Annotated in this window: 49 protein-coding genes and 2 pseudogenes; 22 read left to right on the top strand and 29 right to left on the bottom strand. The window is 64.6% G+C overall.

What is annotated here, in order from left to right:
* Positions 1-258: 258 nt before the first annotated feature.
* Together EAV90_RS32280 and EAV90_RS32275 are read right to left on the bottom strand one after the other, a co-directional pair.
* A complete protein-coding gene (locus EAV90_RS32280; RefSeq protein WP_160118865.1) occupies positions 259-1,230 on the bottom strand; it encodes an ABC transporter substrate-binding protein in 972 nt (323 codons plus the stop codon).
* 555 nt (positions 1,231-1,785) lie between these two features.
* On the bottom strand, positions 1,786-2,025 hold the full coding sequence (locus EAV90_RS32275) for a helix-turn-helix domain-containing protein (protein ID WP_129145742.1): 240 nt from the start codon (positions 2,023-2,025) through the stop codon (positions 1,786-1,788).
* Positions 2,026-2,111: 86 nt separating this feature from the next.
* On the opposite strand from EAV90_RS32275, the gene EAV90_RS32270 reads away from it, so the two are divergent.
* Positions 2,112-2,837, top strand: a complete 726-nt coding sequence (locus EAV90_RS32270) for a hypothetical protein (protein ID WP_129145741.1) — start codon at positions 2,112-2,114, stop codon at positions 2,835-2,837.
* Positions 2,838-2,847: 10 nt separating this feature from the next.
* Here the strand turns inward: EAV90_RS32270 and EAV90_RS32265 are convergent, their stop codons facing one another.
* Both EAV90_RS32265 and EAV90_RS40240 read right to left on the bottom strand, forming a co-directional pair.
* The gene (locus EAV90_RS32265; protein ID WP_245509669.1) at positions 2,848-4,521 is read right to left on the bottom strand and encodes a recombinase family protein; all 1,674 of its coding nucleotides are present in this window, start codon (positions 4,519-4,521) and stop codon (positions 2,848-2,850) included.
* 82 nt (positions 4,522-4,603) lie between these two features.
* A pseudogene (locus EAV90_RS40240) lies at positions 4,604-4,705 on the bottom strand (ATP-binding protein); the annotation flags it as partial.
* A 228-nt stretch (positions 4,706-4,933) separates the two neighbouring features.
* On the opposite strand from EAV90_RS40240, the gene EAV90_RS32260 reads away from it, so the two are divergent.
* Together EAV90_RS32260 and EAV90_RS32255 are read left to right on the top strand one after the other, a co-directional pair.
* The gene (locus EAV90_RS32260; RefSeq protein ID WP_028145870.1) at positions 4,934-5,179 is read left to right on the top strand and encodes a PilZ domain-containing protein; all 246 of its coding nucleotides are present in this window, start codon (positions 4,934-4,936) and stop codon (positions 5,177-5,179) included.
* Between the two features lie 80 nt (positions 5,180-5,259).
* On the top strand, positions 5,260-6,045 hold the full coding sequence (locus EAV90_RS32255) for a tetratricopeptide repeat protein (RefSeq protein ID WP_129145739.1): 786 nt from the start codon (positions 5,260-5,262) through the stop codon (positions 6,043-6,045).
* Positions 6,046-6,064: 19 nt separating this feature from the next.
* Here EAV90_RS32255 and EAV90_RS32250 read toward each other — a convergent pair whose 3' ends face one another.
* The 7 genes from EAV90_RS32250 to rsmI form a co-directional block, all read right to left on the bottom strand.
* Positions 6,065-7,354, bottom strand: a complete 1,290-nt coding sequence (locus tag EAV90_RS32250) for a CpaE/TadZ family protein (protein ID WP_122400238.1) — start codon at positions 7,352-7,354, stop codon at positions 6,065-6,067.
* A complete protein-coding gene (locus EAV90_RS32245) occupies positions 7,351-8,082 on the bottom strand; it encodes a CpaD family pilus assembly protein (RefSeq protein ID WP_129145738.1) in 732 nt (243 codons plus the stop codon). The genes EAV90_RS32250 and EAV90_RS32245 overlap by 4 nt, the downstream gene beginning before the upstream one ends.
* 52 nt (positions 8,083-8,134) lie before the next feature.
* Entirely contained in the window at positions 8,135-9,649 is a 1,515-nt protein-coding gene (locus EAV90_RS32240; protein ID WP_129145737.1) for a type II and III secretion system protein family protein, read from the bottom strand.
* Positions 9,650-9,659: 10 nt separating this feature from the next.
* Entirely contained in the window at positions 9,660-10,478 is an 819-nt protein-coding gene (gene cpaB / locus EAV90_RS32235; RefSeq protein WP_129145736.1) for a Flp pilus assembly protein CpaB, read from the bottom strand.
* Between the two features lie 496 nt (positions 10,479-10,974).
* Positions 10,975-11,919: a glutathione synthase gene (gshB, locus tag EAV90_RS32230; protein WP_129145735.1), complete on the bottom strand. Its 945-nt coding sequence runs from the start codon at positions 11,917-11,919 to the stop codon at positions 10,975-10,977.
* Positions 11,920-11,929: 10 nt separating this feature from the next.
* Entirely contained in the window at positions 11,930-12,331 is a 402-nt protein-coding gene (locus EAV90_RS32225) for a YraN family protein (RefSeq protein WP_129145734.1), read from the bottom strand.
* The gene (rsmI, locus tag EAV90_RS32220) at positions 12,318-13,268 is read right to left on the bottom strand and encodes a 16S rRNA (cytidine(1402)-2'-O)-methyltransferase (protein ID WP_122400232.1); all 951 of its coding nucleotides are present in this window, start codon (positions 13,266-13,268) and stop codon (positions 12,318-12,320) included. The genes EAV90_RS32225 and rsmI overlap by 14 nt, the downstream gene beginning before the upstream one ends.
* 330 nt (positions 13,269-13,598) lie before the next feature.
* On the opposite strand from rsmI, the gene EAV90_RS32215 reads away from it, so the two are divergent.
* On the top strand, positions 13,599-14,831 hold the full coding sequence (locus EAV90_RS32215; RefSeq protein WP_208738561.1) for a penicillin-binding protein activator: 1,233 nt from the start codon (positions 13,599-13,601) through the stop codon (positions 14,829-14,831).
* 41 nt (positions 14,832-14,872) lie between these two features.
* Here EAV90_RS32215 and hemW read toward each other — a convergent pair whose 3' ends face one another.
* From hemW to rph, 3 genes are read right to left on the bottom strand one after another with little or no spacing between them, the layout of a single operon-like run.
* A complete protein-coding gene (gene hemW, locus EAV90_RS32210; protein ID WP_129145732.1) occupies positions 14,873-16,027 on the bottom strand; it encodes a radical SAM family heme chaperone HemW in 1,155 nt (384 codons plus the stop codon).
* Positions 16,014-16,649 carry an RdgB/HAM1 family non-canonical purine NTP pyrophosphatase gene (gene rdgB, locus EAV90_RS32205; RefSeq protein ID WP_129145731.1) on the bottom strand — a complete coding sequence of 212 codons (636 nt, stop codon included), beginning with the start codon at positions 16,647-16,649 and terminating at the stop codon, positions 16,014-16,016. Before rdgB ends, hemW begins: the two co-directional genes overlap by 14 nt.
* A 10-nt stretch (positions 16,650-16,659) precedes the next feature.
* Entirely contained in the window at positions 16,660-17,373 is a 714-nt protein-coding gene (gene rph, locus EAV90_RS32200; RefSeq protein ID WP_122400228.1) for a ribonuclease PH, read from the bottom strand.
* Between the two features lie 168 nt (positions 17,374-17,541).
* Between rph and hrcA the strand changes: the two genes are divergently transcribed.
* On the top strand, positions 17,542-18,630 hold the full coding sequence (gene hrcA / locus EAV90_RS32195) for a heat-inducible transcriptional repressor HrcA (protein WP_122400227.1): 1,089 nt from the start codon (positions 17,542-17,544) through the stop codon (positions 18,628-18,630).
* Between the two features lie 96 nt (positions 18,631-18,726).
* Positions 18,727-19,347: a nucleotide exchange factor GrpE gene (gene grpE / locus EAV90_RS32190; RefSeq protein ID WP_122400226.1), complete on the top strand. Its 621-nt coding sequence runs from the start codon at positions 18,727-18,729 to the stop codon at positions 19,345-19,347.
* Positions 19,348-19,463: 116 nt separating this feature from the next.
* Here the strand turns inward: grpE and pncA are convergent, their stop codons facing one another.
* Entirely contained in the window at positions 19,464-20,186 is a 723-nt protein-coding gene (gene pncA, locus EAV90_RS32185) for a bifunctional nicotinamidase/pyrazinamidase (protein ID WP_122400225.1), read from the bottom strand.
* Between the two features lie 259 nt (positions 20,187-20,445).
* Positions 20,446-21,387 (bottom strand): hypothetical protein, encoded by a 942-nt coding sequence (locus EAV90_RS32180; RefSeq protein WP_164937202.1) that lies wholly within the window; start codon positions 21,385-21,387, stop codon positions 20,446-20,448.
* 393 nt (positions 21,388-21,780) lie between these two features.
* Between EAV90_RS32180 and dnaK the strand changes: the two genes are divergently transcribed.
* From dnaK to EAV90_RS32135, 8 genes are all read left to right on the top strand, one after another.
* Entirely contained in the window at positions 21,781-23,682 is a 1,902-nt protein-coding gene (dnaK, locus tag EAV90_RS32175; RefSeq protein ID WP_122400223.1) for a molecular chaperone DnaK, read from the top strand.
* 245 nt (positions 23,683-23,927) lie between these two features.
* Entirely contained in the window at positions 23,928-25,064 is a 1,137-nt protein-coding gene (dnaJ, locus tag EAV90_RS32165) for a molecular chaperone DnaJ (protein ID WP_122400221.1), read from the top strand.
* An 88-nt stretch (positions 25,065-25,152) separates the two neighbouring features.
* The gene (locus tag EAV90_RS32160; RefSeq protein ID WP_122400220.1) at positions 25,153-25,752 is read left to right on the top strand and encodes a class I SAM-dependent methyltransferase; all 600 of its coding nucleotides are present in this window, start codon (positions 25,153-25,155) and stop codon (positions 25,750-25,752) included.
* A gap of 56 nt (positions 25,753-25,808) precedes the next feature.
* A complete protein-coding gene (locus EAV90_RS32155) occupies positions 25,809-26,387 on the top strand; it encodes an NADPH-dependent FMN reductase (protein WP_129145729.1) in 579 nt (192 codons plus the stop codon).
* 6 nt (positions 26,388-26,393) lie between these two features.
* Positions 26,394-27,104, top strand: coding sequence for an orotidine-5'-phosphate decarboxylase (gene pyrF / locus EAV90_RS32150; RefSeq protein ID WP_129145728.1), 711 nt, complete (start codon positions 26,394-26,396; stop codon positions 27,102-27,104).
* A 24-nt stretch (positions 27,105-27,128) separates the two neighbouring features.
* Complete coding sequence (locus EAV90_RS32145) at positions 27,129-27,440, top strand: DUF1330 domain-containing protein (protein ID WP_129145727.1); 312 nt, start codon at positions 27,129-27,131, stop codon at positions 27,438-27,440.
* A 178-nt stretch (positions 27,441-27,618) separates the two neighbouring features.
* Positions 27,619-28,434, top strand: coding sequence for a 4-hydroxy-tetrahydrodipicolinate reductase (gene dapB, locus EAV90_RS32140; protein WP_164937201.1), 816 nt, complete (start codon positions 27,619-27,621; stop codon positions 28,432-28,434).
* A gap of 114 nt (positions 28,435-28,548) precedes the next feature.
* On the top strand, positions 28,549-29,172 hold the full coding sequence (locus EAV90_RS32135) for a 2,3-bisphosphoglycerate-dependent phosphoglycerate mutase (protein ID WP_129145725.1): 624 nt from the start codon (positions 28,549-28,551) through the stop codon (positions 29,170-29,172).
* 41 nt (positions 29,173-29,213) lie between these two features.
* On the opposite strand, the gene EAV90_RS32130 is transcribed toward EAV90_RS32135, so the two are convergent.
* On the bottom strand, positions 29,214-30,110 hold the full coding sequence (locus EAV90_RS32130; RefSeq protein ID WP_122400214.1) for a methylated-DNA--[protein]-cysteine S-methyltransferase: 897 nt from the start codon (positions 30,108-30,110) through the stop codon (positions 29,214-29,216).
* A 54-nt stretch (positions 30,111-30,164) separates the two neighbouring features.
* A complete protein-coding gene (locus tag EAV90_RS32125; RefSeq protein WP_122406306.1) occupies positions 30,165-30,698 on the bottom strand; it encodes a DUF2244 domain-containing protein in 534 nt (177 codons plus the stop codon).
* Between the two features lie 22 nt (positions 30,699-30,720).
* On the opposite strand from EAV90_RS32125, the gene nth reads away from it, so the two are divergent.
* From nth to EAV90_RS32110, 3 genes are all read left to right on the top strand, one after another.
* Positions 30,721-31,473, top strand: a complete 753-nt coding sequence (gene nth, locus EAV90_RS32120) for an endonuclease III (protein WP_162500048.1) — start codon at positions 30,721-30,723, stop codon at positions 31,471-31,473.
* A gap of 135 nt (positions 31,474-31,608) precedes the next feature.
* The gene (locus tag EAV90_RS32115; RefSeq protein ID WP_129145724.1) at positions 31,609-32,742 is read left to right on the top strand and encodes an HlyD family secretion protein; all 1,134 of its coding nucleotides are present in this window, start codon (positions 31,609-31,611) and stop codon (positions 32,740-32,742) included.
* Positions 32,729-34,357 (top strand): MFS transporter, encoded by a 1,629-nt coding sequence (locus EAV90_RS32110; protein WP_129145723.1) that lies wholly within the window; start codon positions 32,729-32,731, stop codon positions 34,355-34,357. The genes EAV90_RS32115 and EAV90_RS32110 overlap by 14 nt, the downstream gene beginning before the upstream one ends.
* Positions 34,358-34,363: 6 nt before the next feature.
* Here EAV90_RS32110 and EAV90_RS32105 read toward each other — a convergent pair whose 3' ends face one another.
* From EAV90_RS32105 to EAV90_RS32095, 3 genes are all read right to left on the bottom strand, one after another.
* Positions 34,364-35,104 (bottom strand): sulfate transporter family protein, encoded by a 741-nt coding sequence (locus EAV90_RS32105; protein WP_129145722.1) that lies wholly within the window; start codon positions 35,102-35,104, stop codon positions 34,364-34,366.
* Positions 35,105-35,266: 162 nt separating this feature from the next.
* Positions 35,267-35,713, bottom strand: a complete 447-nt coding sequence (gene nikR / locus EAV90_RS32100) for a nickel-responsive transcriptional regulator NikR (RefSeq protein WP_122406305.1) — start codon at positions 35,711-35,713, stop codon at positions 35,267-35,269.
* Between the two features lie 57 nt (positions 35,714-35,770).
* Positions 35,771-38,221 (bottom strand): heavy metal translocating P-type ATPase, encoded by a 2,451-nt coding sequence (locus EAV90_RS32095; RefSeq protein WP_164937200.1) that lies wholly within the window; start codon positions 38,219-38,221, stop codon positions 35,771-35,773.
* Positions 38,222-38,295: 74 nt separating this feature from the next.
* Here EAV90_RS32095 and EAV90_RS32090 point away from each other — a divergent pair, with 74 nt between their 5' ends.
* Positions 38,296-38,571, top strand: coding sequence for a metal-sensitive transcriptional regulator (locus tag EAV90_RS32090; protein WP_122400208.1), 276 nt, complete (start codon positions 38,296-38,298; stop codon positions 38,569-38,571).
* 274 nt (positions 38,572-38,845) lie between these two features.
* On the opposite strand, the pseudogene EAV90_RS32085 reads toward EAV90_RS32090, so the two are convergent.
* Positions 38,846-39,811, bottom strand: a pseudogene (locus EAV90_RS32085) (YiiX/YebB-like N1pC/P60 family cysteine hydrolase).
* Positions 39,812-40,002: 191 nt separating this feature from the next.
* Between EAV90_RS32085 and EAV90_RS32080 the strand changes: the two are divergent.
* Positions 40,003-41,391, top strand: a complete 1,389-nt coding sequence (locus EAV90_RS32080) for a flavin monoamine oxidase family protein (protein ID WP_129145719.1) — start codon at positions 40,003-40,005, stop codon at positions 41,389-41,391.
* 58 nt (positions 41,392-41,449) lie between these two features.
* Here EAV90_RS32080 and EAV90_RS32075 read toward each other — a convergent pair whose 3' ends face one another.
* The 5 genes from EAV90_RS32075 to rpmI all read right to left on the bottom strand — a co-directional run bounded on the left by EAV90_RS32075 (position 41,450) and on the right by rpmI (position 46,529).
* The gene (locus EAV90_RS32075) at positions 41,450-42,220 is read right to left on the bottom strand and encodes a sulfite exporter TauE/SafE family protein (protein WP_129145718.1); all 771 of its coding nucleotides are present in this window, start codon (positions 42,218-42,220) and stop codon (positions 41,450-41,452) included.
* Positions 42,217-44,625, bottom strand: a complete 2,409-nt coding sequence (gene pheT / locus EAV90_RS32070; RefSeq protein ID WP_129145717.1) for a phenylalanine--tRNA ligase subunit beta — start codon at positions 44,623-44,625, stop codon at positions 42,217-42,219. Before pheT ends, EAV90_RS32075 begins: the two co-directional genes overlap by 4 nt.
* The gene (pheS, locus tag EAV90_RS32065; RefSeq protein ID WP_129145716.1) at positions 44,622-45,704 is read right to left on the bottom strand and encodes a phenylalanine--tRNA ligase subunit alpha; all 1,083 of its coding nucleotides are present in this window, start codon (positions 45,702-45,704) and stop codon (positions 44,622-44,624) included. Before pheS ends, pheT begins: the two co-directional genes overlap by 4 nt.
* Before the next feature lie 184 nt (positions 45,705-45,888).
* A complete protein-coding gene (gene rplT / locus EAV90_RS32060) occupies positions 45,889-46,248 on the bottom strand; it encodes a 50S ribosomal protein L20 (protein WP_027550107.1) in 360 nt (119 codons plus the stop codon).
* An 80-nt stretch (positions 46,249-46,328) separates the two neighbouring features.
* On the bottom strand, positions 46,329-46,529 hold the full coding sequence (rpmI, locus tag EAV90_RS32055; RefSeq protein WP_008539890.1) for a 50S ribosomal protein L35: 201 nt from the start codon (positions 46,527-46,529) through the stop codon (positions 46,329-46,331).
* Between the two features lie 272 nt (positions 46,530-46,801).
* Between rpmI and EAV90_RS32050 the strand changes: the two genes are divergently transcribed.
* Positions 46,802-47,206: a hypothetical protein gene (locus tag EAV90_RS32050; protein WP_129145715.1), complete on the top strand. Its 405-nt coding sequence runs from the start codon at positions 46,802-46,804 to the stop codon at positions 47,204-47,206.
* 65 nt (positions 47,207-47,271) lie between these two features.
* On the opposite strand, the gene infC is transcribed toward EAV90_RS32050, so the two are convergent.
* Positions 47,272-47,811 (bottom strand): translation initiation factor IF-3, encoded by a 540-nt coding sequence (gene infC, locus EAV90_RS32045; protein ID WP_122406304.1) that lies wholly within the window; start codon positions 47,809-47,811, stop codon positions 47,272-47,274.
* Between the two features lie 247 nt (positions 47,812-48,058).
* On the opposite strand from infC, the gene EAV90_RS32040 reads away from it, so the two are divergent.
* Both EAV90_RS32040 and EAV90_RS32035 read left to right on the top strand, forming a co-directional pair.
* A complete protein-coding gene (locus EAV90_RS32040; protein ID WP_129145714.1) occupies positions 48,059-48,847 on the top strand; it encodes an alpha/beta hydrolase in 789 nt (262 codons plus the stop codon).
* A 213-nt stretch (positions 48,848-49,060) separates the two neighbouring features.
* On the top strand, positions 49,061-49,528 hold the full coding sequence (locus EAV90_RS32035) for a nuclear transport factor 2 family protein (RefSeq protein WP_164937199.1): 468 nt from the start codon (positions 49,061-49,063) through the stop codon (positions 49,526-49,528).
* Positions 49,529-49,750: 222 nt separating this feature from the next.
* Here EAV90_RS32035 and EAV90_RS32030 read toward each other — a convergent pair whose 3' ends face one another.
* Positions 49,751-50,548 (bottom strand): acyl-CoA thioesterase domain-containing protein, encoded by a 798-nt coding sequence (locus EAV90_RS32030; protein WP_122400200.1) that lies wholly within the window; start codon positions 50,546-50,548, stop codon positions 49,751-49,753.
* Between the last annotated feature and the right edge of the window lie 226 nt (positions 50,549-50,774).

The following is a 50,774-nucleotide window of genomic DNA, read 5'->3' as shown; positions in this document are numbered from 1 at the left end:
TCGAGTTCGTCTTCCCATCCCAGCATGGTCAGCCCTCCAAGAGCCGACCACCCATGAATCATTGAAAAATTGATTCGGGAATCCTATAAAACGCGCCAAAATCAACAATCTGCCAAAGTAGTGCTAGAGCCCACATCCGTTGTGGGTCATCGGCAGCCCTAGCGGCCCGGAAATGCGACTTCCAGTCTTCCTCGAACAACGGACATAGTCAGACTGAGCTGGCATATTCAGACTGGCAGTAGCGAAAATCCCCCGACGTCATTCGATCGTCTCGTCCGCCGTCGCCGCGATCGACGGCGGCACCTCGATCCCAAGCTGCCCGGCGGTCTTTAGGTTGATAACGAGTTCGTAGCGGTCTGGCCCCTCGATCGGTATATCACCTGGTCTGGTACCCTTGAGGATTGTATCGGCCATTGTCATGGCGCGAGGGAAATAGGGCCCTAGCACGGGGCCGTAGGTGAGAAGGCCACCTGCTTTTGCGTTAGGCTTCCAGATTGAGATGCTGGGCAATCTGAATTCAAGAGCGGCAGCGGCAAAAAGGCCGGGGTTTGCCGTCAACGTCGGAGAAATCAAAAGCAATACGCCGCTCGTGCTTTCCAGCTTTGCGAAGGCGTCGCGAAATTCCTCCGGCTTGCTCAACGTCAGCGTCTGGGTCTCGAGGCCGGCAGCACCGGCCGCGATTCTGGCTGCTTCCAATTGGTCCGGCCGTGTGCTCGGATCCCAAACAATGGCAAGCTTCCTCAAGCCGGGCACCACTTCCCCCATCAGGGTGACTAACTTGCCCGTCAAGCTGGTCTGATCGAGGAACAGTCCGGTCAAATTGCGCCCGGGCTTTGCCCAACTGTCGATGAAGCCTGCCTTGATCGGATCCGTCTCAAGATCAATTGCCACGACCGGTAAGTCGGGAGCCGCGGAGAGTGCGGCTGTTGTTGCCGGCAGACCGACCACGATGAGCACCCCGACGCCGAGATCAACGAGTTCTCGAGCGAGGTCCGGCAGCCGTGAAAGGTCCCCTTGCGCAGATCGTAACAGGATCGTCTCACCCTCTATATAGCCTAGCTCACGGCCGCGCTTCAGCAACCCCGTCAAAATCACAAGACGCGGGTCGATCGTAAAGGGATGCAGGTAACCGATCTTTCGCGGTTGGCCCGTGGCTTGAGATCTGGCTAATCGTGCTGCCCAAGCAGCAACCGAGATGCCTGCCAAGCCAATGAATTTGCGCCGTCTCATACTCTGACGCCCCTGCCCAGATGAAAACATATTATCCGGTTGAATCGGTAAAGCGGAAGCTATCTGGCAGACTTTCCCGTAGTCCGCGGTGGGTCAAACTCGACAAAACTCAAAGTGAGCATAGCGCGTCCGCTTTCAGCCACATCGCGACCACATCATCGGCACTCGGGCATTGAGTCTGCTGTTGATCATGGTTCGAATCGCAAACCGAAAGGGGCCAAAGCATGCGCTACGAAGTATCCGAGGAAGGGCGAACTTGCCAGCAGGCCGATGCTGCCAAACAAGCCGCGCGGCGATCAGAATGGACTGTCGTGCGTCGCACTGCCGGCCGGTGAGGCGAACGACAACTCCCGCGGCCCTCCCACCGTGGCGCCCTCGGACTGATGATGTTTTGCACTCGGCCAGTACCGCGGTCCGGCTGTGGAACGCCTTTGCTCGGCCTCCGCTTTTGTCCCAGCCTTCCGTGACGGTGGAGACGCGAGGGCCAAGATCCCGGACAAGTCCAGCCAAGAAACGGACTGGATGACCACCGGGCTCGGCAGGGGAACGGAGACCCTATTCGGCCCTCTTCCGGGAGGCGGGTCGGCTGGGACGCCGGAAGAATTCGACCGGGTCCACATCCAGGACGTCCGCCAGTTTCCCAATGATCTCCAGTCCGACGTAGGTTGCGGCCCGCTCGACCCGGCTCACGTAGGCCCTATCCACTCCAGCGTCGTGCGCCAACTGCTCCTGGGAGAGCTTCCGGGCATGCCGGACGCGCCGGAGGTTGGTCGCAAAAAGTTGGCGTAGGTCCATGTCCTAGCCAAACGACCTGTGGTTTATTAGCCCACGGCTTTAAAGCCTCAAAGCGCATCGAAATTGATTGGGACGAGGACGCTGAAATGTCTGCGGCGAGAAAATTAGGAGCTACGGTTACGGTAATCGGCATTGTTGTTGTCGCGGCTAATCCGGGATTGCTCTCGACTGCGGCTACAGCAATTGACCGGTTTGTGGGATCCAATGGCTTAGGATGCGGAGATGACGCCGTCGTCACTGAGGTCAGATCGCTGGCGCAGGGTCACAAGAGCCCTTCGGAGAACTCGCTATACGCAACGGCTCTGGGCTCGTCAGGTATTCAGAAAGAGGACGTCGTTCACCCGGGCGTCGGGTGGGTCAGGCCGGACCTAGACCGGCAGATAAAGGCCGCAGAGGACGCATGTCACCGTCGGTTCGGCAGTTACGACTACGGCATGACATGCTCACGACTGCGCGGGACCAAGACTCCGGACCAGCTAAAACAATCCGGTGACGCCATAAATCGTCTCAGTGCGAGCGACATCCAGTACTGGTACGATAATTTTTGGCCCGTGTATCAACGCATCAATGCTGAGGAGGCACGGTCTACAAAAGAGTACGACGAAAAGGTCGCGGATTTCGATAAGCGGATCACCTACGGTGTGGGTTTGATCAGGCTTCAGCGTCGAGATGAGACCACAGGGAAGATCTCTTGCGCGGCCAAGCTTACGATTAACGCGCCCTCCGGTTCGTGGTCTAAGGACGTCAAGTATACGATTGAGCCCACCACGGACGGCGATGCTTACATTCAACTGTATGGTTTGTCGGATTAACTTTGGGCGCTCAGCGTGAGGCGCTTGGAAGAACGTGAGATAACGAGTCTCGCGGTGGCTTGCCCTTGCCGTCCCAAGCGATGACTTGCTCGAGATAGCTCAAAGGCTCATTTGTTCGCGGGTAGATGATTCTCACAGGGCCATTCTGGAGCAGCACGGTAAAATGGCGACCGTCCTTCCCTTTTTGATGAGGCTTCATCTTGTATCCCTCGGGCTGCTCTCGAAGGGACGCGATAGATAGGTGCTCAACAAGGGTTTTCAGATGCGCCGCCAAACGTGCTCTCAGCTTGAATAGCTCGGGGTCTCCAACGCGCTGAAGGCGATCAATGGTTTCCCGGACCTCGTCTCTGCTCCGCAGAAGTTGTTCGCGTCGTGAGACGGTCTGTTCTCGCTCCTTGAGGCAAGACTCGTGACGCTTCACCAGCTCAACTTTTTGTGCCTCTAGCTCCTTGAGCTTGGTGGTCACGAATTCGATTGGGCCTCCACCTTCTAAGACCGCATAGGTCTTCTCCATGAGATCGCCGAGTTGCGCCAGCTTACCCTTGATTGCCGCAATCTCGGTCTCGTGCTTGTGCTGCGCGTTGTCGGCCGATTCATTCACCAGCCTGCCAAGGTCAACTTCCTCCACGAATGCGAGGAATGACGTCTCGAAATCCCGGTAACGCCAGCGGACTGCTGGGCACCCCAGCCGTCGCAGGGCGCGGTGGCAAATCATGTACGCCCCGCCCTTGCGACCGGAGCCTTTGTTCTCCAGCTTTACTGGCGAACCGCAGTAGGCGCACATGGCGAGTCCAGAAAATAGGTTAGTGAACGCCGCCCCTTTTCGTCCCGCACCGTTAACGCGCCTTTCGGACTTTGCTAGCTGGGCGCGATAGAAGAGTCCCTCGTCGACAACAGCTGGGTAGTAATCCCGGCTCGGCTCGCCGTCCGCAACTCGTTTCCCGTTTTCCCTGCGGTGGGGTTGAAACTCCCCTATCACCGCCCGGTTCGCGAGAATCTTGGCGACGTATGACGTATGCCATCCATCGGGGCTGCCGAAGGTCGGCACGCCACGCTGGTTTAAGCTCACTGCAATGGAGTAGATGCCCATTCCCGATGCGGCATCCTCGAAGATCCCCCTCACCACCTCGACGCGCTCCAAGATCGGCTCGTAGCAGGACCGGTCGTCGCTCAGCCGGAGCCATGCTGGGCACCATTTGGTCATAGGTACCCGGGCAGCGGCGCGCGCACGCTTGTTCTTCCACGCTGACCCAATTCGCCGACTCTTCGTGAGTGATTCCTCGTGCGCCCGGGCCATCACCACCAGCGAATAAATGAGGTCGCCCAGATCGTTCGTGCCGGCCGGATAGACCCTGTTGTCGGCCAGCGTAACCACGTTGATGCCGGCCTGTATGATGCCGAGGAAGAGGGACTGTGCCTTCAATAGCTCCTGTCGGCTCAATCGATCGAGTGATTCGACCAGGAGAAAAGATCCCGGTTTCACCACCCCCGAATGGACGGCCTCTAGAAACTGGCCAAGCTTTCCGCCACGAAGGTTAGCGCCCTTGAAAGCCGATACGCCGATATCCTCGTATTCGGCGTCCTCCGCCAGTTCTAGCCCGTTAGCTGCGGCGTAGGCCCGCGAAGCCTTCAGCTGGCGTCGCTTCCCGTCACCTCTGAGCTGAGGTCCCGTCGAGAGGCGCAAGTAGGAATATGCTTGAGTTTTCAATGGTATGATGCCCGCCCCAATTTGGGGTGGCCTACCATATTTGGGGGTTTATTGACAACACTATTGCGAAGGCCGGCAGGCCCGGCGCGACCTGCACCTGCACGTCGACCGCGCGGGCCTCGATCCCCTCAAAGGCGACGGTAGAAACCCGTTGAACCATGCCCGAACCAGCCTGCCCTGTCCTGCAATTAGGGGTAGCAGAGGGCGGCCGTTCTCGCAAGAACAATACAGGAACAATGCTTAGAGCCCGCGCAAGTCCTAATTAGTCGTAAACGCGACGCTGAGACTACGTCTCGAATGCCGGCTTCCGTCCTCAGCACATTCCAACGAATGTCCGCTACTCCTGGGCTCGCGGGATGGGCCGTGATCTAACAAGTGAAGAAGCAAGATGCTGGTAAATCGCCGGAGAAGCGAACGTCGGGTGTGCAGCCGGCTCGCCAAGATCCATTTTGGGGCGGGCTCGCTGCCGCGGGATTGCACGATCACGGATATTTCGGATGGCGGCGTGAAAGTGGTGGCGGAATTCCTGGAAGTGCCGCCGCAATTCACCATCATCTTCGCGCCTGATTATTCCCGCCAATGCCGCCTGCGCTGGCGCATCGGCTGCGAATTCGGTGCCGAATTCGTCGACTGAACCTCAACAGGCGCGCCTCCTTAACGGGACTTTAGCGTTAATGGGTAAGCATCTCTGATCAGTTGCCGAGTGATCAGAGTATGTCCAAGCGTTCGTTCCTCGCTTTTCCCCCGGCGAGATATCTGTGTTCCGCCGTACTGATCCTTGCCCTCGGCGGCTGTCAGACCACCGGCATCGAGGACGTCACCGGTGCGCTCGGCGGCAAGCAGGCGTCCGTCGCTGAGGCCGACAGCAAGGCCGACGCCAGGCCGGAGATGGACGCACTTCGCGAGCGTTATCGTGCCAAGCCCAGCGATCCCGCAATCGCGATCGAATACGGCAAGGCGCTGCGCGACAGCGGCCAGCGCGCGCAGGCGGTCGCGGTGCTCGAGCAGGCCGTGCTCGCCCGTCCCGGCAACAAGGCGCTGCTCGCCGGCTATGGCCGCGCACTCGCCGACAACGGCAATTTCCAGCAGGCCTTCGACGTCCTCGGCCGGGCGCATTCGCCGGAGGATCCCGATTGGCGCATTCTGTCGGCGCAGGGCGCGGTGCTCGATCAGCTCGGCCGCAACGAGGAAGCCCAGCAATATTACGCCGCGGCGTTGAAGATCGTGCCGAACGAGCCGACCGTGCTGTCCAATCTCGGACTGTCCTATATGCTGCAAAACAATCTGTCGAAGGCCGAACAGGTGCTCGGCCGCGCTTATCAGCGCAATCAGAACGATGCGCGGGTCCGCGCCAATCTGGCCCTCGTGCTGGGATTGCAGGGGCGCGAGGCCGAGGCCGAAATCCTCGTGAAGGCAGATTTGCCGCCGGACCAGGCAGCGGCCAAGGTCGCGGCGCTGAAGCAGCTGCTGGCAAAGAAGCAGCAGCGGGCGGACAAGTAATCCGCCCCTCTGATGTACCCTATGACGCCTTGCGATGCGGGGCCGAGCCGCGCCCTGACCTGCCCTTCAGCTTCTTCAACAGCGGCTCGAGCAGCGAGCGCTTCGGCTTCTTCACGTCGCCGCGGCCGGCGAGGCGGTTCGCCATGTTCTGGAACAGGAGGGTGGTGCGGTGGGTCTTGGAGACCTCCGCGATCATCTGGCCGTTATTGGCCGCGGTCGAGAACAGTTTCGAATCGAACGGGATCACCGCGATCGGCTGGCTCTCCATGGTCTTGGCGAACGCCTTGACCTCGATCTCCGCGCGCCGGTGCATGCCGACCTGGTTGAGGCAGTACAGCGGCGGCCGGTCGTTCGGCCGCGCTGTCTTCAGAACGGTCAGCATGTTCTTGGTGTTGCGCAAGTTGGCGAGATCGGGCTCGGCCACGATGACGATATCGTCGGCGTTCACCAGCGCGCGTCGCGTCCAGCCGGACCATTGATGGGGAACGTCGAGCACGATGCACGGCGTGGTCATGCGCAGCGTGTCGAACACCGCGTCAAAAGCTTCGGCACCGAAATCGTAGACGCGGTCGAGCGTGGCGGGCGCCGCAAGCAGGCTGAGGCGATCGGTGCATTTGGCGAGCAGGCGCTCCATCAGCGCCGTGTCCGGCCGGTCCTGCGACAGCACCGCGTTGGCGATGCCCTGCACCGGGTCCTGGTTGTAGTCGAGACCCGCCGTGCCGAAGGCGAGGTCGAGATCGATCACGACGGAATCGAGCGAAAGGTCTCGCGCGATGGTCCAGGCCAGATTATGCGCGACGGTGGACGCGCCGACGCCGCCCTTGGCGCCGACCACCGCGATGACGCGGCCGGTGATGATGGCCTCGGACGCCGAGAACAGGCTGCAGATCGAGCGGACCACGTCGAGGGTTTCGACCGGTCCGACCACGTAGTCGTTGACGCCGCGGCGCACCAGCTCGCGATAGGGCGCGGTGTCATTGGGGCTGCCGATCACGACCACGCGGGTGCCGGGATCGCAGACGCCGGCGAGGTCGTCGAGTCCCTCCAGGATGTCGCGCGTGCCGTCGGACTCGATGACGATCACGTTCGGTGTCGGCATCGATTCATAGGCTTCGATTGCTGCAGCGAGGCCACCGTCCTTGGCGGTGAGGTGAGCCTTGGCGAGCCGGCGATCCTGGCCCGCCGCGGTCACTGCCTTGAGCGTCTGCTCGGTCTCGCAAAAGGCTTGCACCGAAATGCGAGGAACAGGCGCGATATGTTCGTCGGGGTGCAGCGGATCGTCCGCGTCTTCTTCGTCAAGCCGTGTCATTTGCCGGTATCGCTGAGTTTGGCCTTGTCGGATTCGGGAGAGGGCGTCGCGATCGGCGTGCCCTTGCGGTAACGGTCGAAGGCGATGTCGCGCCGTGCGGTATAGGCGGGTGTCTCGGCGCGCGGCTGCTCGAGGTCGGCCGGGTTGTCGATCATCGCGGCGAGATTGCGCTGGCTGGCGCAGCCCAGATTGAAATAAGGCCGGTTCTCGTTGTAGCCGGGGTCGAGGATGGAGGGGCCGACGTCTTCCGGCCACAGCCCGCACGGCCCGGCGACGGCCGCGATCTTCGAATAACTCAGGCGAATGGTCGGCAGCAGCCCGGGATCCTCAGGACGGTAGGGATGCTGGACGATGGCGCGCGACGGCACGCCGCCGGACGTGAGCACGGAGCGGATCTCCTGATAGGTCGCAGCAGCCGCGCGCGAATTGGCGGTGTCGGCGGGCACGTCGACGACGACGGAGCCGGTGCCCTCGCGCACCCAGTCCCGCGCGATGCCCGCGACGTCCGCATGCTGTGCAGCCGAGAGGCCGCCGCGCGCCTTGCCGACGAAGATCACGATCGACTTCTTGCCTTCCTGCACCGCGATCGGGTGGCGCTGGCGATAATCGGTCGGCACCGTCTGGGTGACGATCTCCGTGGTGTTGCAGGCGCCGAGCATGACAGAGAGCCCCGTCAGTGCCAGCGTGATCCGCAAATTGCGACGTCGATCGGCTGATGTTGTCGTCATCGCCTGGTCCCCTTTGCCCCCGTTTCGCGCCCCGGTCCCCAAACCGTTCGTCTCAGTCGATGATGAAGCCGAAATCACCGGGCGTGCCGGCGACCGGATCGACACGGGTCGCGATGCCGTAGAGGCGATTGACCCGGCCGAGCAGCGCCCTCTGCGCGTCCGAGGCCGGCGCGAAGCCGTCGTCGGGCCGCGACAATTCCTTCTGAGCGACCGCGCGCACCACATAGGGCGTCACGATCACCATCAGCTCGGTCTCGTTGTTGACGAAGTCCTGGCTGCGGAACAGCGCGCCGATGATCGGCACCTGGTCGACACCAGGCAGCCCGTTGATCGCCTGCTTGGTCTGTTGCTGGATCAAGCCGGCCATCGCCATCGAACCGCCCGAGGGAATTTCCAGCGTGGTCTCGGCGCGGCGGGTCTGGATCGATGGAATGGTGATCGAGTTGTTCGCGAACGAGGACACGGCCTGCGTCAACGTGATCGAGTTGGTGTTCGACAGCTCCGAGACCTCCGTCATCACGCGCAGGCTGATACGGCCTTCGCTGAGCACGACCGGCGTGAAGTTCAGGGAGATGCCGAACTTCTTGTAGGTGACCTGGGTGGTGCAGACGTGAGTGACCGGATCGCAGGCATAGCCCCCGGGGATCGGGAATTCGCCGCCGGCGACGAAAGTGGCGGATTCGCCCGAGATCGCGGTCAGGCTCGGTTCGGCCAGCGTGCGCATGACACCGGCGCTCTCCATCGCCCGCATGGTGGCGTTGACGGTGGCAACGCCCTTGGCGAGCCCGGAGACGCCGAGCCCATTGCTGCCGACGATCGGCCCGCCGGAGACCGAGAACGGGTTGGAATTGTTGAAATTCACCACGGCGGTGCCGGCGTTCAGGCTGGCGCTGAGATCGACGCCGAGCTGCTTGACGATATCGCGGCGGACCTCGCCGACCACGACCTTGAGCATGACCTGATCGCGGCCGCGCACCACGATGTTGTTGACGACCTTGTCCGAGCCGCCGACGAGCTTTGCGGCGACGTCGCCGGCCTGCTGAGCCTCGACCGGGCTCGACACCGAGCCGGTCAGCATCACGCTGTCGCCGACGCCTTCGATCTGGACGCCCGGCAGCGACTGGCGCAGAGCGGCGCGCATGCCGTTGAGGTCGCGCTTCACCGCGATGTCGTAGGAGGCGACCTGCTGGCCGTCGGCGGCGAAGAACACGACGTTGGTCTGGCCGACCTGGCCACCGATGATATAGGCGCGCTGGGCCGAGCGGATCACCGCATTGGCGATCTTGGGGTCGGCCACCAGCACGTCCTTGACCTCGCGCGGCAGGTCGATGACGACGGACTTGCCGATGCCGAGCGACAGAAAGCGCGTCCGCGCCGGTGCGATCGTCGCCACCGACGACACGCCGAGATCCGACGCCTGCATCGGCTCCTGGTCGCCGACCGGCGCATCCGCAGCACTGAGCACGCCGGGGGCCGCGAGCCCCAGTATCAATATCGTCCCCGCCAGGAGCGCGCGCGCGCGCTTCCCCCGAATGCGCAGGCCGGTCCGATCACCCCCGTAGTTCATGCTGTCCCCATCACCTCTGTGACGTCAGTTGCCGTGCCGGCACGCCATAACGGATCACGTTCACGCCGCCCGGGCGCTTGATCGCCTGGTCCTCGGGTGTGCCGTCGACCGCGTTGGCATCGACGATGCTGCGCAATGCGAGTGTCAGAGTGCCGCCCTGGCGTGCGGCCGAGAGCGTGGCGACCTGGTCGGGCCGGAGCTCGAGCGTGACGGTCTTGCCGATCACGGCGTTCTGGCCGTCCTTCTCCTTCGGCGCCTGGTCGATCGCGAGCACGCGGATGTTGGTCAGAATGACCTCGGACAGGACGAGATCGTTGCCGCCGGTCGGACCGTTGGTGTTACCGTCGGGATTCTTCAGGCGGCGGGTCAGGACGATGTCGACGCGATCATTCGGAAGGATGAAGCCGCCGGCCCCGGTTTCGGCTGAAATCTCGGTGGAGACGGCGCGCATCCCGGAGGGCAGGATCGCGGCCATGAAGCCGGAGCCTTCGGCCTTGACCAGCTTCTGCTCGCGGATCGGCTCGCCCTGCATCAAGGGCACGCGCGCGATCGAGCCGGCGATCTGGGTCTGCGCCTCGGGCCGGCTGTCGCGGCGAATGAAGGCGCTGCTCGCAGTCGCCGCCGGCCAGGCCTGCCATTGCAGGTCGTCGGGCTTGACGGCTTGGCCGAGCTGGATGTCGTTCTTCGCGACAAGGACCTCGACCGTCGGCAGCTTCTCGGCGGCCGGGAGGGCGGGCGCGGGTGCATTCTGATAGCCGCTCGCCAGATACGCAGCGACGCCGCCGGCGCCGAGAGCGATGACGAGAACGACGATGCGTGCGGTATTCATACGTTTCTACTCTTACGCGGGGCACTCGAACCGCACCTGGCGTGTTCCCCCGCGTCGATGAGTAGGGAGTAAAAGTATAAGGGGTGTTGCGAGGCCGAACGCGATCGCCGGCCAGCGATGCTGGTTTTCGGCAGATGGTGAACGTCGCGTTATCTGAGGCCACGCGGCTCCGTAGATTCACGCATCCCGACGCGCGCATTTGGATGAGACGCGGGGCGTCATGGTGAACGGGTGGTTAGTGAAAAGGGCCTGCCTGAAGCCGCGTGATTGTACCGGCGAGACGGCAGCAAGGCACCACAACATCGGTGTCGTCCCGGCGAACGCCGGGACCCATACCGCGTGATATCTCGGCTGTAAAAGATAGAAGTACCAACGGCGAGTTTTCGCCACACCACGTCCTGTGGGAATGGAACCGGATCGGCGCTCCGCTTCGCTGCGCTTGTCCGGGACGGCGTTGGAGAGAGATCATACGCTCTCGTAGCAGCGTGCGCGGAAGCTACTTCTTCCGCTTCTGCTCGATCACGTCCCAGATCTTCGCCGCGACATCAGGGCCGCCGAGCCGCGAGATGGCGCGGATGCCGGTCGGCGAGGTGACGTTGATCTCGGTGAGGTTGCCGTTGATGACGTCGATGCCGACGAACAAAAGGCCGCGCTCGCGCAGCGCCGGGCCGAGCGTGGCGCAGATCTCGCGCTCGCGCGGGGTGAGCTCGGTCTCCTGCGCCGCGCCGCCGCGCACCATGTTGGAGCGCAGGTCGTCGGTGGCCGGCACGCGATTCACCGCGCCGGCGAACTCGCCGTTGACGAGGATGATGCGCTTGTCGCCGTGCTTCACCTCGGGGATGAACTGCTGGATCACCCAAGGCTCCTTGAATGTGACCGAGAACATGTCGAACAGCGAGCCGAAATTCATGTCCTGCGGCATCACGCGGAATACGGCCGCGCCGCCGTGACCGTGCAGCGGCTTCATCACGACGGCGCCGTGCCTGTCGCGAAACGCGTTGATCTCATCCAGGTCGCGCGAGATCAGCGTCGGCGGCATCAGCTGCGGAAAATCCATCACGAACAGCTTTTCCGGCGCGTTGCGCACGGAGGCAGGATCGTTGACGACCAGCGTCTTCGGATGGATGCGCTCCAGGAAATGCGTCGAGGTGATGTAGGCGAGGTCGAACGGCGGGTCCTGGCGCAGCAGCACCACGTCAAAACCGTTCAGCGCTTCGCGCTTGGGCTCGCCCAAGGTAAAGTGGTTGCCGGGCTCGTCGCGCACGGTCAGGAGCTGAACCGGAGCGACCAGCTCTTCGCCGACCATGGAGAGCTTGTCGGGCGTGCAATAAGACAGGCCATGGCCGCGCCGCTGCGCCTCCAGCAGCAGCGCAAAGGTGGAATCGCCCTTGATGTTGATGCGGGCGATGGGATCCATCTGGACGGCGACGTTCAGTTTCATGATCTGCCTTTCAGGTCGAGGCGTCGAATGCCGCCAACACATGGCGCGGAAGCGAGCGCGGCGCAATCAGCATGGCGTCGAATCGCAATTCGAATTCGGCATGCTCGGGATGCGCCACAAGCCAGCCTTGGGCGGCGTCGATGATGCGCTGCTGCTGGCGCGGCGTCACGGCGAAAGCAGCGTCATCCAGGCTCGCCCGCGCCTTGACCTCGACGAAAGCGATCAAATTGCGGCGGCGCGCCACGATGTCGATCTCGCCATACGGGGTGCGGTAACGTTTGGCGAGGATGCGATAGCCCTTGGCCATGAGGTATGCGGCGGCGCGGCTCTCCGCGGAGATGCCGGTGCGGAACGCGGCGACGCGCTCGGGCGAGGCGACCTTCGGTTCCGCCGGAGGGTCAGTCTTCGCCATCGCCGCCTCGCAGGTCCTTTGCGAGCTCGAGCGCGCGGGCATAGACCTCGCGGCGCGGCCGGCCCGACAGTGCCACCGCATGCGCCACGGCATCCTTGACGCTGTTGGCGGCAAGCTGCTCGCGCAAGAGACCGTCGAGCGCATCCGATGCCAGCACGTCGGCGTCGGCTGCAGGCGGACCGATCACGAGAACGAATTCGCCGCGCGTCTCCGGCGCGTCGGCTTGCCGCGCGAACTCGGCGAGGGGGGCACGCCTGACCTCCTCGTGCAACTTGGTCAGCTCGCGGCAGACCGCTGCCTCTCGTTCACCCATGATTTCGGCGAGATCGGTCAATGTGGCCTGCATGCGATTGCCCGATTCGAACATCACCAGCGTCGCGTCGATGCGCGCAAGCTCGGCCAGGCGTGCGCGGCGCGCTGCCGATTTCGCCGGCAAGAAGCCCTCGAAGAAGAAGCGGTCGGTCGGCAATGCAGCGACCGACAGAGCTGCCAGCACCGAGGATGGGCCGGGCAGCGCATACACCGGATGGCCCGCAGCGCAGACCTCGCGCACCAGCTTGAACCCGGGGTCGGAGATCAATGGCGTGCCGGCATCCGACACCAGAGCGACCGAGCCGCCTTGCGCCAGCACTTCAAGAATCTTCGGGCGCGCCGCTTCCGCATTGTGCTCGTGATAGGGCTTGAGCTGCGCCGCAATCGCATAGCGTTCGGTCAGGCGGCGCGTGATGCGGGTGTCCTCGCAGGCGATGACATCGACGCCGGCGAGCGTCTGAAGCGCCCGCAGGGTGATGTCGCCGAGATTGCCGATCGGTGTCGCCACCAGATGGAGGCCCGGCGCGACCTTCGGCGCGGCAAACCGATGGGCATCGATGGAGAAGCCGCGCATGGCGGCGTCTTGAGCTTCAGGCGTATTTATCGGGGCCGGCTTTGCGCGCATAATGAGGTCAACTTAGGCACGATCCGCAGGGCTGGGAACCGGCTGGCGGAAAAAGATCGTGCGGAGGTGAGGGGCGGGGAACGGACGGGAATGTGGATCACGTTGAGAGGTAATCAGGGCGCTTGCGCCATATTCACGACGGAAACGCCGCCTTGATGCTGAATGAGTGATGGTGAACAGCTGCCGGGACGGGGAGGCGGCCGTGTTAAGCGCTTGTTATCCTTTTGTTTTGGTTAACCATTTGCCGACAATATGCCTGAATCCGCGGGCTTGTGCCGCGGAAGCAATGTCATGACCGGCCGGCGACGGCCGGTCAGAAGAGAAGCTGCCATGGTGGGCCCGCGTCATCCAAAGTCTCCCATTCCGGGGTCCCGATTGTCGGGAGCGACCCGCCGGAGTGCGCTTGGCCTGTTGCTCGGTGCGCCCGTGCTGTCGGCCTGCGCCGGCGTGCAGCAAGGTCTCAGCCAGTTCTCCAACCCGTTCTCAAGCTCCACACCGCCGGCCCAGCCGGCGGGTCCCCAGCAGCAGGCGACGACCGCCGGCACCGGCGGCGTGAAGGTCGGTCTGATCTTGCCGCTCTCGGCCGCCGGCAATGCGGGCCTCGCCGCGCAATCCATGCGCAATGCCGCCGAGATGGCGCTGGCCGAGTTCCAGAACCCGAATATCCAGCTGCTGATCAAGGACGACAATGGCAGCCCGCAAGGCGCACAGGCCGGCGCGCAGCAGGCGGTCGACGAAGGCGCCGAGATCATTCTCGGGCCGCTGTTCGCGCAGTCGGTGCCGGCGGTGGCACAGGTCGCGCGCACGCGCGGCATTTCCGTCCTCGCCTTCTCGACCGATTCCAGCATCGCCGGACGCGGCGTCTATCTGCTCTCGTTCCTGCCGGAGTCCGACGTCAACCGCATCGTCGAATATTCCGCCAGCATCGGAAAGCGCTCCGTGGCCGTGCTGGTACCCGACAATGCCTATGGCAATGTCGTCGAGGCCGCCGTGAAGGCGGCCGTTCCGCGGCGCGGCGGACGCATCGTCGCCTTCGAGAAGTACGGCGCCGATCGCGCCACGCCGGCGCGCACCGTGGCGCCGCAACTCGGCAGCGCGGATGCGCTGTTCATCGCCGATGACGGCGATGCCGTCGTGTCGGTGGCAGATGCCATGACCGCGGCGGGCGCGAACCTGCGCAACATCCAGCTGCTCGGCACCGGCTTGTGGGACAATCCGCGCGTCTATGCCAGCGCGGCGTTGCAAGGCGGCCTCTATGCCGCGCCCGACCCGGCCGGCTTCCGCGCCTTCTCCGGCCGCTACCGCACCAAAGATGGCGGCGAGCCGGTGCGAACCGCCACGCTCGCCTATGACGCGGTCGCCCTCGTCGCCGCGCTCGCGCGCACGCAGGGCGGCCAACGCTTCTCCTCCGATGTGCTCACGAATCCTTCTGGCTTCGCCGGCATCGACGGCCTGTTCCGCTTCCGCGCCGACGGCACGAATGAGCGTGGGCTCGCAGTGATGAAGGTGACGCAAGGCGGCGGCGTTGCGGTCGCGGGCTCGCCGAAGAGTTTTGGGGCGTAGCCGGTTCTCCCCTTCGTGCGGGACGACGACGGGGAGAGAGCTCAGGCCGCCAGATCCGCTACCACGGCATCCAGCACCGGAAATCCGCTGCTGGTCACGCGCAGCCGTCCCGTTGCATCGACCGTGATGGCGCCCTCCTCGCGCAGGAGCGCGATGCGGCGGGGATCGAGCGGGCGGCCAGAGAGTGCCCTGTAATGCTCGGGGTCGATGCCTTCGGCGAGACGCAATCCCATCAGCAGGAATTCGTCGGCGCGCTCCTCGCTGTTGAGCAGCTCGTCGGTGACGATGCCATCGCCGTTGGTTTCGACCCGCATCAGCCAGGCCTCGGGACGCTTCTCGGTGGCGGTGGCGTGCCTGATGCCGTCGATGTCGAGGCGGCCATGCGCGCCGGGGCCGATGCCGGCATATTCCTCGCCACGCCAGTACACCAGATTGTGCCGGCACTCGGCGCCGCGCCGCGCGTGATTTGAAATCTCGTAGGCGGGCAGGCCGAGCTTGTCGCAGGTCTCCTGCGTGACATCATAGAGCGCGCGTGCGGCGGCTTCGTCCGGCGTCTTCAATTTGCCGGCCTGGTGCAGGCCGAAGAACGGCGTGCCTTCCTCGATCGTCAATTGATAGAGCGACAGATGCTCGGCCGCTTCATCAATGGCGTGCCGCAGCTCGTCGGCCCACATCGCCGGCGTCTGGTCGGGGCGAGCGTAGATCAGGTCGAACGAATAGCGATCGAACGAGCGGCGCGCGATGGCGACGGCATCGAGCGCCTCGCGCGCGCTGTGCATGCGGCCGAGCGCCTTCAGCGAGGCGTCATCGAGCGCCTGCACGCCGAGCGAGACGCGGTTGACGCCGGCAGCGCGATAGCCGGCAAAGCGCGTGGCTTCGACGCTGGTCGGATTCGCCTCCAGCGTGACCTCGACGTCGCCGGCGACAGCCCAATGCTTGCCGATCGCATCGAGCACCGCGCCGACGGTTGCAGGCTGCATCAGCGACGGCGTGCCGCCGCCGAGGAAGATCGAGGTCACCTCGCGGCCCGGCGCACGCCGTGCGGTCGTTTCGATCTCACGTCCGAAGGCGGAGGCGAAGCGCGCTTCGTCGATCGCGGCGTGGCGGACATGGCTGTTGAAGTCGCAATAGGGACATTTCGACAGGCAGAACGGCCAGTGCACGTAGACGCCAAAGGCTTCCTTAGCGCGGCTCAAGGCAGATCTCCGCCAGTTTCACGAAGGCGCGGGCGCGATGCGACAGGCCGAGGCCGAGCGGTGGCAGGCCGTGCTTCTCGACGCTTTCCATCTCGCCGAAGGTACGGCTGTGGCCATCGGGCAGAAACATGGGATCGTAGCCGAAGCCGGCATTCCCGCGCGGCGGCCAGACCAGCGTACCGTCGACGCGCGCCTCGACCTGTTCGAGATGATCGTCGGGCCAGGCAACGCAGAGCGCGGAGACGAAATGCGCTCTTCGGCGGTCGGGCGTGGTGGCGCCGCGCTCCTGCAACAGCCGCTCGATCTGCGCCATCGCCGCCGCGAAATCCTTGTTTGGGCCGGCCCAGCGCGCCGAGAAAATGCCGGGCGCGCCGTCGAGCGCGTCGACGACGATACCGGAATCGTCGGCGAAAGCAGGAAGCTTGGTCGCCTTCGCCGCGGCGCTCGCCTTGATCGCGGCATTGCTACGGAAGTCGTTTCCGGTTTCCTCGGGCTCGTCCAGACCGAGCTCACCGGCCGACACCGCCTCGATCCCATACGGCGCAAGCAGCTCCTTCATCTCGGCGAGCTTGCCGGGATTGTGGGTGGCGATGACGAGCTTGTCCGTGATTCGGCGGTGCATGGCCTATTGACTACGCCACGGCCAGTTTCTGCAAGTCCACCAGACGCGCGACGCCCTTGCGCGCCAGCGCCATCAACGCCAGGAACTCGGTTTCGGTGAACGGCTCGCGTTCCGCGGTGCCCTGCACCTCGATGATGCGGCCATCCCCGGTCATGACGAAATTGGCGTCGGTCTCGGCCTCGGAATCCTCGGCATAGTCGAGATCGAGCACCGGCGTGCCGTTGTAGATGCCGCAGGAGATCGCGGCGACGTTGTCGCGCAGCACGTTGGCCTTCACCATGTTGCGCGCCTTCATCCAGTTGACGCAATCGGCGAGCGCGACCCAGGCGCCGGTGATCGAGGCCGTGCGCGTGCCGCCGTCGGCCTGGAGCACGTCGCAATCGACCGTGATCTGGCGTTCGCCGAGCGCTTCGAGATTGATGATGGTGCGAAGCGAGCGGCCGATCAGGCGCTGGATCTCGACGGTGCGGCCGCTCTGCTTGCCGACTGAGGCCTCGCGGCGGGTCCGTTCCGAGGTCGCGCGCGGCAGCATGCCGTATTCGGCGGTGACCCAGCCGCGGCCCTGGCCCTTCAGCCAGGGCGGCAGGCGGTCCTCGAGCGTGGCGGTGACCAGCACATGGGTGTCGCCGAATTTCACCAGGCACGAGCCTTCCGCATATTTGACCACGCCACGCTCCAGCGTCACGGGGCGCAATTCGTCGGGCGCACGGCGGCTTGGCCGCATGGGAAATCCTCCAAAACTCACGGGAAAAGGCTGTTCGCGGTGCTTGTAGGTGGGGCAGGGGTGGGCGGCAAGGTTTTTTCACCCCTCGCCTTCGAGGCCGCAAACGCCCCGCTTGTCAGAACCGCCCTGGATGGACAAATTATGAGCATCTGAGAGGAGTTACCGTCTGTGGCCCATCACGATCCGATCCATCTGATCGCGCCGCGCGCAGGCCTCGCCCAGCTCAACGAGCGTTCCCGCGACATCTTTCGTCAAATTGTCGAAAGCTATCTCGCGACCGGTGAGCCGGTGGGCTCGCGCAATATTTCGCGCCTGATCGCGATGCCGCTGTCACCGGCCTCGGTCCGCAACGTCATGGCCGATCTGGAACAGCTCGGCCTGATCTATGCCCCGCACACTTCGGCGGGCCGGCTGCCGACGGAACTAGGCTTACGCTTCTTCGTCGATGCCCTGATGCAGGTCGGCGACCTCAATGAGGCCGAGCGGCAGTCGATCCAGAGCCAGCTCTCCTCCGTCGGCGAGGCGCAGTCGGTCGAGGCGGCGCTGGACCAGGCCCTGATGCGGCTCTCCGGCCTGACCCGGGCCGCCGCTGTCGTGTTGACACCAAAATCCAATGCGCGGCTCAAGCACATCGAATTCGTCCGCCTGGAACCGGAGAGGGCGCTGGTGATTCTGGTCGGCGAGGACGGCCAGGTCGAAAACCGCGTGCTGACGCTGCCGCCCGGAGTTCCCTCCTCGGCTCTGATCGAGGCTGGCAATTTCCTCAATGCGCGAATCCGCGGCCGCACGCTGGCCGAGGCGCGGCTCGAGCTCGAAACCGCGCTCGCCGAGGCCCGCGCCGAGCTCGATCAGCTGACGCAAAAGGTGATCTCGGCCGGCATTGCCAGCTGGTCCGGCGGCGAGAACGAGGACCGCCAGCTCATCGTTCGTGGCCATGCCAATCTGCTCGAAGATCTGCATGCGCTGGAGGATCTGGAGCGGGTGCGCCTGTTGTTCGACGACCTCGAGACCAAGCGGGGCGTCATCGACCTGCTCGGCCGGGCCGAAACCGCCGAGGGCGTACGCATCTTCATCGGCAGTGAGAACAAGCTGTTTTCCCTGTCGGGGTCCTCCACCATCATCGCGCCCTATCGGGATGCCGCCGGCCACATCGTCGGCGTTCTCGGCGTGATCGGCCCGACGCGGCTGAATTATGCCCGCGTGATCCCGACCGTGGACTACGCCGCCCGTATCGTCAGCCGCCTGCTGGGGGGCTGACCGGCGTTTCCGCCGATCACGGGCGCTTGATTTTCGTGGCCTCAGGCACGATATCCGGGCCAACAATCCCTGGAAACGAGTTCGAGAATAGAGCCGATGACCGAGCAAGACCGGCAACCCGAAGACACGACTGCAGCGACCGGCGAGCCCGTGGTGTCAAAACCCTACATCATGCCCGACGATCCCGAGCCCGGCTCGGTCGAGACGTTGCAGAAGGAGGCCGCCGAGGCGCGGGACCGCATGCTGCGGACGCTGGCCGAGATGGAGAATTTGCGCAAGCGGACCACCAAGGAGGTCGCTGACGCCCGCCTCTACGGCATCACCGGCTTTGCGCGCGACGTGCTCGACATCGCCGACAATCTCCAGCGCGCGCTCGACGCCGTTCCGGCCGAAGCCCGTGCCGCGGCCGATCCCGGCCTGATCTCGCTGATCGAGGGCGTCGAGCTCACCGAGCGCTCGCTGCTCAACGCGCTGGAAAAGCACGGCGTGAAGAGATTCGATCCGCAGGGCCAGAAGTTCGATCCGAACTTCCAGCAGGCGATGTTCGAAGTGCCCGATGCCTCGGTGCCGGCGGGCACCGTGGTGCAGGTCGTGCAGGCCGGCTACACAATCGGCGAGCGCGTGCTGCGCCCGGCGCTGGTCGGTGTCGCCAAGGGCGGCGCGAAGGCGGCGACCGCGGCCAACAACAACAACGAGTCGAGCGGCGCGCCGAACTGAGCGGTAAGCGACGAGTCATTCCGGGGCGGCTCGCAGAGTCGAACCCGGAATCCGGTGCGCAATTGCGCACCGGAGTTCGATGCTTTGCATCGAACCGGAACGACTGATCGTAAATCTTACGCGCTCACCGCGATATCCGCAGACTGAATCCGCTTCACGCCGGCCTTGGCCATGTCGGCCCAGGCCTTTGCCAGCGAGCCCTGGGTGTCGATGCCGCGGCAGGCGTCTTCCACCACATAAACCTCGAAACCCGCCTTGCGCGCGTCGAGCGCGGTCCAGGCGACGCAGAAGTCCGTCGCGAGCCCTGCAACGAAGACGCGCTTGATCTTGCGTCCCTTCAGGTAGCCGGCAAGCCCCGTCGAGGTCTTGCCGTCGGCTTCGAGGAAGGCCGAGTAGCTGTCGACGTCCTTGTGAAAACCCTTGCGGATGATGAGCTCGGCGTGCGGGATCGACAGGTCCTTCGACAGCGAAGCGCCATCGGTGCCCTGCACGCAATGGTCGGGCCACAGCACCTGCTTGCCGTAGGGCAGGTCGATGGTCTCGAACGGCTTCTTGCCTGAATGAACCGACGCAAACGAAATGTGGCCGGGCGTGTGCCAGTCCTGTGTCATCACCACGTTGGAAAACGCCTTCGCGATTCTGTTGATGACGGGCACCACCTGCTCGCCTTCCTTCACCGCGAGGCTGCCGCCCGGCAGGAAGCAGTTCTGCACGTCGATCACGAGCAGGGCTGATGCGTCGTCCGGCTTGATCGACGCGGCCGCGAACAGCGCACTTGGCGCGAGCGTCGCCAGTGCCGTCGTTCCAAGCATTGCCAAGACGTGTCGCCGATCCAGCATCGTTCGCCTCCCCTTAGGATGATCCAACGGAGGGGAGCGTAGTTCCGTTCGTATACGAACAGAAGCCCGAAAATGCAGCCGGTCTTGGTGAGGGGTTGGGCTCGCGGCGTGCTCGGCGCACCTCTCCTTGCGGGCCCTTGCGGGAGAGGTTGCTGCGCTTGCAGAGCGCGGTCTCGATTGCGGAGACACCCTCTCCCCGACCGCCCGCCCGCGGGTGGGGGCGGGTGGGGAGGGAGCGCATCTCGCGCGTGGGACGCGTCTACCCCTTCGGCTGAATCCCGTCGCGCACCGCGCGGAAACGGGTGAAGGCGGCTTGCCATCTGTCGCGCGGGGCGCTGGCGATGATGCGCAATGATGCGCCGCCACTCGAGAAGCGGATCCACTGCACCACGGTCACGGGGACCTTATCCTTGCCGCTGACGCCGTCGATCCGGGTCTCGAAACCCTGCTGGCCGTTGATGCGGATCGGCTCGGACATGGTGATCCGCGACTCGCGCACGCCGGGAATCTGGAGTGCCGCCTCCTGGGCGAAACGGGCGCGGTCGTCGGCGGCTTGCGGGGTGGCGCCGATCAGGCCGAGGATCATGAACGGCCGCGACTCGTAGCCCGTGCTCTCATCGCCATCGGCCAGGATGATGCTCGAGCCCGGCGCCAGGGTCCGGACGTCCTTGAAGTCGGCAAGATCGGTGATCTTGAACGGCATCAGCGCGATCTGCTCTTCGGCCGAGACCTGCCTGCGGGTGGTGGCGCTCGCAAACATCTGCCGCACCGCTTCATCGGTGTAGATCTTGGTCGCATTCTCCGGGATCTGCACCGCGACATAGCCGGAGAAGCCGGCACCGGGCACGATCATCGAATAGCGCTTCACCGGGGTATCGTCGGCCTTGCCGCTTTCGGTCGTGAAATAGGCAAGGCCCGCGGGGGTCTCGATCTTGTCCTGCTTGACGCCATTGGCCCCGGCAGGATTGGAATTGAACGCGCTCACGACCTCGCCATAGGCCGCCGGCGGCAGCTCGGTGATCAGCACCTTGACGCTGCCGTCCTCGCTCTCGAAGCCCGGAAAGGTTTTCGCCGTGCTGAGGCCGACCAGGGGCACCATGCCGAGGCGCAAGCCAGGTGGGAAAACGGCGTCGGCGGCGTAGGCCGGAAACGCGGAGACGGCGAGGAGGGCGAGTGCGGCGAGGGGGCGGATCAGCGTCATGGGCACTCTGATTGGTTCACATTGAGGCCGTTCGATGGTCGGCCGCCGGGCGCTTTGTCGCGCGAAGCAGCTGCGCCGGCTGTCCGGCCGGTCAGCCTTTTAGCGGGTTTGGCCCTGCCGCAACAGGGAGGGGCCGCTCGCGGAAGCGGGGGCTTGCCGAAGCGCGAACCTGTTAATAATTCCTCACCCGCAAGGGCGGTGGAGCCCAGATATGATCTTCCAAAACCCAATGTTTTCGCGGCAGAAACGTAGCTTCGGTCCTTGCGGGCCCCTTCCCCCCTCCTATATGAGCCTCAATCATCGCAATATCGCGGATGTTTGATCTTAGGGGGTTTCGGTTCGGGTGCCTTCTGGGCCCAGCCAACCTGCCGCAAAAAGAAGGATATCAGGACCATGGGAAAGGTCATTGGGATCGACCTCGGCACCACGAACTCGTGCGTCGCCGTGATGGATGGCAAGAACGCCAAAGTCATCGAGAATTCCGAAGGCATGCGCACGACGCCTTCGATCGTCGCCGTCACGGATGACGGTGAGCGCCTCGTCGGCCAGCCGGCCAAGCGCCAGGCCGTCACCAATCCCGAGCGTACCTTCTTCGCAGTGAAGCGCCTCATCGGCCGCCGCTACGACGACCCGATGGTCGAGAAGGACAAGAAGCTCGTTCCGTACAAGATCGTGAAGGCTTCCAACGGCGACGCCTGGGTCGAGGCCGACGGCCAGACCTACTCGCCCTCGCAGGTCTCGGCGTTCATCTTGCAGAAGATGAAGGAGACCGCGGAAGCCCATCTCGGCCAGAAGGTCGACCAGGCCGTCATCACCGTTCCCGCCTACTTCAACGACGCCCAGCGCCAGGCGACCAAGGACGCCGGCAAGATCGCGGGCCTCGAAGTGCTGCGCATCATCAACGAGCCGACCGCGGCCGCGCTCGCCTATGGCCTCGACAAGACCAAGGCCGGCACCATCGCGGTGTACGACCTCGGCGGCGGCACCTTCGATATCTCCATTCTCGAGATCGGTGACGGCGTGTTCGAGGTGAAGTCGACCAATGGCGACACCTTCCTCGGCGGCGAAGACTTCGACATGCGCCTGGTCGGCTATCTCGCCGATGAGTTCCAGAAGGAGCAGGGCATCAACCTGCGCAACGACAAGCTCGCCTTGCAGCGCCTGAAGGAAGCCGCTGAAAAGGCCAAGATCGAGCTGTCCTCGACGACGCAGACCGAGATCAACCTGCCCTTCATCACCGCGGATCAGACCGGTCCGAAGCATCTGACGATGAAGCTCACCCGCGCCAAGTTCGAGGCGCTGGTCGACGACCTCGTGCAGAAAACCATCGAGCCCTGCCGCAAGGCGCTGAAGGACGCCGGCGTCACCGCCGGTGAAATCGGCGAGGTGGTGCTGGTCGGCGGCATGACCCGCATGCCGAAGGTCCAGGAGGTCGTGAAGCAGCTGTTCGGCAAGGAGCCGCACAAGGGCGTCAACCCGGACGAAGTCGTGGCGATCGGTGCCGCGATCCAGGCCGGCGTGCTCCAGGGCGACGTCAAGGACGTCCTGCTGCTCGACGTGACCCCGCTGTCGCTGGGCATCGAGACGCTGGGTGGCGTGTTCACCCGCATCATCGATCGCAACACGACGATCCCGACCAAGAAGAGCCAGGTGTTCTCGACGGCTGAAGACAATCAGAATGCCGTCACCATCCGCGTCTTCCAGGGCGAGCGTGAAATGGCGGCCGACAACAAGATGCTCGGCCAATTCGACCTGATGGGCATTCCGCCGGCTCCGCGCGGCATGCCGCAGATCGAGGTGACCTTCGACATCGACGCCAACGGCATCGTCAACGTCTCGGCCAAGGACAAGGCCACCGGCAAGGAGCAGCAGATCCGCATCCAGGCCTCGGGCGGCCTGTCGGAAGCCGACATCGAGAAGATGGTCAAGGACGCCGAGGCCAATGCGGCGGCCGACAAGAAGCGCCGCGAGGCGGTCGATGCCAAGAACCATGCGGACGCGCTGGTGCATTCCACCGAGAAGGCCCTCGCCGAGCACGGTTCGAAGGTCTCCGAGACCGAGCGCCGCGCCATCGAGGATGCCGTCAGCGACCTCAAGGAGGCGCTGAAGGGCGACGATGCCGAGGCGATCAAGGCCAAGACCAACACCCTGGCCCAGGCTTCGATGAAGCTCGGCGAAGCCATGTACAAGCAGCAGGCCGAGGCCGACGCCAAGAAGGACGCGGCCAAGGACGACGTCGTCGACGCGGAATTCACCGAGGTCGACGACGAGAAGAACAACAAGAAGTCTGCATAAGCCCGAGAGGGTGGCGATGCGGACGGCTTGGACCCCACACGCGCTACCGGCCTCCTCCCTCGCGGGGGAGGCCGTCGTGTCGGGCTCCACGGGCAAGGCGCCCGTTACCATCGATCAATTCCCAGCCGTTATTCTCAGCGCTGCCAGGCTGCCCTCTGCCGCGAGGCGGAAGGGCGCTTATATTGCTGCGTGGCAACGCTGTTTCGCCCCAACTTGAAATCGCGATTGGATAGACCGAGCTGAACATGTCCACGTCCACCAAGCGCTGCTATTACGAGACCCTCGAAGTCGATCGCGACGCTGACGAATCCAAGCTGAAATCGTCGTTCCGCAAGCTGGCGATGAAATTCCATCCGGACCGCAATCCGGGGGACCAGACCAGCGAAGTCAAATTCAAGGAGATCAACGAGGCCTATGAGGTCCTGAAGGACAAGGACAAGCGCGCCGCCTATGACCGCTATGGTCACGCCGCGTTCGAGCAGGGCGGCGGCTTTGGCGGCGGCCCCGGTTTCGGCGCGGGCTTCGCCTCCTCTTTCTCCGACATTTTCGAAGACCTGTTCGGCATGGCCGGGCAGCGCGGCCGCGGTGGCCGCGAGCGCGGCGCCGATTTGCGCTACAATATGGAGATCACGCTCGAGGAAGCCTTTGGCGGCAAGACTGCGCAGATCGAGATCCCGGTCTCGGTCACCTGCGAGGCTTGCTCGGGCATCGGCGCCAAGGCAGGTACCAAGCCGAAGACCTGCTCGACCTGCGGCGGCGCGGGCCGTGTGCGGCAGTCGCAGGGCTTCTTCACGCTCGAGCGCACCTGTCCCGGCTGCCAGGGACGCGGCCAGATGATCGAGGACGCCTGCCCCTCCTGCGCGGGCCAGGGCCGCGTCACGCGCGAGCGCACGCTGTCGGTCAACATTCCGCAAGGCGTCGAGGATGGCACCCGGATCAGGCTCGCCGGCGAGGGCGAGGCCGGGGTCCGCGGTGGTCCGCCCGGCGACCTCTACATCTTCCTGTCGCTGGCCCAGCACCAGTTCTTCCAGCGCGATGGCGCCGATCTGCACTGCCGCGTGCCGATCTCGATGGTGACGGCCGCGCTCGGCGGCGAATTCGAGGTGCCGACCATCGACAAGGGCAAGGCCAAGGTGAAAGTGCCTGCCGGAACCCAGTCCGGCCGCCGATTCCGCATCGCATCAAAGGGCATGCCGGTGTTGCGGTCGCGTCAGATGGGCGACATGTATGTCCAGGTCGTGGTCGAGACCCCGCAGAACCTCACCAAGAAGCAACAGGAATTGCTGGCCGAGTTCGACAAGCTCTCCTCCGGCAACACCCAGCCGGAATCCGAGGGTTTCTTCGCCAAGGTCAAGGACTTCTTCGGTAATCGGGCGAATTGACTCGTCTTGACCGTGCCGTCTTCGGCCTATACGTCTTTATGACCATTTTCTGACACGCCGCGGTCCTGCGGTCCCGTCCGGTCCCGACATGCCATTGCCATCGTCTGCGCGTGCCTTGAAGAAGCCTCGTCTTGACGACGAGGTGCGCTTTCTCAGGTCGTGGATCGAAAAGCCGCTGCACATGGGCGCGGTGATGCCGTCGGGCAAGCTCTTGGCCCGGACCATGGCTCATTATGTCGATCCGGAGTCCGATGCGCCGGTGGTGGAGCTCGGGCCCGGCACCGGCGCGATCACCTCCGCGCTGATCGAGCGCGGTGTCGACCAGAAGCGTCTCGTCCTCGTCGAATACAATCCCGGCTTCTGCGCGCTGCTGCGCGACCGCTACCCGCAGGCCAAGGTGGTGCAGGGCGATGCCTATCGCCTGCGTGACACGCTCTGGAACGTCCTGAGCGCGCCGGCTAGCGCGGTCGTCTCGGGCCTGCCGCTCGTGACGAAACCGATGCTGACGCGGCTGCGGCTCATTCGCGATGCCTTCACCGCGCTTGCGCCCGGCGCGCCCTTCATCCAGTTCACCTATGCGGTGGTGCCGCCGATCCCGAAATCGCTGCCGGGCGTGTCGACAGAGGCCTCGGAACGGATCTGGATGAACCTTCCGCCGGCCCGCGTCTGGGTGTATCGCAAGGACTAATTCCGCCCGCTCTTCTTTTGCGCGGCGGGCTCGTTTCGCCGAACGCATGGGATTGGATGTCCGCACCCAAAATCCTGATCATTCCCGGCTCGCTGCGCACCGGCTCGCACAATGTGAAGCTTGGGGCGCTGGCGGCCTACGAATTCGCCCAGGCCGGCGTGGACGTCACCCGCATCTCGCTCGCGGATTTTCCGCTGCCGATCTACGACGGCGATCTCCAGGCCAAGTCCGGCGTGCCCAAGCACGCCATCAATCTCAAGCGCATGATCGGCGCCCATCACGGTGTCCTCATCGTCTCGCCCGAATACAATGCCTCGGTGCCGCCGCTTCTCAAGAACGCGATCGACTGGGTCAGCCGCGTGCACGAGCTGCACGAGGCGCGCGGCGAGGTGTTCCGCAACCGCGTCTTCGCGCTCGCCGGCGCCTCGCAGAGCCGGCTCGGTGCCGCCCGCGCGCTCCAGGCCTTGCGGCTGATCCTCTCCTCCTGCCACGCCAACGTGATTGCCAGCCAGCTCACGCTCGCCTTTGCCGACCAGGCCTATGACGATATGGACAGGCTGAAGAACGAGGGCGATATCGCCGCGTTGAAAGAGCTGGTAACGCAGCTGATCGACGTTTCCCAACGCATGATGTGAGGTGACATGACGGCAGCCGAGATCGCCCCGAAAGACCGCCTGATCGTTGCGCTCGATCTGCCGAGCGTTGATGCTGCGGAGGCGATGATCGCGAAGCTCGGCGACAGCGTCTCGTTCTACAAGATCGGCTATCAGCTCGCTTATGCCGGCGGCCTGCCGTTGATCGGAACGCTCGCCGACAGGGGCAAAAAGGTCTTTGCCGATCTGAAGATGCACGACATCGGCAATACGGTGAGGCGTGGGGTGGAGAGCGTCGCCAAGCTGGGTGCGACCTTCGTTACCGTCCACGCCTATCCGCAGACCATGAAGGGCGCCGTCGAGGGCCGCGGCAGTGCCGGCCTGAAGATCCTCGCCGTCACGGTGCTGACTTCCTACAATGACGACGATTTGCATGCGGCGGGCTATCGGCTCAGCGTGTCGGAGCTAGTTGAGGCCCGCGCGCAGCAGGCGCAGGTGATCGGCGTCGACGGCCTGGTGTCCTCGCCAGAGGAAGTCGGTGCGTTGCGCAAGATCGTCGGCCATCAGATGAGCCTCGTCACCCCCGGCATTCGTCCGGCGGGCGCCGCCAGCGGTGACCAGAAGCGCATCATGACGCCGGACCGCGCGATCACCGCGGGCGCGGATTATCTCGTTGTCGGGCGCCCGGTGGTGGAAGCCGCCGATCCGAAGGCTGTCGCCGACGCCATCCACGCTGAGATCGCGCAAGCTCTCGGCTGACCACACACAACAGGGAGAACAACAATGGCAAAAGGCTACTGGATCGGGCGTGTCGACGTGAGCAATGACGAGGGCTACAAGCCCTACGCCGTCGCCAACGGTCCGATCTTCAAGAAATGGGGCGGCCGTTTCGTCGCCCGCGCCGGCAAGTTCACCACCGTTGAAGGCGCCAGCCGCAACCGCAACGTCGTGATCGAATTCCCGGACTACGAAACCGCGCTCGCCTGCTACAACTCACCGGAATATCAGGCCAACATCAAGGTGCGCCAGCCGCACTCGATCGCCGATCTCATCATCATCGAGGGCTATGACGGCCCGCAGCCGCAGGACGGCTGACGCCCGTCATTCCGAGGCGGACTATGGTGCGCAATTGCGCACCTGAGAATCTCGGGATTCCGGGTTCGGCTCTGCGAGCCGCCCCGGAATGACGGTGAACGTGGCGTCACTGCCCCCGATCCCCTCGGTTGCCGGAACTGCGTCCCCCCGCTACAACGGCTCCGAAGAGGATCACACCATGTCCGACATGCGCTTGATTGTTGCTGGGGCCGGCGGCCGGATGGGCCGCGCGCTGGTACGGGCGATTGCCGAGAGCAAAGGCGCGGTGCTGGCGGGCGCACTGGAGGCGCCGGGCTCCGATCTGCTCGGCAAGGATGCCGGCGTGCTCGCAGGCCTGCCGGCCAACGGCATCACGCTCTCCGCCGATCTCTGGGCGATGTCGAAGGATGCCGACGGCATCCTCGATTTCACCGTGCCGGCGGCGACCATCGCCAACGTCGCGATCGCCGCCCAGCGCGGCCTCGTGCATGTCATCGGCACCACCGGACTTTCCGGCTCCGACAACGCCGTGATCAAGAGCGTCACCAACCGCGCGGTGGTGGTGCAGTCAGGCAATATGAGCCTCGGCGTCAACCTGCTCGCCGCCGTGGTCAGGCGCGTCGCCAAGGCGCTCGACCAGACCTTCGACATCGAGATCGTCGAAACCCATCACCGCATGAAGGTCGATGCGCCCTCGGGCACGGCGCTGATGCTGGGCCAGGCCGCAGCCAGCGGCCGCGGTGTCACCCTCGATGACCATTCCGAGCGTGGACGTGACGGCATCACCGGCGCACGCCGGCCAGGCAGTATCGGTTTCGCTTCGTTACGCGGCGGCACCGTCGCCGGCGACCACAGCGTCAGCTTCCTCGGTCCGTTCGAGCGCCTGACGCTGTCGCATCAGGCCGAGGACCGCATGCTGTTCGCCCACGGCGCGCTCAAGGCGGCACTGTGGGCCCATGGCAAGGCGCCGGGGCACTACACCATGGCCGACGTGCTCGGCCTGTCCGATATCTGAGTCAACGGAATGATTGCCCGTTTCAACTGCAGGCTCCCTTCACCTCTCCCCAACGGAAAGGTTGGGCACCGCCGATGCAGCAACCATCAAGCTTAGTTTCATACGGAAGGTAAAATGAGCGAACGTCTTCTCGTGCTCGTGCGCCATGGCCAGAGCGAATGGAATCTGAAGAACCTGTTCACGGGCTGGAAGGATCCTGACCTCACCGAGCTCGGCGTGAGGGAAGCCAAGGAAGCCGGCCGCAAGCTGAAGGCACAGGGTCTCGTATTCGACGTCGCCTTCACCTCGGTCCTGACGCGCGCGCAGCACACGCTCGATCTCATCCTCGCTGAGCTCGGCCAGACCGGTCTGCCGACCTCGAAGAACCTCGCACTCAACGAGCGCGATTATGGCGATCTCTCCGGTCTCAACAAGGACGATGCGCGCAAGAAATGGGGCGAGGAGCAGGTACACGTCTGGCGCCGCTCCTACGATGTGCCGCCGCCCGGCGGCGAAAGCCTGAAGGACACGCTCGCGCGCGCATTGCCCTATTACGTGCAGGAGATCCTGCCCGGCGTGCTCAACAGCAAGCGCACGCTGGTTGCCGCTCACGGCAACTCGCTGCGTGCGCTGATCATGGTGCTGGAGAAGCTCTCGCCTGAAGGCATCCTGAAGCGCGAGCTCGCCACCGGTGCGCCGATCATCTACCGCCTCAATGCGGATTCGACGGTCGCCTCGAAGCTGGACCTGGCGGGCTGAGTTTCTTCGCCTCTCCCCGCGTGCGGGGAGAGGGAGATCAATCACTGCATCCCCAGCTGCCCGGCTTCCCAGCCCAGCATCGCCTGCTTGCGGGTGGTGCCCCAATGATAGCCGGTGAGCGTGCCGCTCTTGCCGAGCGCGCGGTGGCAGGGCACGACGAAGGAGACCGGGTTCTTGCCAACCGCGGCACCGACGGCGCGAGAGGCCTTCGGATTATTGATGTTGCAGGCGATGTCGGAATAGGACACCGCGCGTCCCATCGGAATTTTCAGCAGCGTCTCCCATACCCGCACCTCGAAATCGGTGCCGATCAGGACCACGCGCAGCGGCTGATCCGGCCGCCACAGCTTTGGGTCGAAGATGCGCGCTGCGAGCGGCGCGGTGCCTTTGTGATCTTCCACGTAAGTAGCGTTCGGCCAGCGCCGCGTCATGTCGGCGAGTGCGATCTTCTCTTCGCCGTGATCGGCGAAGGCAAGTCCGGACAAGCCGCGATCGGTGGCGATCACGATCGCGGTGCCGAATGGGGAGGGGTGGAAGCCATAGCGCAGGGTGAGACCGGCACCGCCGTTCTTCCACTCGCCCGGCGACATCGCTTCGTGGGTGACGAAGAGATCGTGCAGCCGGCCCGGCCCGGATAGGCCGGAGTCGAGCGCCGCATCAAGAATGCTGGCGGAATCCCTGAGCAGATTCCTGGCGTGGTCGAGGGTGAGCGCCTGCATGAAAGCCTTCGGTGTGATCGACGCCCAGCGGCGGAACAGATGGTGCAGCTCATCCGGCGTGACGCCGGCGGCATCCGCCATCGCCTCGATGGTCGGCTGCGCGCGCCAGTTCGCCGAGATGAACGCAATCGCCCGCCGCACCGAATCATAGTCGCGCCACGCGGCGTTCTGGGTGCCCGGCTTGGCCAGGCGCTGGTCATGTATCGCGAGGGTCATCATGTCCGGAAATGTAGGAGAGAGGCGGGTCTGAAACCACCCGATTTCCGACTGGAATCAGCTGATCGGATTGTAGGTCGGTCCACGCTTGGCGGCGTTCAATGCCTCGACCAAGCCATTGTAAAAACTTGCCTTTTCCTCAGGCCCTAAGAACCTCGCGATCTGGATCTGATGACCGCGCGAGATCAGATAGAGATGCTCGATGCCGAAGTCCTCGTCGACTTCCATGTCGAGGCGGACCCAGAGCGGATTGAAGGTCCATTCGGCGACCTGGCCGCGATGGCTGATGCGCCTCACGCGCAGCTCGGAGGTCGTAACGGTGATCTCCTCGCGCGCCCGAGCGCTGCGGAAATTGACTTTGAAGGCCCACCAGACCACGAGCACGTCGAGACCAAAAAAGCCGAACACCGGCCAGGCGCCCATCATCAGGAAAGCGAGGCCCGTGACGAAGCTGACCACGCTCAGGAACAGCATCACGGCGAGGAAGCCGGTGCGGTTCAGCGAGCGGTGCGGCGTCAGCAGCGCGGAGAAGATCTGCACCTCGCGCTGATCTTCAAAGTCCTTGCGCTCAATTTCGTTGCCTGTGCTCATCGTCCCTCAGTATATCCCGATCATGGCGAAAATCACCCGCAAGCCGGTCTCCCGCAAAGCGGCGGTGCCGAAGAAAAAGGCAAAGCCGGTCGCGGCCAAACCGAAATCCTCCGCGAAAAAACCACTCAAGGCCACCAGGCCCTGGACGCCGGCCGAGGTCCGCGAGGTCTTCAGCCGTTTCCGCAAGGCCAATCCGGAGCCGAAAGGCGAGCTCGAGCACGTCAATCCGTTCACGCTGCTAGTTGCCGTGGTGCTGTCGGCGCAGGCGACCGATGCCGGCGTCAACAAGGCGACGCGCGCATTGTTCGAGGTCGCCGACACCCCGCAGAAGATGCTCGATCTCGGCGAGGAGCGTCTGCGCGAGTACATCAAGACGATCGGACTCTACCGCACCAAAGCCAAGAATGTGATCGCACTGTCGGCCAAGCTGCTCAGCGAATTCGGCGGCCAAGTGCCGCGCACGCGCGCCGAGATCGAGTCGTTGCCCGGTGCCGGGCGCAAGACGGCCAATGTCGTGCTCAACATGGCCTTCGGCGAGCACACCATGGCGGTCGATACCCATGTTTTCCGCGTCGGCAACCGTACCGGACTTGCGCCGGGCAAGACGCCGCTGGAGGTCGAGCTCGGTCTCGAAAAGGTGATCCCGGCCGAGTTCATGCAGCATGCCCATCATTGGTTGATCCTGCACGGCCGCTATACTTGCCTCGCCCGCAAGCCGCGCTGCGAGGTCTGCCTGATCAACGATCTCTGCCGGTGGCCGGAGAAAACGGTGTGAGCAAGTAATCAACGTCTTTCCGGGGCGATGCGCGGCATCGAACCCGGAATCTCGAGATGCCGGGTCCGTTGCTCGAACCGTCCCGGAATGACAGCAGTGAGATTTGCGTTCGGACAAGCGCTTTTGGGGGCATCCGTGAGTCAACAAGAACGAGTTCCGTCACCGCCTGCCGCCGCACCTGTCCCGCCGCCCAAGTCAACACAACGGCCGGCCTCACCGCTCTGGAGCCGGCTCGCGATCCCGCTGTTTGCGGTCATCGTTGCGCTCGGCTTCGTCGCGCTGGCGACGCTGCGCTTCGACGAATGGGTCGGCAATGCGGTGATCCAGACCACCAATGACGCCTATGTGCGGGCGGAGCTGACGCGGCTTTCGAGCCGCGTCTCGGGCGAAGTGCTCACCGTAGGCGTCACCGATTTCCAGCGCGTGAAGGCCGGCGACCTCCTGATCCAGATCGATCCGGCCGACTACGAGGCGCAGGTCGCACAGGCCGAAGCCAATGTCGCTGCTGCGCAGGCCACCCTCGACAATCTCGCCAATCAGATCGAGCTGCAATATGCCACGATCGCGCAGGCGCAGGCCGCGCGGCTGTCCGCGGAGGCCATGGAGGTGGAGGCGCGGCAGGAGCAGGAGCGTCAGCAGTCGCTGTCGCAGACCGATGCCGGCACGCGCCAGCGGCTCGAGCAGGCGGTGGCCGCTTATGCCAAGGCGCAGGCCGACGTGCGGGCGAGCCGCGCCGTGATCGCAGCCCAGCAGCACCAGCTCGAGGTCCTGCAAGGCACCAGGAAGCAGCGCGCCGCCGATGTCGAGGCAGCCAAGGCGACGCTGGCGGGTGCGAAGCTCAAACTTGGTTACACGAAGGTCACCGCGCCGTTTGACGGCGTTGTCGGCGAGCGGCAGGTGCAGCCCGGCGATTACGTCAATATCGGCACCAATCTCATCAATGTGGTGCCGCTGCCCAACGTCTATGTGATTGCGAACTACAAGGAGACCCAGCTCACGCACGTCGCACCGGGCCAGCCGGTCGAGATCACCGTCGACAGTTTCCCGCGTGAGAGGCTGCACGGCAAGGTCGAGCGCATTGCGCCGGCGACCGGCGCACAAGTGGCGCTGCTGCCGCCCGACAACGCAACAGGCAACTTCACAAAGGTGGTGCAGCGCATTCCCGTGCGCATTCAGTTCGATCACAATCAACCGCTGCTCGCTCGGCTGGTGCCGGGCATGTCGGTGGTCACCAGCATCGATACCAAGGCTGCGAATGGCGGAAAATGACGCTGCCAGCCGCGAGCCGGTCTCGCGCGGCGGCATCGCGCCGCAGCCGCTGTTCGCCGTCGCGGCGGTGCTGCTCGGCTCGTTCCTCGCCAATTTCGATAGCCGGCTGACCACGGTCGGCCTGCCCGACCTTCGCGGCGCGTTCTCACTCGGCTTCGACGAGGGCGCCTGGCTCTCCACGGCCGGCATCGGCTCGCAGATCTTCATCGCGCCTGCGGTGGCCTGGCTTGCTACCGTGTTCGGCCTGCGCCGCGTGCTCGGCATCCCCAGCATCGTCTATGCGGCCGTCTCTTTCATCATTCCATTCGTGCACCACTATCCGACATTGCTTGCGCTCAGCGTCGTGCATGGCCTGTTGCTCGGCACCTTCGTGCCGGCGACGCTGATGATCGTGTTCCGCAATTTGCCGATCCGCTGGTGGCTGCCGGCGATCTCGATCTATGCGATCCGCGTCGGCTTCGCCTTGGACACGTCGACCTCGCTGGTCGGCTTCTATGTCGACCATCTCGGCTGGCAATGGCTGTACTGGCAAGGCGTGGTGATCGCGCCCTTGATGGGCCTGATGGTCTATCTGGGCACGCCGAACGAGCCGGTGAACCGTGCGCTGCTGCGCGACGCCGATTGGGGCGGCATGCTGCTGCTCGGCGCCTCAGTCTCGATGATCTATGCCGGGCTCGACCAGGGCAACCGGCTGGACTGGCTCGGCTCCGGCACGGTGATGGCGCTGCTCGCCAGTGGCGCGGTGCTGTTTCTGGCCTTCCTCGTCAACGAGTCCCTGGTGCGGCAGCCCTGGGCACATGTGAATGTGCTGTTCTCGCGCAACATCGGCTTGGGGCTGGTCCTGATCCTGCTCTACACACTGACCAGCCTGTCCAACGCCTCGCTGGTGCCGAACTTCCTCGCAACCATCGCGCAGCTCAGGCCCGAGCAGAGCGGCCTCTTGCTGCTCACCTATGGCGCGTTGCCGATGTTCGTGCTGGTGCCGGTCTCGATCTGGCTGCTCAGGCATTTCGATACACGTACGGTGCTCGTTCTGGGCTTTGCCTGCTTCGCCGCGGCGAATCTCTGGGGCACGCGGCTCACCCATGTCTGGGCGCGCGAGGATTTCATCGGCATCGTGCTACTGCAGGCGATCGGGCAGTCGCTGACCCTGCTGCCGCTGATCATCACGCTGCTCTCCAACTCCGATCCGAGCCGCGCCACCTCGTTTGCCGCCTATATCCAGATCATGCGGCTCGGCGGCGCCGAGATCGGTGTGGCGTTGATGGGCACCTGGCTGCGCGTCCGCGAGCAGGTCCATTCCTTCTATCTCGGCCAGAACCTCGCGGTCGGCGATGTCGATGTGGTGGAGAGACTAAAGCAGCTCGCCGATCATTTCGCCGCCCATGGCAGGGGATCGGCGCAGGCGCGCGCGGTCGGCACGCTGGCGGGCATCGTCCAGCGCGAGGCCAATGTGCTCGCCTACATCGACGGCTTCTGGCTGTGCTTCTGGCTCGCGATGGCCGCACTCGGTGTCGTCGCGCTGGTCACCCGCGCGCCGACGGGCCCATTCACGCCGGCGCCGTTCGGCTTCGCCAAGACGGTGCTGCGCAAATGCGGGATGCCTGTGGCCTGAGCCGGGTTACCGCGCCTGCCGCGCCGGCTCGATCAGCTCGGGCCGCGGGCCTGACAGGCGCTTGTGCATGTGGACCATGAAGGCCATGCCGAAGATCGGCGTCGCCAGGTTGACGATCGGGATCGAGACGAAGGCGGCGATGAACAGGCCGGCGGTGAAGATGGTCGCGGCATTGTCGCGCCGCATCGCCTTGGCTCCCTCCGGTGGGCGGAAGCGCATCGCGGCGAGCTCGAAATATTCGCGGCCGAGCAGCCAGGCGGCGGCGAGGAAGAAGATCAGGAAACCGGCGCCGGCGAACAGCACCAGCGGCAGCGCGGCGAGATAAACCACGATGGTCAGTAGCGCGGTCTTGATGCCCTCGAACATCGCCTGGGTGAACGGCAGCGCCGTGCCGGGTCGTTCGGCCGGATAATGCTCGCGCTCGACGATGTTGGCGACGTCGTCGACGAACAGGCTCGCCACCAGTGAGGTGATCGCAGGCATCAGGAAAATGCCGCCGAACACGACACCGAGGCCCGCCGCGATCGAGACGATCCAGGACAGGATTTCGAGCGATGAATGCCAGCCCGGTCCAAGCAGGCCTTCCAGCCACACCTCGCCGGAGGTTGCAAACCAGCTGAGCAGCCGCTGCAAGCCGATCGCCAGCACGGTGATCAGCACCAGCGCCAGCCCGATCGATCGCCACAGGATCGAGCGCATCGGCGGCGAGATCATTTGCGACAGCGCCTTGATGGCGGCATCAAGCATGGGGCACCCTTTCACGAGACGACCCGCGAGAGGTAGACATGCAGGGCGATTTCGGCAAGGGAGGCTGGCCTGCTGTGGCCAGCGGCTTGACGGTCTCGTGTCCCGGATGCGGCGCTCCGCTGAAGGAGCGCTGCGCCGCGTCCGGGGCACGAGAGCTACTGTCTACCCATGCCGATGTCCGTGCTTGCGCGCCCTCGCCTGCTTCCCTTCCCCGGTCGGGATCATCACCACGCGGCCGTAGCGCACGCCGCGTTCGGCGATGATGTGGTCGGCGAAATGCCTCACCTCGGAGGCCGCGCCGCGCAGCGCCGTCATCTCCATGCAATTGTTGTCGTCGAGGTGGACGTGCAGCGTTGCCAGTGCGAGATCATGGTGGCCGTGGAATTCCTGCACCAGCCGCTTTGATAGATCGCGCGCGGCGTGGTCGTAGACATAGACGAGGCCCGCGACGCATTGGCCGGTCTGGGCGGTGTCCTCGGTGGATTGCTGAAGCCCGGCGCGCGCGAGGTCGCGGATGATCTCGGAGCGGTTCTGATAGCCGCGCGCTTCCGCCGCGGCATCGATCTCCGCCAGGAGGTCGTCCTCGATCGTGATCGTAATCCGCTGCATCAGGTCCCCTCCGCGCATCTCGCCGAATGGACCCGTTTTACACGGATTTTGCGACCCTCACAGCCGCGTTGCACGAAGCCGCAGCGCATTGCCGACCACGCTCACCGAGGACAGCGCCATCGCCGCTGCCGCGATGATCGGGGAGAGCAACAGACCGAACGCCGGATAGAGGATGCCGGCCGCGATCGGAATGCCGGCGGCGTTGTAGATGAAGGCGAAGAACAGGTTCTGGCGGATGTTGTTCATCGTCGCCTGCGACAGTTTTCGCGCGCGCACGATGCCGATCAGGTCGCCCTTCAGCAGCGTCACGCCGGCACTCTCCATCGCCACATCCGTGCCGGTGCCCATGGCGATGCCGACTTCGGCCGCTGCCAGTGCCGGCGCGTCGTTGATGCCGTCGCCGGCCATCGCGACGCTGCGGCCGCCCTTTTGCAGCTTTGTCACCACCGCGCTCTTCTGGTCCGGCAGCACCTCGGCCTCGACCTCGGCGATGCCGAGCCGGCGCGCCACGGCCTCCGCCGTCGTGCGATTGTCGCCGGTCAGCATGATCACCTTGATGCCTTCATCGGCCAGCGCTTTCAGCGCCTCCGGCGTCGAGGCCTTGACCGGATCGGCGATCGCGAACAGGCCGGCCAGCCGGCCATCGACGGCCATGTTGATCACGGTCGCGCCGTCGCCGCGCAGCCGTTCGGCTTCGGTGTCGAGCGTCTTGGTCTCGATGCCGATGGAGGTCAGATATTTGGCATTGCCGAGCACGACGGTCTTGCCGTCGACCTTGCCGGTCGCACCCTTGCCCGTCGGCGAATCGAATTGCTCGACTTGGCCAAGGGCGAGCTGCCTCTCCTTGGCCGCGCGCACGATCGCATCAGCTAGGGGATGCTCGCTGGCGCGTTCGACGGTGGCCGCAAGCCGGAGGATGTCGTCTTCCGCAAAGCCGGACGCCGGCACGATCGCGACCACCTTGGGCTTGCCCTCGGTCAGCGTGCCGGTCTTGTCGACCACCACCGTGTCGATCTTCTCCATCCGCTCCAGCGCCTCCGCGTTCTTGATCAGCACGCCGCCTTGCGCACCGCGGCCGACGCCGACCATGATCGACATCGGGGTCGCCAGGCCCAGCGCACAGGGGCAGGCGATGATCAGAACGCTGACCGCCGCGACCAGGCCGAAGGCGAGCCGCGGCTCCGGTCCGAACCACGACCAGGCGGCAAAGGCGGCGATAGCGACGACGATCACCGTCGGCACGAACCAGCCGGCGACCTGGTCGGCCAGGCGCTGGATCGGTGCGCGCGAGCGCTGCGCGTCTGCGACCATCTGCACGATCTGCGACAGCAGCGTCTCGCGCCCGACCTTGTCGGCACGCATGATGAAGCTGCCCGATTGGTTCAGCGTGCCGGCAATGACCCTGGCGCCGGTGTCCTTGGTGACCGGCATGGATTCGCCTGTCACGAGGGATTCGTCGAGCGAGGAGCGCCCCTCCAGGATGGTGCCATCCACCGGCACCTTCTCGCCGGGACGGACGCGCAAGCGGTCGCCGGCATGGAGCGTGTCGATCTCGACCTCATGCTCGCTGCCGTCAGCGTCAACGCGACGCGCGGTCTTGGGCGCAAGCTGGAGCAGCGCCTTGATCGCGCCCGACGTCGCATCCCGGGCGCGCAGCTCGAGCACCTGACCGAGCAGCACCAGCACGGTAATGACGGCCGCCGCCTCGAAATAGACCGCAACCGCGCCTTCATGGCCGCGGAAGGTGGTGGGGAAGATCTGCGGCGTGACGGTGCCGAGGACGCTGTAGACATAGGCAACGCCGGTGCCCATCGCGATCAGCGTGAACATGTTGAGGTTGCGCGTCAGCAGTGATTGCCAGCCGCGAACGAAGAACGGCCAGCCCGCCCACAGCACTACGGGTGTGGCGAAGACGAGCTGGATCCAGTTCGACAGCGTCGGATCGATCCAGTTGTGCGGACCTGCGAGATGGCCGCCCATCTCCAGCACCACCGCCGGCAGCGCCAGCACGCCGCCGATCCAGAACCGCCGCGTCATGTCGGCGAGCTCCGGATTGGGACCAGTCTCCAGGCTTGCGATCTCCGGCTCCAGCGCCATGCCGCAGATCGGGCAGGTGCCCGGGCCGACCTGACGGATCTCGGGATGCATCGGGCAGGTATAGATCGTGCCTGCGGGCATCTCAGGCTCGGGTGCCTTCTCCTTCGCGAGATATTTTGCGGGATCAGCGGCGAATTTGGTGCGGCAGCCGGCCGAGCAGAAATGAAAGATCTCTCCGTGATGCTCGAAGCGATGCTTCGAGGTCGCGGGATCGACCGTCATGCCGCAGACGGGGTCTTTCACCTTCGTTGCTGCTTCACCGTGAGGATGGGGATGGCCGGCATGATCGCCGTGGCCGCCACAGCACGAGGAGGCCTCCGGCTTGGCCGCCGGCGGTGTAGCCTTCGTGGAACAGCCGCATCCGGAATGCGTTTCCGCGTCGTGACGATGCTCGTGTGCGTTGTTGTTCATTGCCATGCTCCGGCCTTTTACGCGGGCTCGTCCGTGGGCTTGCAACCTATACCCTGTAGGGGTATATAGAGCCCATGCGCAAGGACATCAAGACATCTGTCGGAAAACGTCTCGGCCGGATCGAGGGCCAGGTTCGTGGCCTCTCGAAAATGGTAGAGGAAGACCGCTACTGCATCGACATCGTCACGCAGATCTCGGCGGTGCGTGCCGCGCTGCGCCGGGTCGAGGAAGAGATCCTGAAGGACCATGTCGCCCATTGCGTCGAGCACGCCATCGCGAGCGGCGACAAGGCCGATCAGCGCGAGAAGATCGCGGAGCTGATGGCGGTGATCGGACGGGCGGAGCGATAGCGCGCGCTCTCTCCACCGTCATTGCGAGGAGCTCTTGCGACGAAGCAAATCCAGACTGCCGCCACGGTAACAGTCTGGGTTTGCTTCGCTGCGCTCGCAATGACGGTGAAGAGGCGAGATCATCGCGCTACACCCCAGCTGTCGTCCCGGCGCAGGCCGGGACCCATAACCCCAGGGAGGGTTTTGGCGAAGACTGGCTGTTCGATACCGCTATCGCCCGTACTCGATGGATCACGCGGTATGGGTCCCGGCCTGCGCCGGGACGACGGTGGGGCTACGCCGCGATCCCCCGCTCGCGCGCGCGGTAGATCGCGAGCTCGCACAGCAGCACGAAACGCTCGGAGAACGCGGCGGTGATCTCCGCGGGCTATGCGTTCACTTCTTCAGCCGAAATCTCAGCCGACGCCTCTTCGTCAATCGCCTCAGGAACGAGCGGCGGCGCACGGAGCGTTTCTGGAAACACACTGAAAGTGCCCGCCACCTCCTCGAGCGGCTTCTGCTTGTCGGCCCAGTGCAGGGCGGTGTAGTCGAACCCGTGCACGATGGTGGGTTTGACGACTTCGAAATAGGGCGAGATGTCGAAGTCGCGGGGCATGTAGAGCGAGGAATCGCGGATGTGCAGGATCTCGCGACGGGCGGCGCGGCTGCCTGCTTTGGTGATCTTCGGCAGGATCGGATAGCGCACGGCGTCGAAGGCCTGCGCGATCAGCGCCGAGCAGATGATCTTGGTCGGATCGCCCGAGCCGATCGCGATCATGCGCCGACGCCAACGCTGCGGTATCGGCAGCGGGAACAGGTAACGCATGAGATCAATGATGTTCTTGGTATCGTAGCCGAAGCCGATGCGGTTGATCGCATAGCGGCAGACCGTGGTGCGGTCCTCATGGGACAGCCCGACCGGGCGGCAGATGCGGGTGTGATAGGGGAAATATTTCGACAGCGGTGCGGAGGTGACGCCTTCGCCGATATTGGCTTCGATCAGCACATGCGGCTCGCCGTTGGGCTCCTCCGCCCCCTCGATCGGGCCGACATAGAGCGCGGCATGCGACCAGGTCGACTGCGTCAGATATTTGATGATGCCGGAGATCCGGTTGTTGCCTTCGACGAGCAGCACGTCGCCGGGCTCGATGACGCCGCGCAGATGCTCCGGGTCGCTCGGCGTGAACGGCTCATAGCCCGGCACCTCCTTTGAGAGGTACGCGGCAATCAGCTTGCCGACTGAATCCAGGACCGTCCCCATGTCGAACTCCCCCCACGACCTTCTCCGGCCGTCTTTTTCCCTTCTCTATCATGGTCGAAACGTGTTGCAATTCGGTTCATCACTCTGCGAGATCAAGCGGATTGATTCACCATGATGGTTGCTGCGCAACATCAGATACGGCAAGGTTCGCGGGCTGTTCCCGTTCGCCGCAAGTCCCCGGAAACCATGACATGACAATCACGCGCCGCGGTTTCCTTTCGGCGTCGGCGGCTTTTGCGGCGATGCCGGTGCTGCGCGCAACCGCCGCACCCCTGCCACGTGAGGTCGACATCGTCGTGATCGGTGCGGGAGCTGCGGGAATTGCCGCGGCGCGGCGCATCATCGCGATGGGCCGCAAGGTCGTCGTGGTGGAAGCGGCATCGCAAGTCGGCGGCCGCTGCATCACGGATAGTACGACGTTCGACACGCCGTTCGACCGCGGCGCGCGCTGGATGCACAATCCCGACACGAACCCCATGATCCGGCTGGCGCGCAGCGTCGGGCTCGACGTGCTGCCGGCGCCATCGGGCCAGAAGATGCGCATCGGCCGCCGCAATGCGCGCGCGGGCGAGACGGAGCAGTTCCTGGCGGCGCTGGTGCGCGCCAACCGCGCCATCGACGAGGCCGCGCGCGGCAAGCTGGATACATCCTGCGCGTCCGTGCTGCCCAAGGATCTCGGCGATTGGGCCGGCGCGGCCGAGTTCATGCTGGGCGCGGGCTTCGCCGGCAAGGACCTGAAGGAGCTGTCCGCGATCGACAAGGGGCGCGCGCAGGACCGCAACGCGGCGATCGCCTGCCGCCAGGGCCTCGGCACGCTGATCACCAAGCTTGCCGAGCAGGCGCCGGTGGCGCTGTCGACGCCGGCGAGCCGCATCGCCTGGAGCAACCGCGACGTCAGCGTGGAGACGCAAGCCGGCAAGATCGCCGCGCGCGCCGCCATCGTCACGGTCTCGACCAATGTGCTGACATCGGGAGCGATCAAGTTCGCACCCGATATCCCCAAGCGGACGTTGGACGCGGCATCCAAGCTCAGCCTAGGAAGCTACGATCGGATCGTGCTGCAATTGCCGGGCAATCCGCTCGGCCTGTCGCGCGACGACATCCTGATCGAGCAGAGCGATTCGATGCGCACGGCACTGATGTACGCGAATATCGGCGGCTCCTCGCTGTGCTCGATCGATGTCGGCGGCTCGTTCGGCCGCGATCTCACCGAGCAGGGCGAGAAGGCCATGGTCGCTTTCGCCAAGGAGTGGATCACAAAGCTGTTCGGCAGCGAGGCCGCCGCCGCCGTGCAGAAGACCAGCGCCACGCGCTGGAATGCCTCGCCCTTCGTGCTGGGCGCGATGTCGGCGGCTTCGCCGGGCGGTCAGCTCTCGCGGAAAACCTTGGCCGAGCCGATCGGCAACATGTTCCTCGCCGGCGAAGCCACGCACGAGACGCTGTGGGGCACTGTCGACGGTGCCTGGGAAAGTGGCGAGCGTGCTGCGGATGCAGCCTTGCGCAAGATCGGCGCGCTCAGGGACGAGCCGGCCGACGTGCCGACGCAGTCGACGAAGAAGCGGCGCGTGCCGCGGCAGTAGGGGCAACCAAGTTGCAACAAACTGCGCCGTCGTCCCGGACAAGCGCGCGGTTGAGATTTCAGCGCAACACCCCGTCCAGCGCTGGCAGCCCCGCAATCACCGCCAGCGCGATCAGCCCGTAACAAATGCCGCGAAACACCTTTTCGTTCGCGCGCCCGAACAGCGAAGCACCGAACGCGACCCCGAGCGCGTAGACGGGGCCGACGATCAGCGAGAGCACCAGCGATTCGCGACTGATCAAACCCGTTGTCGCATAGCTGACCATCGAGAAGAAATCGGACGCGCCGAAGAACAGTACGATGTTGGCGCGCGCGACGATCGGGGCGATCGGACGGCCGAGCCAGTAGCCGACGATCGGCGGGCCGCCGGTCTGCGCGAGGCCGCTGCAGAAGCCGGAGAGGCTGCCGATGCCGACCGAGAGCCAGGTGTGGTCCTTGCCGCGATAGCGCCAGCCCGACAGCAGCAGAAGCAACAGCGCTGCGACGAAGCAGGAGATGATCCAGCGCGTGGTGACGGGCTCGAGCACGCTGAGAAAGTATGTGCCGGCGGGCACGCCGATCAGGGCACCCAGCACGATCACGGCGGTGGCCTTGCGGTCCGCCTTGCGCCATGCGTCAGGCAGCAGCGGCGCTGCCGCGACGAAATCGATGACGAGCAGCAAGGCGGCAACGAGCCGCGGCGCCGCGATGCTGCTCGCCAGCGGCATGAAAATCAGCGCCGAGCCGAAGCCGGAAAAGCCGCGGGCGGTGCCCGAAACGAAAGCGACGGCGCAGAGCGCCATCGCAATGGTGAGGCTGACGTCCTGCGGGAGAAAGCCGGCGAGACTCATCCCCGCAAGGTGCCACCGGTCTTCTTCGTGACCTCGGCCACGATCTTGGCACCGACGGCCTCGATCTCCTGGTCGGTCAGGGTCTTCTCACGCGGCTGGATCGTCACCGCGATGGCGATAGACTTCTTGCCGTCTTCGATGCCCTTGCCCTCGTAGACGTCGAAGACGTTGACGCCAGTGATCAGCTTCTTGTCGACGCCCTGCGCCGTACGCACGATGTCGCCGGCCTTCACCGTGCGCTCAACGATGAAGGCGAAGTCGCGCGTAACAGGCTGGAACGCCGAAAGCTCGATCAGCGGCTTGGCGCGGGTCGGCTTCTTCTTCGCCTCCGGGATGCGGTCGAGGATCACCTCGAACACCATCAACGGACCGTCGGCGCCGAGCGCCTCGAGCGCACGGGGATGCACCTCGCCGAAACTGCCGAGCACGTTCTGCGGCCCGATCTGGATCGTGCCGGAGCGGCCCGGATGCAGCCAGCCGGGACCGCCGGCGACGATCTGCAGCGCCTGCATCGGCGCGCCGGCCGCAGCCAGCACCGCCAGCGCATCGGCCTTGGCGTCGAACACGTCAGCCTGGGCGGAGCCGGTCCAGTGCCGTCCGAGACCTTCGGACGAAGCAAGGCCGCGGCGCACGCCGCTCGCCGCCATGAACTGGTCCTGCGGGCGATCACCCTTGAACACCTGACCGACCTCGAACAGTGCGACATCGCCGAAGCCGCGATCGGCATTGGTCTGCGCGGCCGCGATCAGGCCCGCGAGCAAGGTCGGACGCATGTCGGAGAGATCAGAGGCGATCGGATTGGCCACTTCGAGCTCGCGCTGACCGCCGCCGAACAATTTTGCCGCAGGCTTGGCGATGAACGACCAGGTCACGGCCTCGACCATGCCGCGGCTCGCCAGCGCGCGCCGCGCGCGGCGGGTGCGCAGCTGGAGCGGCGTCAGCACGGATTTGCGCGCGTCCTCGCCGCGCTCGAACGGCGTCATCGGCACCTTGTCGACGCCGAAGATGCGCACGATCTCCTCGACGATGTCGGCCTTGCCGTGCACGTCGGAGCGCCAAGAGGGGACTGCCACCTTCACCACCGGGCCGGGGCCCGCCATCATGAAGCCGAGATGGGTCAGGATACGCTTCATCTCGACCTGAGGCACTTCGATGCCGGACAGGCGCTTCACTTCCGTGACCGGGAAGTCGATCACGCGGTCGTCGGCGAAGGATTTGCCGACCACGACAGTCTCGGACGGCGTGCCGCCGCACATCTCCATCACCAGCCTGGTCGCGAGCTCCAGCCCCGGCACCATGAAGGCCGGATCGACGCCGCGCTCGAAGCGGTAGCGTGCATCCGAATTGATGCCGAGCTTGCGGCCGGTCTGGGCAATATTGATCTCGTTCCACAGCGCCGATTCGATCAGCACGTCGGTCGTGGTCTCGTCGCAGCCCGAGGCTTCGCCGCCCATGATGCCGGCGAGCGATTCGACGCCGCGCTCGTCCGCGATCACGCAGATGGCGGGATCGAGATTGTAGGTGCGGCCGTCGAGCGCGAGCAGGCTCTCGCCCTCGCGTGCGCGGCGCACGACGAGATTGCCCTTCACCTTCTTGGCGTCGAACACGTGCAGCGGCCGCGCGCGGTCGAAGGTCATGAAGTTGGTGATGTCGACCAGCGCGTTGATCGGGCGCAGCCCGATCGCGGTCAGCCGCTTCTGCAGCCATTCCGGCGAAGGCCCGTTCTTGACGCCGCGCAGGAGGCGCAGTGCGAAGCCCGGACACAGCGTTGCGTCCTCGACAGTGACCTTCACCGGGCACGGGAATTCGCCCTTGATCGGCTTGATCGTCGGGTCCTTGAACTTGCCCATGTCGGCGGCGGCAAGATCGCGCGCGATGCCGTGCACGCCGGTGCAGTCCTGCCGGTTCGGCGTCAGGTTGATCTCGACCACGGGATCGCCGAGGCCGGCCCATTCGGCATAAGCCGCGCCGATCGGTGCATCCGCCGGCAATTCCATGATGCCTTCATGGTCATTCGAGATCTGGAGCTCAGCCGCCGAGCACAGCATGCCGCGGCTCTCGACGCCGCGAATGGTGCCGACGCCCAGCGTGATGTCCTTGCCGGGAATGTAGGTGCCGGGCGGCGAGAACACGCTGATGAGCCCGGCCCGCGCATTCGGCGCGCCGCACACGACTTGCACCGGCGCGCCACCGTCACCGGTGTCGACCATGCAGACCCGCAGCCGATCGGCATTCGGATGCTGCTCGGCCGAGATCACCCTCGCAATGGTGAAGGGCTTGAGCGCCTTCGCCTTGTCCTCGATGTTCTCGACCTCTAGCCCGATCATGGTGAGCTTGTCGGCGAGCTTTTCGAGCGGCTCGTCGGTGTCGAGATGGTCCTTCAGCCAGGAGAGGGTGAATTTCACGAGCTCAGCCCTCCGGCAAGCGTTGGCACTTCGAGCGGCTTGAAGCCGTAATGGGACAGCCAGCGGACGTCGCTGTCGAACAGCTGGCGCAGGTCGGCGATGCCGTATTTCAGCATGGCGATGCGGTCGATGCCCATGCCCCAGGCAAAACCCTGGTACTCGTCGGGATCGATGCCGCAGGCGCGCAACACGTTCGGATGCACCATGCCGCAGCCGAGGATCTCGAGCCAGTCCTCCCCCTCGCCGAAGCGGATCTCGCCCTTGTCGCGGCGGCACTGGATGTCGACCTCCAGCGACGGCTCGGTGAACGGGAAGAACGAGGGGCGGAAGCGCATGTTGATGTGATCGACCTCGAAGAACGCCTTGCAGAACTCGTGCAGGATCCATTTGAGGTGGCCGAGATGCGAGGTCTTGTCGATGACGAGGCCTTCGACCTGATGGAATTGCGGCGTGTGGGTCGCGTCCGAATCGATGCGATAGGTGCGGCCCGGGCAGATCACCCGGATCGGCGGCTTTTGGCTCAGCATGGTGCGCACCTGCACCGGCGAGGTGTGGGTTCGCAGCAGCATGCGCGAGCCGTCCTCCTTCGGATGGAAGAAGAACGTGTCGTGCATCTCGCGCGCCGGATGGCCTTCCGGGAAATTCAGTTTTGTGAAGTTGTAGTCATCGGTCTCGATGTCGGGGCCTTCGGCCACCGAGAAGCCCATGTCGGCGAAGATGGTGGTCAGCTCGTCCCAGACCTGACTCAGCGGATGGATGCGGCCGGTTTCCGCTGCGGCATCGCGCAGCGGCAGGGTGACATCGACGGTCTCGGAGGCGAGCCGGGCTTCGAGCGCTGCCGACTTCAGCACGTCGCGTCGCGCGGCGAGCGCCTGGCCGACTTCGTCCTTGGCCTGATTGATCGCGGCGCCTTGCGTCTTGCGTTCGTCCGGCGACATCTTGCCGAGGGTGGCGAGGAGCGCCGAGATCGAGCCCTTCTTGCCGAGGGCTGCAACACGCACGGCTTCCAACGCAGCCTCGTCGGAGGCGGCGGCGATGTCGGCGATGATCTGGGCTTGGAGCTGGGCAAGATCGGTCATGGCAATCCCTTTTGGCCAGGATGCTGAGCCGATGATCCTAGCCCGTCACGCCCGGCATTGTGCCGGACATCCACGTCGGAGAAGTGTATTGGCGCGACAGGTGACGGCCGGGGCAGTAAAGCGCGAGGCGCGCCCCTGACCGGGCCATCACAAGCTGAACGCTGCGAGCACAGTGCAAGACGGCTTACGCCGCCAGCGCGGCCTTGGCCTTCTCGGCGATCGCCTGGAACGCGGCGGGCTCGCGGATCGCGAGATCCGACAGCACCTTGCGGTCCACGGTGATGCCCGACTTGGCGAGGCCGTCGATAAATCGGCTGTAGGTCAGGCCGAACGGACGGACGGCAGCGTTGAGGCGCTGGATCCAGAGCGCGCGGAAAGTGCGCTTGCGACGCTTGCGGTCGCGGAAGGCGTATTGCTGGGCCTTCTCCACGGCCGGCTTGGCGGCGCGGATGGTGTTCTTGCGGCGGCCGTAGAAACCCTTGGCGGCCTTGTAGACCTTCTTGTGCTTGGCGTGGGCGGTCACACCGCGTTTGACGCGAGACATGACGAAATCCTTCAGAGATGACTTTGGTTATCGGATTGCCGCGGGATGCGCGGCGAGGCTGGCAGTGATCGCGGACGCGATCAGGCGTTCGGCAAGAAGTATTTCTTGACGTTGTCGCCGTCGGTCTTGAACAGCACGCGGGTGCCGCGGAGCTGACGGATCTGCTTCTTCGTCCGCTTGATCATGCCGTGACGCTTGCCGCGTTGGGCGTGCATCACTTTGCCGGTGGCAGTCACCTTGAAGCGCTTTTTAGCGCCCGATTTGGTCTTCAGCTTGGGCATTTGGCTCTCCTAATGGCCATAGAGATTCGCCCGCGAAGGCGGCTGGCCGTCAAAAATGCTCGTTAGAGCGTTGATTGTGCTCAGGTTTTACGAACAAGCGCGAAACCCGCACGAAACACCGCCACGGCAGCCCTTAATCAGCCGGGCGATGAAGGCTGGGCTTATGACAGAGGACAAGCCAATTGGCAACGATGAACCGCCGAAACCTGCCCGCCGACTATTGGAGGTTGCCACCCCTCATCTCCAAGCCTTGTGCCTGAAGCAGGACCAAAATGGCCCCTTTCCCGCAATTTCTCTCTTCGCTGGCGAATTTCGCCCGGCCCCGCCATCTGGCGCCGTTCGCCGTGCTCGCCACGGCTGCGCTGCCACAGACCGCCGACGCCCGCGCCGGCGGCTATGACGGCATCTGGAACGTCACCTTCGCCACCACCCGCGGCAATTGCAGCTCGGGCTACAGCGTTCCCTTCGTCGTGACAGGCAGCCGCGTCTCGTCCGCCGGCGGCGGCCGGGTCTCGGGCCGGGTCAACCACTCCGGGGCCGTCGCCGTCCAGGTTTCGGTCGGCGCCTCCCATGCCAGCGGCGGCGGCCGGCTCGCGGGCCTGAACGGCGCCGGTTCATGGAAGGGCGTCATCTCCGGCGACCGGTGCAGCGGCACCTGGCAGGCGAGGAGGATCTGACACACAAACGGCCCGCCGGAGATCCGGACGGGCCGCTGAATTCTCAGTCCCCAAAGCGCTTCGCGTCAGCGCGGCGCCAGCACCATGACGACCTGGCGACCTTCGAACCGCGCGTCCTGTTCGACCTTGGCGAGCTCGGCGACGTCGGTCTTGATCTTGTCCAAAAGCTTGGTGCCGATCTCCTGGTGCGCCATTTCGCGGCCACGATAGCGCAGCGTGATCTTGACCTTGTCGCCCTCTTCGAAGAACCGCTGCATGGCGCGCATCTTCACGTCGTAATCGTGGTCGTCGATCATCGGGCGGAGCTTGATCTCCTTGATCTCGACCGTCTTCTGCCGCTTACGAGCTTCCGCGGCTTTCTTCTGCGCGGAATACTTGTACTTCCCGTAGTCCATGATCTTGCAGACGGGAGGGCTGGTATTCGGCGAAATCTCGACCAGATCCATGCCGACTTCCTGAGCCATCCGGATGGCGACGACGGTCTCGACCACTCCTTTGTTGTCACCGGTTTGGTCGATCAGCTGGATCTGCGCATTGCGGATATCATCATTGATGCGTGGCCCGTCTTTGCTGGCAGCGGGCGGAGCTTTATTAGGACGGCGAATGGGTGGTTCTCCAAAGTTGTGAAGGAAGCGGCTATTTTGAAGCAAGATGCGTTTGCCGGCAAGCAAGTCGCTCGTGCGAAACGCGAAAAACCCTCAAATGCGAGGCATTTTGGTCACGCCTGGGCGCGCTGACGACATAGACACCTTGCATCTGTTCCGCAAGCGTTCCAAAGGGCAATGCCGCCACCGAATTGAGCTGCGGGACGCGTCCAAACAGCTCAAACCGCACAGCCAGAGTAAACGTTCCATGACCGACATAATTCCTGATGCCATGCTCGACTTCATCGATGTGGGCGAGGGCCTGTCCGCACGCAGGATCGCGGTGCGCAGTCGGCGTGGACAGGGACCCGGATTGGTCTGGCTCGGCGGATTCAAATCGGACATGCAGGGCAGCAAGGCCTTGGCGCTGGACGCCTGGGCCCGGGATCACGGCCGCGCAATGGTCCGGTTCGACTATTCCGGCCACGGCGAGTCCGGCGGCGATTTCGCCGACGGAACCATCGGACGCTGGCTGGAGGAAAGCGTCGCGGTGTTCGAGCGGTTTTGCGACGGCCCGCAGGTCCTGATCGGCTCGTCCATGGGCGGCTGGATGGCGCTGCTGCTCGCGCGCGAGATCAAGAAGCGTCCTGGCAAAGCGTCGCTGGCCGGTCTCGTCCTGATCGCGCCGGCGCCCGACTTCACCGAGGAGCTCATGTGGAAGAATTTCTCGGCCGCGGTGAAGAAAGAGATCGAGACCAAAGGCGTCTGGCTTCGGCCCTCGGAATACGGCGACGGCTCACCCTATCCGATCACGCGGAACCTGATCGAGGAGGGCCGCAATCACCTCGTGCTCGGCAGCGCCATCGATCTCGGCTGCCCCGTCCGCATCCTGCAAGGCGCGCAGGATCCCGACGTGCCCTGGCAGCACGCGTTTGCGCTGACCCATCGCCTGCCGGCCGACGATGTCGTCCTGACCATGATCCAGGACGGCGATCACCGCCTGTCGCGTCCGCAAGACATCGCGCGCATTCTTGCCGCGGTGGCCGAGATCGGGTGAAACTGGTGCCCAACATTCGGTGTCATGGCCCGACTTGATTGGGCGATCCAGTATTCCAGCCAAGGCTGTGCTTGAACCGAGAAGCCGCGGCGTACTGGATGCCCTGGTCCCGGCTCCGCCAAGGCTACGCCGGGGCCACAAGGGTGCTCGGCCGCCGAAGCTTTAGCGAAGGCGGCAAGCCGGGGCATGACGGAGAAATTGGGAGATGCGCCAATGACCACCACTGCCATGCTGCGCGCTTTCTGCGATGCCGTCGAGCAGCGCAACGGCCGTGCCTTCGCCGAGCTGTTCACCGAAGACGGGGTCTATCACGACGTGTTCTACGGCGCCTTCGCCGGCCGCGCGAAGATCGCCGCGATGATCGATGACTGGTTCTATCGTACGGCGACCGATTTCCGCTGGGACATGCACGAGCCCGTCACCGACGGCACCACGCTCTATGCGCGCTACACCTTCAGCTACAAATCAACCCTGCCGGAAGCGAACGGTGCGCGGGCGATGTTCGAGGGTGTTGCCGTCATCACGCTGCGTGACGGCAAGATCGCGAGCTATCACGAGGTCGCCAATACCGCGCCGGCGTTCGTCGATTTGAAGTTCGCACCCGAAAGAATCGCGAAGATCGCGGCCAAGCAGGGCGCCAAGCTGAAGGCGCGCCCCGAGATGCGGCGGCATCTCGTCTAAAGCATGATCCGGAAAAGTGCGAAGCGGTTTTCCGGAAAGATCATGCGTAAACAACAAGCTAAAGCGCGATGACGATTCATCCAAATCTCATCGCGCTCTAGCCGTCATTCCGGGGCGCGCGGAGCGCGAACTACGGTGCGCAATTGCGCATCAGAGAATCCAGAGATTGTTGAGCGGGATTCCGGGGTCATCGCTGCGCGATGCCCCGGAATGGCAGTGTGGCTACGGCGGCGGCGCTTTTGCCATCGGCTTGCGCTGGGCCAGCGCTGCGACCGTCGCGGTGCCGATCGGGCCCTGTTCGTCATAGAGCCAGCATTCGCCGATCGCGACGCCGTCGGTGGCGTGGTGGTTCACCACCTCGAAGCCGATCCACTTCGTCACCGGCAGGCGGTGCAGATAGATCGTGACGTCGCTGTTGATGTAGCCGAGTCCCTTGTCGCCGGCGTTGGCAAACGGGCTGGCGAAATCGGCACCAACGGCGACATGGACGAACGGCGTCATCGGGGCGCCGGCGACGAGCTCGCGCACCTCGCTCATCCACAGCCGGCGCGGCCCGAGCGAGCCCATGTGGCCGACGATGGGGCGCGTGGTCCATTTGCCGTTCATGCCGAGCCTGGGATCGGTCGGTTTCGGGATGTCTGATGGCTTCGGCACCTCCCAGTTCGGCGGCGACCAGACATTGCCCTCCGGATTCTGCGTCTTGCGCAGCAGCTGGCAAGAGGCGCGCGCCATGCTGACGCCGCCGGAGACGAATTCCGCCTCGACCACGCGGATGCGCAGACCGTCACGCACGAGGCGTGTCGTCACCTGAATCGGTTTGTCGATCGTCGGCAGCCGAAACATGTCGACCGTGAGCCGCGCCGGCACGAATTCGGGCCCGGAATGGCGTTCCTCGATCGCGAAGCCGAGCAGGCCGACGATGACGCGGCCGTGCAGCGATGTCGGATCCCATGGACCATTGGCGACTTCCGTCGGATGGAATGTATCGCCGTCGCGCGTGAAGAAAGGCATGTTTGTCATGCGCGCGAGATTGCGGGAATGGGTGAGGAAATCAAGGGTGGGCGTCGTAAGAGTGAGGGGGCAAAAGCTCTTGCCAAAATAACAGGTGTCATCGCCCGACTTGATGTTCAGCCCGGGGACATGACCGACGGGTGTTCGGGGACATAGCCGACACATCATAGTGCAGGGATTTGGCAGTAAAGGAGGCCAAGTCCATGCCCTGGCGAGAGGTGTCGGTGATGGATCA

Origin of the sequence: Bradyrhizobium vignae, from assembly GCF_004114425.1 — a bacterium.
Classification (GTDB): domain Bacteria; phylum Pseudomonadota; class Alphaproteobacteria; order Rhizobiales; family Xanthobacteraceae; genus Bradyrhizobium; species Bradyrhizobium vignae.
This window is presented reverse-complemented; position numbering and strand designations above follow the sequence as displayed.

Coding starts and splice junctions, on each gene's coding strand:
- EAV90_RS32110 (WP_129145723.1), top strand. CDS start 32,729: ATGGCGGAAAATGACGCTGCCAGCCGCGAGCCGGTCTCGCGCGGCGGC.
- EAV90_RS32030 (WP_122400200.1), bottom strand. CDS start 50,548: ATGACAAACATGCCTTTCTTCACGCGCGACGGCGATACATTCCATCCG.
- pyrF (WP_129145728.1), top strand. CDS start 26,394: ATGACGGCAGCCGAGATCGCCCCGAAAGACCGCCTGATCGTTGCGCTC.
- EAV90_RS32280 (WP_160118865.1), bottom strand. CDS start 1,230: ATGAGACGGCGCAAATTCATTGGCTTGGCAGGCATCTCGGTTGCTGCT.
- cpaB (WP_129145736.1), bottom strand. CDS start 10,478: ATGAATACCGCACGCATCGTCGTTCTCGTCATCGCTCTCGGCGCCGGC.
- EAV90_RS32090 (WP_122400208.1), top strand. CDS start 38,296: ATGCGCAAGGACATCAAGACATCTGTCGGAAAACGTCTCGGCCGGATC.
- EAV90_RS32225 (WP_129145734.1), bottom strand. CDS start 12,331: ATGGCGAAGACTGACCCTCCGGCGGAACCGAAGGTCGCCTCGCCCGAG.
- EAV90_RS32250 (WP_122400238.1), bottom strand. CDS start 7,354: ATGACACGGCTTGACGAAGAAGACGCGGACGATCCGCTGCACCCCGAC.
- EAV90_RS32040 (WP_129145714.1), top strand. CDS start 48,059: ATGACCGACATAATTCCTGATGCCATGCTCGACTTCATCGATGTGGGC.
- EAV90_RS32270 (WP_129145741.1), top strand. CDS start 2,112: ATGTCTGCGGCGAGAAAATTAGGAGCTACGGTTACGGTAATCGGCATT.
- rpmI (WP_008539890.1), bottom strand. CDS start 46,529: ATGCCCAAGCTGAAGACCAAATCGGGCGCTAAAAAGCGCTTCAAGGTG.
- pheS (WP_129145716.1), bottom strand. CDS start 45,704: ATGACCGATCTTGCCCAGCTCCAAGCCCAGATCATCGCCGACATCGCC.
- rph (WP_122400228.1), bottom strand. CDS start 17,373: ATGCGGCCAAGCCGCCGTGCGCCCGACGAATTGCGCCCCGTGACGCTG.
- rsmI (WP_122400232.1), bottom strand. CDS start 13,268: ATGCGCGCAAAGCCGGCCCCGATAAATACGCCTGAAGCTCAAGACGCC.
- EAV90_RS32105 (WP_129145722.1), bottom strand. CDS start 35,104: ATGCTTGATGCCGCCATCAAGGCGCTGTCGCAAATGATCTCGCCGCCG.
- EAV90_RS32215 (WP_208738561.1), top strand. CDS start 13,599: ATGGTGGGCCCGCGTCATCCAAAGTCTCCCATTCCGGGGTCCCGATTG.
- EAV90_RS32135 (WP_129145725.1), top strand. CDS start 28,549: ATGAGCGAACGTCTTCTCGTGCTCGTGCGCCATGGCCAGAGCGAATGG.
- nth (WP_162500048.1), top strand. CDS start 30,721: ATGGCGAAAATCACCCGCAAGCCGGTCTCCCGCAAAGCGGCGGTGCCG.
- EAV90_RS32095 (WP_164937200.1), bottom strand. CDS start 38,221: ATGAACAACAACGCACACGAGCATCGTCACGACGCGGAAACGCATTCC.
- EAV90_RS32160 (WP_122400220.1), top strand. CDS start 25,153: ATGCCATTGCCATCGTCTGCGCGTGCCTTGAAGAAGCCTCGTCTTGAC.
- dnaJ (WP_122400221.1), top strand. CDS start 23,928: ATGTCCACGTCCACCAAGCGCTGCTATTACGAGACCCTCGAAGTCGAT.
- EAV90_RS32125 (WP_122406306.1), bottom strand. CDS start 30,698: ATGAGCACAGGCAACGAAATTGAGCGCAAGGACTTTGAAGATCAGCGC.
- nikR (WP_122406305.1), bottom strand. CDS start 35,713: ATGCAGCGGATTACGATCACGATCGAGGACGACCTCCTGGCGGAGATC.
- EAV90_RS32245 (WP_129145738.1), bottom strand. CDS start 8,082: ATGACGACAACATCAGCCGATCGACGTCGCAATTTGCGGATCACGCTG.
- EAV90_RS32145 (WP_129145727.1), top strand. CDS start 27,129: ATGGCAAAAGGCTACTGGATCGGGCGTGTCGACGTGAGCAATGACGAG.
- EAV90_RS32075 (WP_129145718.1), bottom strand. CDS start 42,220: ATGAGTCTCGCCGGCTTTCTCCCGCAGGACGTCAGCCTCACCATTGCG.
- EAV90_RS32130 (WP_122400214.1), bottom strand. CDS start 30,110: ATGATGACCCTCGCGATACATGACCAGCGCCTGGCCAAGCCGGGCACC.
- dnaK (WP_122400223.1), top strand. CDS start 21,781: ATGGGAAAGGTCATTGGGATCGACCTCGGCACCACGAACTCGTGCGTC.
- EAV90_RS32180 (WP_164937202.1), bottom strand. CDS start 21,387: ATGACGCTGATCCGCCCCCTCGCCGCACTCGCCCTCCTCGCCGTCTCC.
- EAV90_RS32255 (WP_129145739.1), top strand. CDS start 5,260: ATGTCCAAGCGTTCGTTCCTCGCTTTTCCCCCGGCGAGATATCTGTGT.
- gshB (WP_129145735.1), bottom strand. CDS start 11,919: ATGAAACTGAACGTCGCCGTCCAGATGGATCCCATCGCCCGCATCAAC.
- EAV90_RS32035 (WP_164937199.1), top strand. CDS start 49,061: ATGACCACCACTGCCATGCTGCGCGCTTTCTGCGATGCCGTCGAGCAG.
- EAV90_RS32080 (WP_129145719.1), top strand. CDS start 40,003: ATGACAATCACGCGCCGCGGTTTCCTTTCGGCGTCGGCGGCTTTTGCG.
- rdgB (WP_129145731.1), bottom strand. CDS start 16,649: ATGCACCGCCGAATCACGGACAAGCTCGTCATCGCCACCCACAATCCC.
- EAV90_RS32275 (WP_129145742.1), bottom strand. CDS start 2,025: ATGGACCTACGCCAACTTTTTGCGACCAACCTCCGGCGCGTCCGGCAT.
- EAV90_RS32155 (WP_129145729.1), top strand. CDS start 25,809: ATGTCCGCACCCAAAATCCTGATCATTCCCGGCTCGCTGCGCACCGGC.
- dapB (WP_164937201.1), top strand. CDS start 27,619: ATGTCCGACATGCGCTTGATTGTTGCTGGGGCCGGCGGCCGGATGGGC.
- pncA (WP_122400225.1), bottom strand. CDS start 20,186: ATGCTGGATCGGCGACACGTCTTGGCAATGCTTGGAACGACGGCACTG.
- EAV90_RS32260 (WP_028145870.1), top strand. CDS start 4,934: ATGCTGGTAAATCGCCGGAGAAGCGAACGTCGGGTGTGCAGCCGGCTC.
- rplT (WP_027550107.1), bottom strand. CDS start 46,248: ATGTCTCGCGTCAAACGCGGTGTGACCGCCCACGCCAAGCACAAGAAG.
- EAV90_RS32240 (WP_129145737.1), bottom strand. CDS start 9,649: ATGAACTACGGGGGTGATCGGACCGGCCTGCGCATTCGGGGGAAGCGC.
- grpE (WP_122400226.1), top strand. CDS start 18,727: ATGACCGAGCAAGACCGGCAACCCGAAGACACGACTGCAGCGACCGGC.
- EAV90_RS32050 (WP_129145715.1), top strand. CDS start 46,802: ATGGCCCCTTTCCCGCAATTTCTCTCTTCGCTGGCGAATTTCGCCCGG.